The sequence below is a fragment of the Rossellomorea sp. GCM10028870 genome (assembly GCF_042666755.1).
GTDB lineage: Bacteria > Bacillota > Bacilli > Bacillales > Bacillaceae_B > Rossellomorea.
The window spans coordinates 115,344-173,014 of the sequence record NZ_JBHTGN010000006.1 but is presented as its reverse complement, the minus strand read 5'-3'; the positions used below and the strand labels follow the sequence as shown (position 1 = coordinate 173,014).

At 42.7% G+C, this 57,671-nt stretch carries 54 protein-coding genes, 1 riboswitch and 1 other annotated feature (1 of these 56 only partly in view); of the genes, 40 read left to right on the top strand and 14 right to left on the bottom strand.

Annotated elements, in window-relative coordinates; translation table 11 throughout:
• The first annotated feature begins 175 nt into the window (after window positions 1–175).
• Entirely contained in the window at window positions 176–325 is a 150-nt protein-coding gene (locus ACFQWC_RS21360) for a lmo0937 family membrane protein (RefSeq protein ID WP_156142529.1), read from the top strand.
• A gap of 53 nt (window positions 326–378) precedes the next feature.
• Here the strand turns inward: ACFQWC_RS21360 and pckA are convergent, their stop codons facing one another.
• Entirely contained in the window at window positions 379–1,968 is a 1,590-nt protein-coding gene (pckA, locus tag ACFQWC_RS21355) for a phosphoenolpyruvate carboxykinase (ATP) (protein ID WP_341356847.1), read from the bottom strand.
• Window positions 1,969–2,297: 329 nt separating this feature from the next.
• Window positions 2,298–2,441, top strand: a riboswitch (SAM riboswitch).
• A 211-nt stretch (window positions 2,442–2,652) separates the two neighbouring features.
• Here pckA and metK point away from each other — a divergent pair.
• Window positions 2,653–3,855, top strand: coding sequence for a methionine adenosyltransferase (metK, locus tag ACFQWC_RS21350; protein ID WP_299739450.1), 1,203 nt, complete (start codon window positions 2,653–2,655; stop codon window positions 3,853–3,855).
• 237 nt (window positions 3,856–4,092) lie between these two features.
• Here the strand turns inward: metK and ACFQWC_RS21345 are convergent, their stop codons facing one another.
• Window positions 4,093–4,608, bottom strand: coding sequence for a gamma carbonic anhydrase (locus tag ACFQWC_RS21345; protein WP_299739449.1), 516 nt, complete (start codon window positions 4,606–4,608; stop codon window positions 4,093–4,095).
• Window positions 4,609–4,693: 85 nt separating this feature from the next.
• Between ACFQWC_RS21345 and ACFQWC_RS21340 the strand changes: the two genes are divergently transcribed.
• From ACFQWC_RS21340 to ACFQWC_RS21325, 4 genes are all read left to right on the top strand, one after another.
• Window positions 4,694–5,497 carry an alpha/beta fold hydrolase gene (locus tag ACFQWC_RS21340; protein ID WP_299739447.1) on the top strand — a complete coding sequence of 268 codons (804 nt, stop codon included), beginning with the start codon at window positions 4,694–4,696 and terminating at the stop codon, window positions 5,495–5,497.
• Between the two features lie 14 nt (window positions 5,498–5,511).
• Window positions 5,512–6,585 (top strand): tetraprenyl-beta-curcumene synthase family protein, encoded by a 1,074-nt coding sequence (locus ACFQWC_RS21335; protein WP_341356846.1) that lies wholly within the window; start codon window positions 5,512–5,514, stop codon window positions 6,583–6,585.
• Window positions 6,586–6,925: 340 nt separating this feature from the next.
• Window positions 6,926–9,307 carry an immune inhibitor A domain-containing protein gene (locus ACFQWC_RS21330; RefSeq protein WP_483880592.1) on the top strand — a complete coding sequence of 794 codons (2,382 nt, stop codon included), beginning with the start codon at window positions 6,926–6,928 and terminating at the stop codon, window positions 9,305–9,307.
• A gap of 111 nt (window positions 9,308–9,418) precedes the next feature.
• Window positions 9,419–10,420 (top strand): LLM class flavin-dependent oxidoreductase, encoded by a 1,002-nt coding sequence (locus ACFQWC_RS21325; protein ID WP_377109041.1) that lies wholly within the window; start codon window positions 9,419–9,421, stop codon window positions 10,418–10,420.
• Window positions 10,421–10,467: 47 nt separating this feature from the next.
• Here ACFQWC_RS21325 and mnmM read toward each other — a convergent pair whose 3' ends face one another.
• Together mnmM and mnmL are read right to left on the bottom strand one after the other, a co-directional pair.
• Entirely contained in the window at window positions 10,468–11,040 is a 573-nt protein-coding gene (gene mnmM, locus ACFQWC_RS21320) for a tRNA 5-(aminomethyl)-2-thiouridylate-methyltransferase MnmM (protein WP_044340323.1), read from the bottom strand.
• Complete coding sequence (gene mnmL / locus ACFQWC_RS21315) at window positions 11,037–12,002, bottom strand: tRNA modification radical SAM protein MnmL/YtqA (protein WP_377109040.1); 966 nt, start codon at window positions 12,000–12,002, stop codon at window positions 11,037–11,039. Before mnmL ends, mnmM begins: the two co-directional genes overlap by 4 nt.
• A 201-nt stretch (window positions 12,003–12,203) precedes the next feature.
• Here mnmL and ACFQWC_RS21310 point away from each other — a divergent pair, with 201 nt between their 5' ends.
• The 3 genes from ACFQWC_RS21310 to ACFQWC_RS21300 all read left to right on the top strand — a co-directional run bounded on the left by ACFQWC_RS21310 (window position 12,204) and on the right by ACFQWC_RS21300 (window position 14,002).
• Window positions 12,204–12,497 (top strand): YtzC family protein, encoded by a 294-nt coding sequence (locus tag ACFQWC_RS21310; RefSeq protein ID WP_299739437.1) that lies wholly within the window; start codon window positions 12,204–12,206, stop codon window positions 12,495–12,497.
• On the top strand, window positions 12,494–12,658 hold the full coding sequence (locus ACFQWC_RS21305; protein ID WP_299739435.1) for a glycogen biosynthesis protein GlgD: 165 nt from the start codon (window positions 12,494–12,496) through the stop codon (window positions 12,656–12,658). The genes ACFQWC_RS21310 and ACFQWC_RS21305 overlap by 4 nt, the downstream gene beginning before the upstream one ends.
• Window positions 12,659–12,814: 156 nt before the next feature.
• Window positions 12,815–14,002, top strand: coding sequence for an MDR family MFS transporter (locus ACFQWC_RS21300; RefSeq protein ID WP_377109039.1), 1,188 nt, complete (start codon window positions 12,815–12,817; stop codon window positions 14,000–14,002).
• A 344-nt stretch (window positions 14,003–14,346) separates the two neighbouring features.
• Here the strand turns inward: ACFQWC_RS21300 and ACFQWC_RS21295 are convergent, their stop codons facing one another.
• On the bottom strand, window positions 14,347–14,856 hold the full coding sequence (locus ACFQWC_RS21295) for a cupin domain-containing protein (RefSeq protein WP_377109037.1): 510 nt from the start codon (window positions 14,854–14,856) through the stop codon (window positions 14,347–14,349).
• 172 nt (window positions 14,857–15,028) lie between these two features.
• Between ACFQWC_RS21295 and ACFQWC_RS21290 the strand changes: the two genes are divergently transcribed.
• The 6 genes from ACFQWC_RS21290 (at window position 15,029) to ACFQWC_RS21265 (ending at window position 22,538) form a co-directional block, all read left to right on the top strand.
• Window positions 15,029–16,390: a sigma-54 interaction domain-containing protein gene (locus ACFQWC_RS21290; RefSeq protein ID WP_377109036.1), complete on the top strand. Its 1,362-nt coding sequence runs from the start codon at window positions 15,029–15,031 to the stop codon at window positions 16,388–16,390.
• A gap of 295 nt (window positions 16,391–16,685) precedes the next feature.
• On the top strand, window positions 16,686–18,008 hold the full coding sequence (locus ACFQWC_RS21285; protein WP_299739427.1) for a GntP family permease: 1,323 nt from the start codon (window positions 16,686–16,688) through the stop codon (window positions 18,006–18,008).
• Window positions 18,009–18,023: 15 nt separating this feature from the next.
• Complete coding sequence (locus ACFQWC_RS21280) at window positions 18,024–18,800, top strand: 3-hydroxybutyrate dehydrogenase (RefSeq protein ID WP_299739425.1); 777 nt, start codon at window positions 18,024–18,026, stop codon at window positions 18,798–18,800.
• 76 nt (window positions 18,801–18,876) lie between these two features.
• The gene (locus tag ACFQWC_RS21275) at window positions 18,877–19,086 is read left to right on the top strand and encodes a hypothetical protein (protein WP_377109034.1); all 210 of its coding nucleotides are present in this window, start codon (window positions 18,877–18,879) and stop codon (window positions 19,084–19,086) included.
• A gap of 122 nt (window positions 19,087–19,208) precedes the next feature.
• Window positions 19,209–19,430, top strand: a binding site (T-box leader).
• Between the two features lie 92 nt (window positions 19,431–19,522).
• Window positions 19,523–21,937 (top strand): leucine--tRNA ligase, encoded by a 2,415-nt coding sequence (gene leuS / locus ACFQWC_RS21270; protein WP_377109032.1) that lies wholly within the window; start codon window positions 19,523–19,525, stop codon window positions 21,935–21,937.
• Between the two features lie 286 nt (window positions 21,938–22,223).
• Window positions 22,224–22,538: a rhodanese-like domain-containing protein gene (locus ACFQWC_RS21265; RefSeq protein ID WP_377109031.1), complete on the top strand. Its 315-nt coding sequence runs from the start codon at window positions 22,224–22,226 to the stop codon at window positions 22,536–22,538.
• 95 nt (window positions 22,539–22,633) lie between these two features.
• On the opposite strand, the gene dacB is transcribed toward ACFQWC_RS21265, so the two are convergent.
• Entirely contained in the window at window positions 22,634–24,142 is a 1,509-nt protein-coding gene (gene dacB / locus ACFQWC_RS21260) for a D-alanyl-D-alanine carboxypeptidase/D-alanyl-D-alanine endopeptidase (RefSeq protein ID WP_377109030.1), read from the bottom strand.
• A gap of 530 nt (window positions 24,143–24,672) precedes the next feature.
• Here dacB and ACFQWC_RS21255 point away from each other — a divergent pair.
• Window positions 24,673–24,855 carry a sporulation protein Cse60 gene (locus ACFQWC_RS21255; RefSeq protein WP_044340313.1) on the top strand — a complete coding sequence of 61 codons (183 nt, stop codon included), beginning with the start codon at window positions 24,673–24,675 and terminating at the stop codon, window positions 24,853–24,855.
• Between the two features lie 47 nt (window positions 24,856–24,902).
• Here ACFQWC_RS21255 and ACFQWC_RS21250 read toward each other — a convergent pair whose 3' ends face one another.
• On the bottom strand, window positions 24,903–26,165 hold the full coding sequence (locus ACFQWC_RS21250; RefSeq protein ID WP_377109064.1) for a BaiN/RdsA family NAD(P)/FAD-dependent oxidoreductase: 1,263 nt from the start codon (window positions 26,163–26,165) through the stop codon (window positions 24,903–24,905).
• A 201-nt stretch (window positions 26,166–26,366) separates the two neighbouring features.
• On the opposite strand from ACFQWC_RS21250, the gene ACFQWC_RS21245 reads away from it, so the two are divergent.
• A complete protein-coding gene (locus tag ACFQWC_RS21245; protein WP_299739412.1) occupies window positions 26,367–27,986 on the top strand; it encodes a putative polysaccharide biosynthesis protein in 1,620 nt (539 codons plus the stop codon).
• 168 nt (window positions 27,987–28,154) lie between these two features.
• On the opposite strand, the gene ACFQWC_RS21240 is transcribed toward ACFQWC_RS21245, so the two are convergent.
• Window positions 28,155–28,409 (bottom strand): hypothetical protein, encoded by a 255-nt coding sequence (locus ACFQWC_RS21240; protein WP_299739410.1) that lies wholly within the window; start codon window positions 28,407–28,409, stop codon window positions 28,155–28,157.
• Window positions 28,410–28,535: 126 nt separating this feature from the next.
• Here ACFQWC_RS21240 and ACFQWC_RS21235 point away from each other — a divergent pair, with 126 nt between their 5' ends.
• On the top strand, window positions 28,536–29,255 hold the full coding sequence (locus ACFQWC_RS21235; protein WP_299739408.1) for a pseudouridine synthase: 720 nt from the start codon (window positions 28,536–28,538) through the stop codon (window positions 29,253–29,255).
• 624 nt (window positions 29,256–29,879) lie between these two features.
• Here ACFQWC_RS21235 and ACFQWC_RS21230 read toward each other — a convergent pair.
• The gene (locus tag ACFQWC_RS21230) at window positions 29,880–30,101 is read right to left on the bottom strand and encodes a DeoR family transcriptional regulator (protein WP_044340309.1); all 222 of its coding nucleotides are present in this window, start codon (window positions 30,099–30,101) and stop codon (window positions 29,880–29,882) included.
• A gap of 563 nt (window positions 30,102–30,664) precedes the next feature.
• Between ACFQWC_RS21230 and pepV the strand changes: the two genes are divergently transcribed.
• The 3 genes from pepV to ACFQWC_RS21215 are packed head-to-tail and all read left to right on the top strand — an operon-like array spanning window position 30,665 to window position 33,239.
• A complete protein-coding gene (gene pepV / locus ACFQWC_RS21225; RefSeq protein ID WP_341356842.1) occupies window positions 30,665–32,071 on the top strand; it encodes a dipeptidase PepV in 1,407 nt (468 codons plus the stop codon).
• A gap of 21 nt (window positions 32,072–32,092) precedes the next feature.
• Window positions 32,093–32,947, top strand: coding sequence for a D-amino-acid transaminase (gene dat / locus ACFQWC_RS21220; RefSeq protein ID WP_377109029.1), 855 nt, complete (start codon window positions 32,093–32,095; stop codon window positions 32,945–32,947).
• A 13-nt stretch (window positions 32,948–32,960) separates the two neighbouring features.
• The gene (locus ACFQWC_RS21215) at window positions 32,961–33,239 is read left to right on the top strand and encodes a hypothetical protein (RefSeq protein ID WP_299739399.1); all 279 of its coding nucleotides are present in this window, start codon (window positions 32,961–32,963) and stop codon (window positions 33,237–33,239) included.
• An 86-nt stretch (window positions 33,240–33,325) separates the two neighbouring features.
• Here the strand turns inward: ACFQWC_RS21215 and cysK are convergent, their stop codons facing one another.
• On the bottom strand, window positions 33,326–34,255 hold the full coding sequence (gene cysK, locus ACFQWC_RS21210) for a cysteine synthase A (RefSeq protein ID WP_299739397.1): 930 nt from the start codon (window positions 34,253–34,255) through the stop codon (window positions 33,326–33,328).
• Window positions 34,256–34,420: 165 nt separating this feature from the next.
• On the opposite strand from cysK, the gene thpR reads away from it, so the two are divergent.
• From thpR to ACFQWC_RS21185, 5 genes are all read left to right on the top strand, one after another.
• Window positions 34,421–34,981: an RNA 2',3'-cyclic phosphodiesterase gene (thpR, locus tag ACFQWC_RS21205; protein WP_299739395.1), complete on the top strand. Its 561-nt coding sequence runs from the start codon at window positions 34,421–34,423 to the stop codon at window positions 34,979–34,981.
• A 14-nt stretch (window positions 34,982–34,995) separates the two neighbouring features.
• Complete coding sequence (locus ACFQWC_RS21200; protein WP_377109028.1) at window positions 34,996–35,964, top strand: nuclease-related domain-containing protein; 969 nt, start codon at window positions 34,996–34,998, stop codon at window positions 35,962–35,964.
• Window positions 35,961–36,914 (top strand): diacylglycerol/lipid kinase family protein, encoded by a 954-nt coding sequence (locus ACFQWC_RS21195; RefSeq protein ID WP_377109027.1) that lies wholly within the window; start codon window positions 35,961–35,963, stop codon window positions 36,912–36,914. The genes ACFQWC_RS21200 and ACFQWC_RS21195 overlap by 4 nt, the downstream gene beginning before the upstream one ends.
• A complete protein-coding gene (gene pulA, locus ACFQWC_RS21190; protein ID WP_377109026.1) occupies window positions 36,908–39,052 on the top strand; it encodes a type I pullulanase in 2,145 nt (714 codons plus the stop codon). Before ACFQWC_RS21195 ends, pulA begins: the two co-directional genes overlap by 7 nt.
• A 187-nt stretch (window positions 39,053–39,239) precedes the next feature.
• A complete protein-coding gene (locus ACFQWC_RS21185; RefSeq protein WP_377109025.1) occupies window positions 39,240–40,013 on the top strand; it encodes a phosphotransferase in 774 nt (257 codons plus the stop codon).
• A gap of 4 nt (window positions 40,014–40,017) precedes the next feature.
• On the opposite strand, the gene ACFQWC_RS21180 is transcribed toward ACFQWC_RS21185, so the two are convergent.
• Window positions 40,018–40,296, bottom strand: a complete 279-nt coding sequence (locus ACFQWC_RS21180) for a YtzH-like family protein (protein ID WP_377109024.1) — start codon at window positions 40,294–40,296, stop codon at window positions 40,018–40,020.
• A gap of 262 nt (window positions 40,297–40,558) precedes the next feature.
• On the opposite strand from ACFQWC_RS21180, the gene trmB reads away from it, so the two are divergent.
• On the top strand, window positions 40,559–41,203 hold the full coding sequence (gene trmB, locus ACFQWC_RS21175) for a tRNA (guanosine(46)-N7)-methyltransferase TrmB (protein WP_299739383.1): 645 nt from the start codon (window positions 40,559–40,561) through the stop codon (window positions 41,201–41,203).
• Between the two features lie 133 nt (window positions 41,204–41,336).
• Window positions 41,337–42,179: a YtnP family quorum-quenching lactonase gene (locus tag ACFQWC_RS21170; protein ID WP_299739381.1), complete on the top strand. Its 843-nt coding sequence runs from the start codon at window positions 41,337–41,339 to the stop codon at window positions 42,177–42,179.
• Window positions 42,180–42,250: 71 nt separating this feature from the next.
• On the opposite strand, the gene ACFQWC_RS21165 is transcribed toward ACFQWC_RS21170, so the two are convergent.
• On the bottom strand, window positions 42,251–42,565 hold the full coding sequence (locus tag ACFQWC_RS21165; RefSeq protein WP_299739379.1) for a PepSY domain-containing protein: 315 nt from the start codon (window positions 42,563–42,565) through the stop codon (window positions 42,251–42,253).
• Between the two features lie 223 nt (window positions 42,566–42,788).
• Here ACFQWC_RS21165 and ACFQWC_RS21160 point away from each other — a divergent pair, with 223 nt between their 5' ends.
• From ACFQWC_RS21160 to ACFQWC_RS21150, 3 genes are all read left to right on the top strand, one after another.
• Window positions 42,789–43,862 (top strand): M42 family metallopeptidase, encoded by a 1,074-nt coding sequence (locus tag ACFQWC_RS21160; protein WP_299739377.1) that lies wholly within the window; start codon window positions 42,789–42,791, stop codon window positions 43,860–43,862.
• Between the two features lie 125 nt (window positions 43,863–43,987).
• On the top strand, window positions 43,988–44,509 hold the full coding sequence (locus ACFQWC_RS21155) for a DUF84 family protein (protein ID WP_299739375.1): 522 nt from the start codon (window positions 43,988–43,990) through the stop codon (window positions 44,507–44,509).
• 149 nt (window positions 44,510–44,658) lie between these two features.
• Window positions 44,659–44,817: a hypothetical protein gene (locus tag ACFQWC_RS21150; RefSeq protein WP_377109023.1), complete on the top strand. Its 159-nt coding sequence runs from the start codon at window positions 44,659–44,661 to the stop codon at window positions 44,815–44,817.
• A gap of 177 nt (window positions 44,818–44,994) precedes the next feature.
• On the opposite strand, the gene ACFQWC_RS21145 is transcribed toward ACFQWC_RS21150, so the two are convergent.
• Window positions 44,995–46,488, bottom strand: a complete 1,494-nt coding sequence (locus ACFQWC_RS21145; RefSeq protein WP_299739371.1) for a peptide MFS transporter — start codon at window positions 46,486–46,488, stop codon at window positions 44,995–44,997.
• A 221-nt stretch (window positions 46,489–46,709) separates the two neighbouring features.
• Window positions 46,710–47,156, bottom strand: a complete 447-nt coding sequence (locus tag ACFQWC_RS21140) for a YtoQ family protein (RefSeq protein ID WP_299739369.1) — start codon at window positions 47,154–47,156, stop codon at window positions 46,710–46,712.
• A gap of 173 nt (window positions 47,157–47,329) precedes the next feature.
• Between ACFQWC_RS21140 and ACFQWC_RS21135 the strand changes: the two genes are divergently transcribed.
• The 9 genes from ACFQWC_RS21135 to murC all read left to right on the top strand — a co-directional run.
• A complete protein-coding gene (locus tag ACFQWC_RS21135; RefSeq protein ID WP_299739367.1) occupies window positions 47,330–47,836 on the top strand; it encodes a hypothetical protein in 507 nt (168 codons plus the stop codon).
• A 647-nt stretch (window positions 47,837–48,483) separates the two neighbouring features.
• The gene (locus ACFQWC_RS21130; RefSeq protein ID WP_299739365.1) at window positions 48,484–49,515 is read left to right on the top strand and encodes a PTS sugar transporter subunit IIC; all 1,032 of its coding nucleotides are present in this window, start codon (window positions 48,484–48,486) and stop codon (window positions 49,513–49,515) included.
• Between the two features lies 1 nt (window position 49,516).
• Entirely contained in the window at window positions 49,517–49,834 is a 318-nt protein-coding gene (locus ACFQWC_RS21125; protein WP_299739363.1) for a thioredoxin family protein, read from the top strand.
• Window positions 49,835–50,010: 176 nt separating this feature from the next.
• Complete coding sequence (locus ACFQWC_RS21120) at window positions 50,011–50,820, top strand: DUF1444 domain-containing protein (protein WP_299739361.1); 810 nt, start codon at window positions 50,011–50,013, stop codon at window positions 50,818–50,820.
• Window positions 50,820–51,425 (top strand): YtpR family tRNA-binding protein, encoded by a 606-nt coding sequence (gene ytpR / locus ACFQWC_RS21115; protein WP_299739359.1) that lies wholly within the window; start codon window positions 50,820–50,822, stop codon window positions 51,423–51,425. The genes ACFQWC_RS21120 and ytpR overlap by 1 nt, the downstream gene beginning before the upstream one ends.
• Window positions 51,426–52,007: 582 nt before the next feature.
• Entirely contained in the window at window positions 52,008–54,791 is a 2,784-nt protein-coding gene (locus tag ACFQWC_RS21110) for a DNA translocase FtsK (RefSeq protein WP_377109022.1), read from the top strand.
• A gap of 108 nt (window positions 54,792–54,899) precedes the next feature.
• A complete protein-coding gene (locus ACFQWC_RS21105; protein ID WP_299739355.1) occupies window positions 54,900–56,003 on the top strand; it encodes a nicotinate phosphoribosyltransferase in 1,104 nt (367 codons plus the stop codon).
• 8 nt (window positions 56,004–56,011) lie between these two features.
• Complete coding sequence (locus tag ACFQWC_RS21100) at window positions 56,012–56,680, top strand: hypothetical protein (protein ID WP_299739353.1); 669 nt, start codon at window positions 56,012–56,014, stop codon at window positions 56,678–56,680.
• A gap of 157 nt (window positions 56,681–56,837) precedes the next feature.
• A protein-coding gene (murC, locus tag ACFQWC_RS21095) for a UDP-N-acetylmuramate--L-alanine ligase (RefSeq protein ID WP_299739351.1) crosses the window boundary here: on the top strand, window positions 56,838–57,671 show its 5' portion. 483 nt of this gene lie beyond the right edge of the window; only the first 834 of its 1,317 coding nucleotides appear in the window; it begins with the start codon at window positions 56,838–56,840; its stop codon lies beyond the right edge, outside the window.

Here is a 57,671-nt window from a genome sequence, read left to right as displayed (position 1 = left end):
AAGTATTATTTTTAGGAAAATTTAATGAGAGCAAGAATTTTATTGAGTAAATTCAGCGTGACTAACAGAAGTTACTAATGGTTGTATATTTTTATATGTGAAATACCATGTATGGTTTTAAATGTATGGAAATAGGGAATCTTAGCATCAATCACAGTTATTAGGAGGGAAACTCATGCTTTGGACCATTATTGGAATTCTTTTAGTCCTTTGGTTGCTCGGATTGATCTTTAAAATCGGAGGAGCCATCATCCATATCTTACTCGTTATTGCCATTGTAGTCTTTTTATTTAACAGAATCACCGGCCGTAAAAAAGGATTATAACCATAACAAAGGTCCGTCCCTCAAGAATGAGGGACGGACCTTTGTATAGTAGACTATTTAACGGATGGACCGCCTTTAAGTTCGATTTCAGATGGTACGTTTGAGAATTTCTTGAAGTTCTCGTTGAATTTGTGGGCTAGTTCTTTTGCTTTCACTTCATATGCTGCTTCATTGGACCATGTTCTTTTTGGTTGCAGCACTTCGTCAGGAACACCAGGAACGTGAACAGGGATGTTCAGACCGAAGATGTCGTCCGTTTCTGTTTCAACGTGAGTCAGTTCGCCTTCAAGAGCTGCTTGAACCATAGCACGAGTGTAAGATAACTTCATGCGGTTACCAACACCGTATTCTCCACCAGTCCACCCGGTGTTCACTAAGAATACCTGTGCATTGTGCTCATCGATTTTCTTCCCAAGCATCTCGGCATAACGAGTTGCAGGAAGTGGCAGGAATGGTGAGCCAAAGCATGTTGAGAACGTTGCTTGTGGTGAAGTGATCCCACGCTCCGTACCTGCAAGCTTCGATGTATATCCACTTAAGAAGTGGTACATTGCTTGTTCTTTCGTCAGTTTGCTGATTGGAGGTAATACCCCGAATGCATCTGCCGTTAAGAATACGATTGTATTTGGATGTCCTGCAACACTTGGTTCAACGATGTTTTCCATCGCTTGAAGAGGGTATGCAGCACGAGTGTTTTCAGTTAATGTGTTATCCTCATAATCCGGGATGCGGGAATTGTCATCAAGGACAACATTTTCAAGGACAGAACCGAAACGGATGGCATCGAAGATTTGTGGCTCTTTCTCACGTGTCAGACCGATACATTTAGCGTAGCAGCCGCCTTCGATATTGAAAACACCGTTTGGAGACCAACCGTGTTCATCATCGCCGATCAAACGGCGGTTAGGGTCTGCGGATAAAGTCGTTTTTCCAGTTCCGGATAAACCGAAGAACAATGCCACATCGCCTTCGCGTCCCACGTTTGAAGAGCAGTGCATGGAAAGGATATCGGATTCAGGAAGCACGTAGTTCATGACAGAGAAAATCGATTTCTTCATTTCACCTGCATACTCAGTACCACCAATCAGGACAATTCTTCTTTCGAATGATACAATGATAAATGTTTCAGAATGAGTTCCGTCAACTTCGGGATCCGCCTTGAAGTTCGGAGCAGAAACGATTGTGAATTCTGATTGGTGACCCTTTAGCTCTTCTTCTGTCGGGCGAATGAATAATTGATGAGCGAAAAGATTATGCCAAGCAAATTCGTTGATAACCTGAATCGGCAGTCTATGTTTTGGGTCTGCACCTGCGAACCCTTGGAATGAGAACACTTCTTCTTTTTCTTTTAAGTAATTGATCACTTTTGTATATAGTTTATCGAATGATTCTGAAGAGATGGGTTGATTGACAGAACCCCACTCAATCTTATCCTTCGTGGATGGTTCTTCAACAATAAATTTATCCTTAGGAGAGCGTCCTGTGTATTTACCAGTTTCTGCTCTGACTGCACCTGATGATGTTAAAACGCCTTCATTGCGTTGAAGGACTTTTTCAACTAGTTGGGAAACAGATAATTGTTCCTGAATATTTTGACCGTTAAGTAATTCTGTTAATTCATTAGACATGCTCACTGAATTCATTAGAACCCTTCCTTTATATAAATTTATTTAATGGCATCGCTTACTTCACAAAAATAGTATAACACAATCAAGCTATTAGTCTATACTATTTATTTAATTTTATAATGTGTCTTCATTTTGTCACATTTTTCGTCCAAATACAGCTTGTTTCTTCTTATATATATGAAGAAAAAATCTAAATGTTTAGCCTCATTACCCCATTAGGTTATTTTAATGAAGAAAAATAGGTTGAAGTCATAAAAAGAGGCTAAAAGATTGGTTAAACCTGTCACTCGAAAAAAAGTTGACACCTCTAGTCCTAAACGTTATCATTGTTCCTTGAACGGATACTCTTATCCTGAGCTGGTGGAGGGAGCAGACCCTATGAAACCCAGCAACCTGCTAAATAGTGAATGGATCTTATACTTTGAAACGATCCGATTAAGCGAAGGTGCTAAACTGAGGCAAGGTCTATGAACCTTGAACGATAAGAGAGAAAAGGCGCGGCTATGATCTGAAACCTTTCCTCTATTGCTTTAATCATGAGGAAGGGTTTTTTCTGTTTATAGAGGATCAAATGCACATAATTCATGATTTTTTTATAAAAAAACCATGTTTACTTCATACTACTTAGGGAATGAGTACCGTATCTGTTTAATGTTTTGTTAGATCAAAGTCTAACAAATAGCTTAAGGAGGAACCTTGATGTCAACTAAACGTCGTCTGTTTACATCTGAGTCCGTAACCGAAGGACATCCAGATAAAATTTGTGACCAAATTTCTGATTCAATTCTTGATGCAATTCTTACCAATGACCCTAATGCTCGTGTAGCATGTGAAACGTCTGTTACAACGGGTCTTGTACTTGTTGCAGGTGAAATTACAACTAGTACGTATGTCGATATTCCGAAAATCGTTCGCGAAACAATCCGTGAAATTGGCTACACTCGTGCGAAATACGGCTTTGACGCTGAAACATGTGCAGTATTGACATCCATCGATGAGCAATCTGCTGATATCGCTCAAGGGGTAGACCAGGCACTTGAAGCCCGTGAAGGACAAATGACGGATGAGGAGATCGATGCAATCGGAGCAGGTGACCAAGGGTTAATGTTTGGATTCGCTTGTAATGAAACGAAAGAGCTTATGCCTCTTCCCATTTCCCTTGCTCACAAAATTTCCCGTCGCTTAACGGAAGTTCGTAAAGAAGAAATTCTTCCTTACTTACGTCCTGATGGAAAAACGCAAGTAACAGTTGAATATGATGAAAACGACAAGCCGGTTCGAATCGACACGATCGTTATCTCTACTCAACATCACCCTGAAGTAACGCTTGAGCAAATCCAGCGTAACTTGAAGGAATATGTCATCGATCCGGTTGTACCGAAAGAACTGATCGATGAGCAAACAAAATATTTCATCAACCCGACAGGTCGTTTCGTTATCGGTGGACCACAAGGTGATGCAGGTTTAACAGGACGTAAAATCATCGTTGACACATACGGCGGATATGCTCGTCATGGTGGCGGTGCATTCTCTGGTAAGGATGCAACGAAAGTGGACCGTTCAGCGGCATATGCAGCACGTTTCGTAGCGAAGAACATTGTAGCAGCTGGTTTAGCTGAAAAATGTGAAGTTCAATTAGCGTATGCAATCGGTGTTGCTCAACCGGTATCTATTTCAATCGACACATTCGGAACGGGTAAAGTATCAGAAGACGTATTGATTGATGTTGTCCGCAACAACTTTGACCTTCGTCCTGCTGGCATCATCAAAATGCTGGACCTTCGTCGTCCGATCTACAAGCAAACAGCTGCTTACGGACACTTCGGCCGTAACGATATTGATCTTCCTTGGGAGCGTACAAACAAAGCTGAAGCATTAAAAGCAGAAGCGTTAGGCGAATAAGATAAGATCAAAGAGACCAACACTCTATGGGTGTTGGTCTCTTTTTGATGAGTGGCATTTCTAATTGATTCGGCGAAATTTATTAGTTTGTGTCACATGGCAGACATATCCCGATACTGGCAGATATATTTCTAAAACGGCAGATAAAACCTGTTCGAGGAAACAATCACACGTGTTACACCTGAAAATATTACATGAGTAATCTAATGAAGGATGGGGTATCCCAAGTATAAGAAGTTAAAATGGTTTGATGCTTTTATAATATTGTCCTTTTTCAGCGTATTCTCTGGAAATGCGCTTCATTTCGCTAATATCATGTTCGTTTAGCTCTCTCACTACTTTTGCTGGCCTGCCGAATGCCAGCGTATTAGGAGGAATGACTTTCCCTTGAGGAACAAGGCTTCCTGCTCCAATAAAAGCTCCTTCACCAATTTCAGCATTATCGAGAATAATGGATCCCATACCGATTAACGCTTTCTTTCGAATTTTGCAGCTATGTAGAATCACTCCATGGCCGACGGTTACTTCATCTTCAAGAATAAGAGGGTTATTTGGACTCTGATGGAGAATGGAATTATCCTGTATATTTACTTTATTACCGATTTTCGTTGGAGCGACATCCCCTCTGATGACGGTGTTAAACCAAATACTGGACTCTTCCCCGATCTCGACATCCCCGGAGATGGTCACATAATCGGCAATGTAAGCTGAGTGAGAGATGACTGGTTTTTTATCATGATACGGATAGAGCATTTTTTACTACCCCTTTCAATAATATTTACTATAATAAATGGTAGCAGAATTCAATCAATTAGAGAACTATAAAGGAGGGATTGCCATGTGGAAATGGGAAACAGATCAAGAAGCAAAGGCAGTCATCGTCATCATTCATGGAGCAATGGAACATCATGGCAGGTACGGTTGGCTCATTGAAATGTGGCGTGCAGCAGGCTATCATGTCATAATGGGGGATTTACCGGGGCAGGGTATGACCTCAAGAAGTAAAAGAGGACATATTGATTCCTTTGATGAATATATAGTGGAAGTGAAAGATTGGGTACAGGCAGCATATCAATTTGAATTACCAGTATTTATGATAGGTCATAGTATGGGGGGGCTTGTTGCGGTGCGTATGCTTCAGGAATCCCATGTGAACCTGGCAGGTGTGATCTTGTCCTCACCTTGTTTAGGCTTGGTCACGACCCCTTCAAAACCGATCGAGCTCTTGTCCCACGGTTTGAATAAGATCGCTCCCATGGTGAAGTTTCCATCCGGGTTAACGATCGATATGGCAACAAGAAATGCAGACGTACGTGAAATTGACAGCAACGATTCACTCTATATCACCAAGGTGTCCGTCCGCTGGTACAGGGAGCTCGCCCATGCGATCAAACTGGCTTTTATAAACCTGGAAAAAATGCCTGACGTTCCACTGCTCGTGTTGCAGGCTGGTGATGACAAAATCGTCGATAAAAAAGCAGTGAAAAAATGGTTCAACGAACTGTCTTTATCTGAAATGCATTACAAAGAATGGCCGAAGTGCTATCATGAAATCTATAATGAACCAGAACGAGAAGATATCTTTGAGTACTCCAAAATTTTCATTGAAAGTCGTTTGAAAGCGCTAGGATACATTTTGTAAAAGAGGTGGTAAAGGTGTCCATTCCAAGTGATCCCTTTTCGTTAATGACAAGAGTATACCGAAATGTTTTTCCGATTGTTCATAAAGAGTTAGATGAGTGGAAGAGGCGTGCAGAAGCGATCCCCAATCAGGAATTGAGAAGCCAGGCCCTTGCCAGTATAGAGCATAAAACGTTTCACTGTGAAGGTGGATCGATTCTTTCCCTGCTGGCACTGGACAGAAAAGAAGAAACGATTCGATTCATCGTCGCCTATCAAACGATAAGCGATTATTTGGATAATCTGTGTGATCGAAGCGTTTCCCTGGACCCCGACGATTTTGCCCTCCTTCATCAATCCATGAAGGACGCCCTGACGGTGGGCGCTGTCCCTGTCAATTACTATTCTTTAAGGGCGGATCAGGATGACGGGGGGTATCTGAGGGATCTAGTGCTTACCTGTCAGTCCGTTCTTGAAGCATTACAACACTATGACAGCATCAAAAAGGATCTTGTACAACTTTGTGAATACTACTGCGACTTGCAGATACATAAACATGTAAAAAAAGAAGAACGGGTAGGAAGGCTGCAGAATTGGTTTGAAACTCACCGTTCGAACCTTCCGGAAATGAATTGGTACGAGTTTTCCGCCTGCTCCGGGTCCACACTCGGTATCTTCTGTTTAGTTTCATACGCATGCCGGAGCGATTTTCAGCCGTCGCACACAGAAAAAATCAAACGTGGATATTTTCCATACATTCAGGGCCTGCATATTCTTCTTGATTACTTCATCGACCAGGATGAGGACCAGGAGGGGGGAGACTTGAACTTCTGCTTCTATTACGAGGATGATGAGCATTTAAAGGAACGGCTGCTGCATTTCCTTCAAAAAGCAGACGAACACACCCATGAACTGCCCCATGCCCATTTTCACCGCCTGATCAACAAAGGACTCATCGGCGTTTACCTGTCAGACGACAAGGCAAACAAACAAGAAAAAGTACAATCCTTCTCCAAAGAATTCATCGGACAAGCCGGTTGGATCACCAGATTCTTCTACATCAACGGCAAAATCTACCGCAAATGGAGAAACCGTAAAAAAATATCCTGAATAAGAGGGACGGACCTTCGACACTCGTGTCGAAGGTCCGTCCCTTTTTTTGTCTATTTCATCCAACTTTAGTTTGGTGGTGAATGCTAATTTAGACCTTTAATACCATATTTATACATAAAGTAATTGTTGCTTTTTGGGGATTGTGACAATTTACTTACTGTATTGTCAGTTGAATATCATACTATTTATCTATAAAAATTTTATTTCGTAATACTAAATAACCAATGTATTCTGAAAATATTTACTTTTCAGAATAGTGGAGTATATTTTAAATTAGTGAGAAATTATTACATAAAAAAGAGGGGGACTTTTTTTGAAGACACGCAAAGTATTGTCAATGGCCATGGCTGCCGCTATCAGTGTCGGGGCGTTCACGGTACCGGCATCAGCTGCAACCACTGTACCGGAAAATGTATTAGCCAAGCCGACGGTGAAACACGAACATAAGCATGGAGGGCCTTTCGATTTAGGCATTGCGAATGACGAACGCTTGATCGAAATGTTGAAAAAAGAAGGTAAAATCAAACAAAATGCGACACCTGCTGAGGCTGAAAAAGCACTGCAGAAGTTCTTGAAAGCGAAAGCGGATTCTGCTGAAAAAGAAGCAGGAGAAGGAGAACTGCACGGTGAAGAAGCAGAAGCGAAAGCTAAGCTTCAAAAAGAAATGAAGAGTAACAGCTTGACTTCAGGTAAGGGTAATAAGCTTGGACAAGCTAAGAAGAATGCACCAGCTTCTGTGGAAGAAGAAGCGTATAATGGTGAAATGCGTACGGATAAGGTATTGGTTCTTTTAGTTGATTATCAGGACAAGCCACATAATTCTATGACAGCTGATGAAACAGATATGTACTACGAAGGTGAAGATGCTTATTCCCGTGAGCACTATCAAGATATGTTGTTTGGTACAGGCGGTTGGACAGGCCCAGACGGTAAAAACTATGTTTCCATGAAGCAATATTATGAACAGCAGTCAGGTGGAAGCTATTCTGTTGAAGGGGAAGTTGCTGGTTGGTATACAGCGAGTAAGTCTGCAGCTGAATATGGTGGAAATGATCCCCAGCCTGACGGGAGTGATGTAGATGCACGAGGTCTTGTAAAAGAAGCTTTAGCTGCAGCAGCGGCAGATCCAGACGTAAACCTTGCTGATTATGACAAATGGGATCGTTATGACCTTGATGGAGATGGAAACTATCTTGAGGCAGACGGACTTGTTGATCACTTAATGGTGATTCACTCTGGTGTGGGTGAAGAAGCTGGCGGTGGGTCATTAGGATCTGATGCAATCTGGTCACATCGTTGGAATCTTGGCGGTGTTCATGCTCTTCCGGGAACTGAAGCAACTGTTCCTTATTGGGGTGGAGCAATGGCTGCTTATGACTACACAATCGAACCTGAAGACGGTGCTGTCGGGGTAATGGCTCATGAATTCGGTCATGATTTAGGACTACCGGATGAGTACGATACTCAGTACACAGGTACAGGTGAACCGGTAAGCTACTGGTCCATCATGGCAAGTGGAAGCTGGGCCGGGGATATTCCTGGTACTCAGCCTACTGGGTTCAGTCCTTATATGAAGGAAATGCTTCAGAATTCCGCAGTCGTGGATAATGAAGGTACTAAAGGAAATTGGTTGAGTGGAACAGAATACGACATTAATGATTTAGATAAAGAGAATAAGGAAGTATTACTTGACGAAGCAAACACAAAAGGAACAAACAACGACGTAGTGAAAGTCAATCTTCCACAAAAAGAAACAGTCATAAATGAGCCGGCAAGTGGTGAGTATGAGTACTTCTCTGGAAGTGCTGATGACTTACACAATTATTTATCGACTACTGTTGATTTAACGAATGCTGCATCTGCAGAATTCAATTTCAAAGCTTGGTATGACATTGAAACGGACTGGGATTATGCTTATTTAACGGTTAACGGAGAGCCGGTAGCGAGTGACTTAACTACTAATACTAACCCTAATGACTCTAATCTTGGGAATGGTATAACTGGTTCTTCTAACGGCTGGATTGACGCTTCATTCGATCTTTCAGCTTATGCTGGTCAAGAAGTTGAAGTTGCTATCGAGTATGTAACAGATGCTGCCGTTTCAAATCCAGGCTTCTATGCAGATGATCTTTCTGTAGTGGTCGACGGGAATGAAGTATTGTTTGATGACGCTGAAGGCGATGCGAAGTTCAATTTAGACGGCTTCGAGAAAAATGATGGTATCAAACGCTCCGACCACTACTACCTACTGGAATGGCGCAGCCACAACGGTGTCGATGAAGGTCTTGCCAACATCCGCCGTGGTGCAAGCTTAATGAAATATGATGGTGGCCTTCTAGTTTGGTATGTTGACAAACAATTCAGCGAAAACTGGACAGGAGCTCATCCTGGAGATGGATTTGTCGGGGTTGTCGATGCAGACCAAAAGACAAACTATTGGAGCGATGGCACAGCTGGATCGACTCGTTACCAGGTTCACGATGCGGCATTCAGCCTGAATAAGTCCGAGAAAATGTTCTTGGATTATTCTGAAATAACTGGTATCACAATGAAAGACAACCACACTGCCCGTAACCCATTATTCGACGACAGTGCGGATTACAGCAACAAAGGTATGGTAGACGCTGGACGTAACGTACCGAACTACGGATTGAATTTCCGTGTAACAGGAGAAAGTGCTGACGGTACAGTCGGTAAAGTGTTGATCTACAAAAAATAAGTAAGTAAAGGGTGACTGCCTTCCCGGCAGTCACCCTTTAAGCATGTTAGTGGACATTTTTTACTATGGAATTGATAATAATACTCACATCAATAAAAGGAGATGTCCATTTTGACTATCAAGCTAAGTATTTTAGATCAGTCACCTATTTCAGAAGAAATGAGCCCTCAAGAGGCTTTACAACATACAGTACAATTAGCTCAGCATGCCGAAAAGTTGGGATTTGAACGTTTCTGGGTATCAGAGCATCATGATTCAACGGGTCTTGCCGGATCTTCACCAGAGGTCTTGATCGCTCACCTTGCTCAGAATACATCAAAAATCCGTGTCGGTTCCGGAGGGGTCATGCTTCCTCATTACTCTTCATACAAGGTAGCGGAAAACTTCCGATTGCTTGAAGGGTTGAATCCGAATCGGATTGACTTAGGCCTTGGAAGGGCACCTGGCGGAATGCCGATGGCAACGATGGCCCTGCACGACGGAAAGCCGAGGGACGTCAATCGTTATCCGGAACAAATCGATGACCTCCTTGGATATTTAACGGATTCCTTACCAGACACACATCCGTACCAAGGTTTGACGGCAGCCCCGATGATCGAAACGATGCCGGAAGTATGGATGCTCGGTTCAAGTCCATCCAGTGCGATGCTGGCGGCACAAAAAGGATTACCTTATACCTTTGCACAATTTATTAATGGGGAGGGCGGTCCCCAATATACGCAGGCTTACAAAAATAACTTTGTTCCTTCCAAGTATCTGAAGGAGCCCAAAAACATCGTAGCCGTGTTTGCCGTCTGTGCTGAAACGGATGAAGAAGCAGAGAGAGTCGCATCCAGCATCGACTTAGCGATCCTCATGATCGAACAAGGTATGCGTTCAAACGGGACACCAAGCCCTGAAAAAGCGGCAGCTTATCAGTACACGCCTTTTGAAGAAATGAGAGTCCGTGAAAATCGCAAACGCATGGTCGTCGGAAATCCTAAAAAAGTGAAAGAACAACTACTTTCACTCAGTGAACAGTACCAAACTGATGAAATCATGCTCGTCAGCATCACATACGACTTCCAGGACAAACTTAAATCATTTGAATTAATCGCTAACGAACTGTTATAAAGAATAGGGACGGACCTCAAAAAGGTCCGTCCCTATTTTTACTATTTTCATCTCTTCTCCAACGCCACAATGAATGGAGGATTATTCAGCTGATTTATGAATTGGTATCTCAGGACATGAACATAGTTTTGATCCAGTCTTTCAACGTAGCGAAGGAGGTAATCCCTCTCTACGGCACCCTCAGGATGTCCGTGATAAATGACAAGGACGAGAATCCCTTCAGGTGCCATCATTTCCAAGATCTGATTCAATGCGAGTATCGTGGTTTTCGGACGGGTAACGATCTCCTTGTCACCGCCCGGTAAGTATCCAAGATTAAATACTGCCCCCGTCACTTTCCCATGATGCAATGGAGGAATGACGTTCATAACAGTCTCGTGACCTTGGTGGAAGAGCGTCACCCGGTGAGCAAGATCATGGGTGATGAGCTGTTCCTTCGTGTTTTCGATGGCTTCCTCTTGAATATCAAAACCGTATACCCGTCCGTTTTCTCCAACTAACCTGGCCAGGAATAAGGTGTCATGTCCGTTCCCCAGTGTAGCGTCTATAGTAATGTCTCCTGGTTTAACAGCCCGTTCCAGAAGCTCTCTCGCAAAAGGTAAGATTCGATCTAATTTCATGCTTTCACATCCACTTTGAAAAATTTTCCCTGCCAGCTGTCCCGGCGTTTAAGTTCATCATCAATCGCGTTCAGTACACTCCATTTATTCACGCTCCACATCGGTCCGATCATTAGGTCGATAGGTCCGTCCCCCGTAATGCGGTGAATGATCATCTCCGGTGGAAGGACTTCCAGCTGATCGCAAACCAATTTCACGTATTTGTCGAAATCCATGAAGTCAAGCAGTCCTTTTTCATATTGCTTGACCAGGGGTGTTCCTTTCAGTAAGTGCAAGAGGTGAATTTTGATTCCCTGGACGTCAAGTTTTGCCACTTCACGTACCGTTTCCATCATCATTTCTTCATCTTCTTGAGGCAGTCCGTTAATAATATGGGAACAGACCCGTATACCGTGCTTTCTTAATTTATTGACGCCTTCTACATAGCACTGAAAATCGTGAGCCCGATTGATCAAGCCGGCCGTTTTTTCATGAACGGTTTGCAGTCCCAGTTCTACCCATAAATAGGTTCTATCGTTTAATTCTGCTAAATATTCAACCACATCGTCAGGAAGACAGTCCGGACGGGTAGCGATGGAAATACCCACAACGCCCTCTTGTTCGAGAACTGATTCATACTTCTCTCTCAGCACATCAACAGGTGCGTGAGTGTTCGTGAATGCTTGGAAATACGCCATGTACTTTCCATTTTTCCACTTCTTGTGCATTCTTTCCTTAATATCCTTGAATTGTTTATCTAAAGAGTCGACTCTGCTTCCGGCAAAATCACCAGAGCCTGCAGCACTGCAAAACGTGCAGCCTCCACGGGCGACCGTGCCATCCCGGTTCGGGCAATCGAAACCGCCGTCCAGGGCAACCTTAAAGACCTTGTGTCCAAAATGGTTTCGTAAATGATAGTTCCACGTATGATATCGTTTGGAATCTGTGGCATATGGAAATGGGTTTGTCCCGATGACAAACACCTCCTACGTTTCAATGTGTGTAACAGTATGTATGACGCTCAAAAAGATTTTAACATGAACACGGGGTCAAATGTATCCTGCATAAAGAAATAGGCGAAGATTACCACTTCTGAAACGGCCAATCAGGTTCAAACTAAGATGGAGGAGAGTAAGGATGGGACCTTCCTCTTCTTTATTCCAAACGTCAAGGAGGTAGTCGAAATGGCAACAAGAAATTCGGTAGATGAATGCATTCAAAAGTGTGAAGATGCCATTCGTTACGCTCAAGAACAATATAAATCAGGATCACAGCAGGAGCATTATCACGATGTGGAATATACTCAAGCCATGCAGCAGCTTGAAGCAGCAGTGAATGATGTAGCTCATTTAGCCAACAGCGCGAACTCTCAACAGCGTGAACAATTGCATCGCATGAGACTTCAGCTTCAAAACATGCAAAATGAGATGATTTTGTTAGATCACGATCCAAATGTAGTAGGAGGTAAATTACATTGACAACACGTTCTGACAAAAAAAATCCTGAACAAAAGACCCGCAGTGATTTTCGTAATTTAGATACAGAATTCGGGGCTGAAAACAATCCTGTCAAAGCTGCGAAAAAGCGCTACGAAAAACAGGGACAGCCTGTCAAATCCGATCATCATAACGGAAAATGATTGTCCTAAGCTAGGTGCTCTTAATGGAGGCACCTAGTTTATATATTGTGTTAAAAAAAGGACATCTATTTTAAGAAATAATTCTTGCCCCCTTTCACAAAAAAGAGTAAAATCCTTTTGGGACTCGAAATAAAATGATGGAAAGGGGGCAGAATCATGCCCAAATCATTATGGTTGCTTGTCATTGGAATGATGGTGAATGTGACAGGTGCCTCTTTTTTATGGCCTCTTAATACCATTTTTCTACATGAGAATTTAGGGAAATCACTATCTGTAGCGGGAATTGTGCTGATGATGAACGCGGGAGCGAGCGTCATTGGAAATCTGATCGGGGGAACACTTTTTGATAAGTTCGGCGGTTATCGCTCGATATTAGTAGGGATTTCCATTACTTTGACTGCTCTGGTTGGAATGAATATTTGGCATGGCTGGCCGCACTATGTGGTCTTCTTGACCATTGTTGGTTTTGGTTCGGGAATCGTCTTTCCTTCCATGTATGCCATGGCAGGTTCGGTATGGCCTGAAGGTGGAAGAAAAGCATTCAATTCAGTCTATGTGGCGCAAAATATCGGAGTTGCGGTTGGAGCTGCATTAGGTGGATTTGTCGCCTCATTTTCCTTTAACTATATATTCTTAGCGAATCTTAGTATGTATATCGTCTTTTTCTTCATTGCCTTATTTGGTTATCGAAGCATATCCGTGAGCGCTCATCAAACATCTGTATTGAATGAGTCTAAGGTGATTAGGGATAAATCGAAACTGAAGGCACTGCTCTTCATTTGTGTCGCCTATTTATTATGCTGGATGGGCTATGTACAATGGCAATCCACCATTGCGACGTACACTCAGGAAATCAATATCAGTTTGAAACAATATAGCTTACTGTGGACGATCAATGGAGCACTGATTGTGCTTGCACAACCGCTTTTGTCGAAAGCCATCAAGCGTTTTGAACATAATTTAAAGCTTCAAATTATGATCGGGACGATTATATTCATGGTTTCCTTCGCAGTGGCTTCGATTGCGGATCAATTTCAATGGTTTGCGATTGCGATGATCATTCTGACGATTGGTGAAATGCTCATATGGCCCGCCGTCCCTACGATAGCCAACTCACTTGCTCCAAAAGGGAGAGAAGGTTTCTATCAGGGAATCGTGAATAGTACAGCAACAGGAGGAAGAATGATCGGGCCGTTTATCGGAGGAGTATTAGTGGACCTATTCAGCATGCAGGTGCTGTTTATGACGTTGATCGCTTTCTTCATGGTCTCACTAGTCATTACGAGTCAATATGACCGACCATTGAAAAAGAAAAGCGCTGTGTCCGTATCGGTTCAACAATAAAGAAACCCCCAATGAGGAATCATTGGGGGTTTTCTTCATATAAAAAGGGCTCCCGTTTCCTACGGAAGCCCACTTGCAAAAAATTGAGGCGAGAGATCAGCAAACGCCACATCGTTTGTTGTCACAAGGACGTGATCCCCGACTTACACAATTCAGCTCATCGCTATAATAGAATAGCATAGGACTAATAAGAAAACAAGACTATTTTACAAAAATAATCTAACCACTTAGATTATTGGATGTTTCAAAAGTGTTTATAGTCGTTTCTAAGAAGCATTACTATAGAAAAATAGGAATGGGAAAAAATCGAATGAAAACGGTACGATAGGATGCAGAATGCTAACTTAATCCATTTTCTTGACCCAATATTTTGTGAGTGGACCTGTTTCTCCAAACACAGGGTCCATTGTGGGTCGCGGAACGTTTTTAATTTCAATTAATACACTGGGCCGTTCACGTAATGAACCTTTTTTCAAATTATAATCATCACCGTTCGGATAGGCACCTGCGACTTTGAAGTCGTGACTTGCGGATAATTTCTTATGTCCGGTCCCGGCTGGAAGGATGATCACATCACCTTTATGGACCTTCACTTCTTCGCCCATTTCACCGCCTAACTGAACCGTTGCCTCACCTTCCATGACCCCTAATACTTCATGTGCATTACTATGATAATGGTGGTAATCATAAATGCCATTTGTCCAACTATTGAGCCACTGATTTCTGTTGAAGAGTTCTTCGGCGTTATGAGAAAAATCAAGTGCATTGCGGTAAATGAGTACTGGCAGGTCCGGGTTATTAGGGATGATTCCATCGTCTTCGAAATAGAATATTTTCAGTTCTGCGATTTTCATCCTCTCATTCCTCCATTCGTTGTTAAGAAGATTCCCTAATTCCGTATACCTTAAACCGATTCATTACTGGTAATTGAAATGTTGGAAAATGGCTTCATTTTCGAAACGCCGGTGAGTGTATATGCTACTATAAATATATATGTTCACTTGCAAAATAAAGGGAGGCAAGGAAATGAGCAGCTTATTAAAAAAGGTATCCGTCGAAATGATCGAAATCATTCTTGAGAACGCTTTCGAATGGTTGGTCGTCGTTGATAACGAAGGTACGATCATCTACATAAATGATAATTACTGTCGCTTTCTCGAAGTCGAGCGGGATAAAGCGATTGGCTCACATGTAACTAACGTCATCGAAAACACACGTATGCATATTGTTGCGGACAGTGGTAAAGAGGAAGTGGCAGACCTTCAATATATTAAAGGAAACTATATGATCGCCAATCGTATTCCGATCCGGGTTGATGGTAAAGTGATAGGAGCATTTGGATCGGTGATCTTCCGGGACACGAGTGAATGGATGCAAATGAGTTCTCACGTGAAGAATATGATGTCTAAAATTCAAAGCTATATTCAAGATATCAATAGCGGTGTGAAATACACGCTGAATGACATCATTGGTGAATCACCTGGTATGAATGAGCTGAAAGACAAAGCTCAAATGATCGCTCCCAGTGATATCTCCGTCCTCATCAGGGGGGAAAGTGGAACTGGTAAGGAACTGTTCGCTCACAGTATTCACCAGCTTAGTGAAAGAAGCGGACAACCCTTTATTAAAGTGAACTGTGCAGCGATTCCAGAGCAGCTTCTGGAATCAGAGCTATTCGGTTACGAAGAGGGTGCTTTTACAGGTGCGAAAAAAGGTGGTAAGAAAGGAAAGTTTCAGCTGGCTCATAAGGGAACTCTGTTTCTGGATGAAATAGGGGACATGCCTCTCAACATGCAGGCGAAGCTTCTCAGGGTTTTACAGGAAGGGGAAGTCGAGGCAGTCGGTTCAAACCGTGTTCAACATGTAGATGTCCGTATTGTTGCCGCCACGAACCGTCCCCTTGAAATAATGATGGAAGAAAAGCGATTTCGAAGTGATCTATATTATCGTATTAACGTCGTGCCTTTTCAAATTCCTCCTCTCCGTGAACGGAAGGAAGATATCGAAACCCTGGCAGCCTTTTTTTTGGAAAAATCTACAAAATCGTCGGGGAAACGGGTTCAAGGCTTCGAAAGCGATGTGATGCAGATATTTCTTTCCTATAGCTGGCCGGGGAATCTCCGTGAGTTAGAGAATGTCATTAATGCATCCACCTATTTATCTAATGGAAGCAAGATTTCTCTTCAGTCACTACCTTCATATATGAAGGCAGGAAATTTATATGATGTAGGATCCAAAACATTAAGAGAAATCCTCGAAGAAACGGAGAAATCCGTGTTGACACAAAGCCTGCAAACCCATCAGCATGATAAACGAAAGGTTGCAGAGTCTTTAGGGATAAGCAAATCAAGCATGTATGAGAAATTAAATAAATATCAGCTTCTATGATAATGGTAAAGATAGTCCGGAAATGTGGAAAGAAGTCCATATTTCCGGACTCTTTTGATTTTAATGTAAATATGTACATTTCGTGTCTTGAGTATTGAAATTGTCCAGAATTTCGGAATTTATAAAAAATGTAAGTATGAAAATGAATGAGTTACCAGTAATCTGAAAGTTGGCACAATTATTGCATGGATTATGTTTGAAAGTATTTTATGGAAGGGAGAGCAGAAGTCTGAATAAAAATGTATACGATTTCATTTTGTGGTGATCATCTCTAGAGAACAAAGGGGGAAATATCATGTTAAGCATGATCGGTCTTATTGGAGGACTTATTTTATTAATCTTTTTAACGATGAGGGGCATGAACATATTGATTGTTGGTCCCATATCGGCATTGTTCGTCGCGGTGTTAAGCGGAATGCCGCTCTTTCCACAATTGGCGGCTGAAGGGGAAGCCAATCTGGTAACCAATTATATGTCTGGATTCACAAGCTTTGTCGCCGCTTGGTATCTAATGTTCTTATTGGGTGCTGTTTTCGGAAAAGTAATGGAAGATAGCGGTGCAGCGGATAGTGTTTCCCGTTTTGTTGTAGAGAAAATGGGAATGAAATACGCAGTACTCGCCATTGTTGCAGCCTGTGCCGTTTTAACATATGGAGGAGTCAGTCTCTTCGTTGTAGCATTCTCCGTTTATCCTATGGCTGTTAGTTTATTTAAACAAGCTGACCTGCCACGCCGTTTCATTCCTGCGGCATTAGCATTTGGATCGGTCACGTTCACGATGACATCTGCAGGTTCACCGGAGATCCAAAACTGGATTCCGATTGAATATCTTGGTACGACACCATATGCAGGCTGGGAGGTCAGCTTGATCGTTGCCGTGTTTATGGCTGTCTTTGGCTACTGGTGGTTAAAGCGTATGATCACCAAAGCAGTCAATAAAGGAGAGAAGTTCCATTCACGTGAAGAAGATCCGGTCATTGATGAAGGAAGACCCCTGCCTAACCCGTTCATGGGGTTGGTTCCATTATTAGTCGTCCTTATTCTGGCTTTCACTTTCCACGATTCTTTAAAACAATCAGCACTTATCATTGCCCTGTTAGGTGGTGTGATTTCTGCTTACGTGTTAAATCGCAAATATTTCAAAGGCTTCTGGGGTGCTGTTTCCGAGGGTACGGTTGGAGCATTGATCGCCATCGGTAACACAGCGGCCGTTGTTGGATTCGGAGGAGTGGCCAAAGCTGTTCCGGCCTTCAGTACCGCGGTAGAGGTCATGACGAATATTCCTGGATCTCCATTGATCGGTGGAGCAATCGCCGTCAGTGTAATAGCAGGGATGACTGGTTCGGCTTCCGGTGGTCAAGCGATCGCATTGCCGATCCTCGCACCTCACTATGTTGATATGGGTGTGAATCCTGAAGCCCTTCACCGGGTAGTGGCGATATCTTCAGGAGCACTGGATTCATTGCCGCACAATGGATATGTCGTAACGACGATCCGCTCGATCTGTAATGAATCACATGGAGAAGCGTATGGGGCGGTTGGTGCAGTTACGGTCATTGTCCCACTGATCGGTTTAGCTTTAGCGATTCTTTTATTCTCATTTGGCGTAGGGATCTAAGAAAGGAGTATCATCATGGTTGAAAATAAAGTTGTTTTCATAACAGGGGCAGCGCAAGGGATCGGTTTCGAAATCGGAAAAGAATTCGCTGCTAATGGAGCAAAGGTCGTACTGACGGATCTGCAGGAAGATGCCGTTCAAAAAGCCTCAGATACCCTTAAGAGAGAAGGATATGAAGTACTCGGATTACGCTGTGACGTGACATCGGAATCCGAATTAAAAGGGGCAATCGCTAAAACCGTGGATCACTACGGCAAGCTGGATGTATTAATCAATAATGCAGGCCTTCAACATGTATCCCATATTGAAGAGTTCCCGACTGAAAAATTCGAACTTCTCATAAAAGTCATGCTGACCGCACCATTTATCGCGATCAAGCATGCCCTGCCTCACATGAAGGAGCAGGGGGAGGGACGGATCATCAACATGGCGTCCATTAATGGATTAGTCGGTTTTTCCGGCAAAGCAGCCTATAATTCTGCCAAACACGGAGTCATCGGCCTGACGAAGGTAGCGGCTTTGGAAGCGGCACAACATGGAATCACCGTCAATGCGGTTTGTCCCGGATACGTGGACACTCCGCTGGTTCGCAATCAGCTGGGGGACCTTGCCAAAACGCGCAATATCCCCTTTGAAAGAGTGATAGAAGAAGTCATCTATCCTCTCGTACCGCAGAGAAGATTACTCGATGTCAAAGAAATTGCAGACTATACCATGTTCCTATGCAGTGATGCAGCGAAGGGAATTACCGGGCAGGCAGTCGTCTTGGACGGAGGGTATACGATCCAATAGCTTGGTGAAAGAGAAACGACCTTTTAGGAGGTCGTTTCTCTATTGGGTGAGGTTGATGTGACGGCGATTCTGGTGAGTGAGAATTGGAAAAAAACGTAAATCGGCTGGATTTTTGATGGAAACGGCCGGATTATCTTCGATTTCGGCTGGATTCTTCGTCAAAACGGCTGGATTTTTCTTGATAGCGGCTGGATTCTTCATCAAATCGGTCGGATCTTTCAGAAGCTACTTGATTCTTCTCGGAAACGGCCTGATTTTCATCAAAGAGGACCAAATTTACTCTTGAGCGTCACCTGTAATCCCATATTATTTAATAAAATGGCAATAATCTCATCCATTATTCAACAATAGGCTTGCGCTTCTGTATATTTTTCACTAAAATAGTGAATACATATATTGTTTACCTATATCGAAACGTTGATCAGGAGTAGTAATGACGGTCTTCTGTCGTAGAGAGTTGACGGGTGGTGAAAGTCAACCAGAAGCATCATGAACTCGCCTGCTGAGTTGCAAGTGTGAACCATAGTAAGACTTGCCGTTTTCCGCGTTAAGGATGAATGAAGCTGAGTGCGCGTACACTAATGTGGGTGGTACCGCGGGAGAATGTTAATACAAACTCTCGTCCCAAATATTTATTTGGGATGAGGGTTTTTTTATTTTTTTCAAAAAGAAGGGAAGTACCCTTACGACCTTTCGAATGACAATTAAAGGAGGATCTCAATATGAGTTTTAATCATAGAAGTGTTGAGACGAAATGGCAGCAGTATTGGGAAGAAAACAAAACGTTCAAGGCGACTGAAGACGAAGGAAAATCCAATTTCTACGCACTGGATATGTTCCCTTATCCATCAGGTGCAGGTCTTCACGTAGGACATCCGGAAGGGTTTACGGCGACAGACATCCTTTCCCGCATGAAGCGCATGCAAGGATTTAACGTCCTTCATCCGATGGGATGGGATGCATTCGGTTTACCGGCTGAGCAATATGCCCTTGATACAGGGAATGACCCGGCAGAATTCACTCAAAAAAATATCGATACGTTCCGTCGACAAATCAAGTCACTTGGTTTCTCATATGACTGGGACCGTGAAGTCAATACGACAGATCCCGGCTACTACAAGTGGACGCAATGGATCTTCACGAAGCTATATGAAAAAGGCTTGGCCTATGTGGATGAGGTTGCCGTCAACTGGTGTCCGGCACTTGGAACCGTGCTTGCCAATGAAGAAGTCATCGACGGGAAAAGTGAACGCGGAGGTCATCCCGTAGAGCGCCGTCCGATGAAGCAGTGGATGCTGAAGATCACGGCTTATGCCGATCGTCTTGTGGAAGACCTTGAAGAGGTTGATTGGCCGGAAAGCATTAAAGATATGCAGCGAAACTGGATCGGTCGCTCAGAAGGAGCAGAAGTGAACTTTACCATCGATGGTCATGACAAATCATTCGATGTGTTCACGACGCGTCCGGATACGATCTTCGGTGCGACATATGCGGTTCTGGCACCTGAGCATCCGTTCGTTGCAGAAATCACGACAGAAGCTCAACGCTCGAAAGTAAATGAGTACATCGACAAAATCAAGTCGAAAAGCGATCTGGAACGTACAGATTTGGCAAAAGAAAAAACAGGTGTCTTCACCGGGGCTTATGCCATCAATCCGGCGAACGGTGAGAAAATGCCGATCTGGATCGCCGATTATGTTCTGATGAGCTACGGTTCCGGAGCGATCATGGCGGTTCCTGCCCATGACGAACGGGATTATGAGTTTGCGAAAGAGTTCGATCTTCCAATCGTGGAAGTCGTCGCTGGAGGAAACATTGAGAAAGAAGCGTATACAGGTGACGGTGATCATGTGAATTCCGGTTTCCTTGATGGACTTGGGAAGGAAGAAGCGATTACCAAAGCGATTTCTTGGTTAGAAGAGAAAAATATCGGAACGAAGAAAGTGACATACCGCCTTCGGGACTGGTTGTTCAGCCGTCAGCGTTATTGGGGCGAGCCGATTCCTGTCATCCATTGGGAAGACGGTACGACAACGACGGTTCCGGAGAGTGAGCTTCCTCTTGTCCTACCGAAGACGACGGAAATCAAACCGTCCGGAACAGGTGAATCTCCACTTGCGAACATCAGTGAATGGGTGAACGTCGAGGATCCTGAAACAGGCAAAAAAGGCCGTCGTGAAACAAACACGATGCCACAATGGGCAGGCAGCTGCTGGTACTACATTCGTTATATCGATCCACATAACGAAGAAGCCCTTGCCGATGCGAAGAAAATGCAGGAGTGGCTTCCGGTCGATACCTATATCGGAGGAGCCGAGCATGCGGTCCTTCACTTGCTGTATGCACGTTTCTGGCATAAGTTCCTTTATGATATCGGCGTAGTACCAACGAAAGAGCCATTCCAGAAGCTATTCAACCAAGGAATGATCCTCGGGGAAAACAATGAAAAAATGAGTAAATCAAAAGGGAATGTCGTGAATCCGGATGAGGTTGTGGAATCTCACGGTGCCGATACCCTTCGTCTATATGAAATGTTCATGGGACCACTGGAAGCATCCATTGCCTGGAGCACAAACGGCCTTGACGGAGCACGCCGCTTCCTGGACCGTGTATGGCGCCTGCTTGTCGAGGAGGATGGCTCACTATCCTCTAAAGTGAAGGATGCACCAAACAGTGACCTTGATAAAACGTATAACCAAACCGTTAAGAAAGTAACAGAAGACTATGAGGGTCTTCGTTTCAACACAGGGATTTCCCAGCTGATGGTATTCATCAATGATGCCTACAAGGCGGACACTCTTCCGAAGGATTACGTAGAAGGATTCATCAAGCTTCTTTCTCCGATCGCTCCGCATATGACAGAGGAACTTTGGAGCAAGCTTGGTCACGAAGGATCGATCTCCTACGAAGCATGGCCGACATTCGATGAGTCGAAGCTAGTGGACAACGAAGTCGAAATCGTCCTTCAAGTGAACGGAAAAGTGAAAGCAAAAGTCATGATCCCCCGCGATATGAACAAAGAGGATCTTGAAAAAACAGCCATGGAAAACGATGAAATCAAAAGCCAAATCGAAGGCAAAACCATCCGCAAAGTCATTGCCGTACCTGGCAAACTAGTGAACATCGTAGCCAACTAATATTTATGAATATTTATGAGGGACGGACCTTGAACTGAATCTGATTGTTAGGAAATGCTATCAATCGGGGATTCTGTATTTCACCAAGGTCCGTCCCTCCTTTCTATTTAGAAGGACGGACTACTATATGGGCCGGGTTTTAAGCGCAAATCGCTTTATATCAGTATTCCGTTGAGGTCCGTCCCTCTTTTTAGTCCCCATGTTTCGATCTGATATTTTTGTTTGGGAGACGGGCTTTGGTATAATCATGGTGAATGAATGAATGAATGAAGAAAGGAAGATGACAATGGAAACGATTAAAACGATTACAACTGATGAGTTAGAAAAGAAGTTGAAAAATGGTGAAGATCTGCTTCTCGTGGATGTTCGTGAAGATGAAGAAGTGGCAGAGGGAATGATTCCTGGAGCGAAGCATATCAAAATGGGTGAAATTCCTGAGTCACTTGATCAATTTGATAAAGACAAAGAGTACATCTTTATCTGCCGTTCAGGGAACCGCAGTGGAAATGTCGCTCACTACATGCAGGAACAAGGCTATAAAGTGGTGAACATGGAAGGCGGCATGATGAACTGGGCTGGGGAGACAGCAGAGAAGAAATAATGGTTTTTTATGTGAAGCACGTTCCCTGTTTTTAAGGGAACGTGCTTTTTTGAACAAATGCTTATTATATTAGGTTGTTTGATAGTTAACCTATTTTAATCATGTTTTTTACTCGTATCATATTCAGACAATGCAACAGCAATTTTATCTTCAATATCTCTTAGATTACTAGCCATAAAGTTATTTAATATAATGGAAAATACAAGATTCTTTCCATCTTTAGTAGTCACAAAGCCGGAAAGTGAGGTAGCTCCTGTAATTGTTCCTGTTTTGGCTTTTACATTGCCTTCAGCAAGGGTTCCCTTCATACGGTTTCTCAAGGTGCCTCCCTCCAGGCGATTACTTGCACCTGCAATTGGAAGAGAGTTTAGATAAACTGGGTACCAGTCCTCTTTTTGAACAGTGTAAAGTAACAGTGACAACTCATTTGCCGGAATATTCGTTACATGGGATATACCAGAGCCATCTCGAATTCGCATGGTATCTGTATTTAATCCACGCATTGAAATGTAGTCTTCAAGCACTTCAAGTCCTTTTTCCCAACTACCATCATGATGAACTACCCGTCCCATTTCTTTCACCAACGTTTCAGCGATTGTATTGTTACTTAGCTTCATGAAGGGAACCATTAATTCAGAAAGTGGCATGGACTCTCTTGTAAACAGTACTTCAGCATCTGCTGGAGTTTTTCCGTATTCACCCTGATGTTGTTTGACATGGACTCCTGTTTGTACAAGTGATTTCTTGAACAAATCCAGTGCATAACCAGTAGGTTCCCAAAGCGTCACCCAAGATCGGGCAGTTGAACTATTTACCGGTATAGAACCTTCTACCACAATATTGTTGGACCCATGTTCTCGAGAAACGCTGATCGATCGTGTTCCGCTTTCAATGGTTTTCGTTTTGTTGATGATGGTCGGATAGTTTGTCTCAGGAGAAAGTTTAATGTCTGCTGGCTGCCCTGCTTGTGTAGGGGAAGTTTCAACGATGACGGTACCAGCATCATAATCCGAATCAGGTGAAGCTGTTAGCGCTGAGATTTGAGCACCGTAATAATGCGATTCATCATTCCAGATCATATCTTCAGAAAGCCTGACCGAGTTATACCAACTGTCGTCTGCAATAATATTCCCCTGGATTGTTTCGATATGATTGGACTTTAAGAATGCCGCCATCTTGTCAAAATCCTCTTTTAAAAGCGTAGGGTCACCTTTTCCTTTTAGGTATAGGTTTCCTTTTAAGACATTGCCCACAATCTTTCCATCGGTTAGTACTTCTGTTTTAAATGTGTAATCAGGCCCAAGGGTATGAAGAGCAGCAGCTGCAGTAAAAAGCTTCATATTAGAGGCAGTTTTCAAACGTATATCTCCTAAGCGATCAAGAATAATTTCACCACTTTCAGCATCACGCACACTGACCGAACCAATAGCTCCATTTAAGCGTTCATCTGCTAGTATATCGTGAATTTGCTGCTCTAGATCTGCATTATCAATTGATGCGTTTACTTTTGTAGGAGTCTCAGTTGAGTGAAAGGGGGTCAAGATGAGGGTGAAAAGAAATAAAATTGCTAGTAAACGGTTCCTGGTTAATTGTAACTGGTTCAATTAAATCCCTCCTAAATGGCTAATGCACTAATATTAAATGAAAATTGAGAAAATTATAATATATTTGCAGTATTTATACAAAAAATGAATATATTGTCATATTATACGCTGCTAAAAAGGGATAGAATATGTAACCTTTCTCTTAGTTGGACTCTTCTAAGTCACAATGAAGGAAGTTTGGGGCTTTTTTGTTAATAGGGTAGAGATTTGATACTAATTAAGTCACTAATAAGTGTTTCAGTTGAGATTAGGCAATCTTTAGAATCCCTGAACCCGATTAATGGTGAAAGTAGGGTATTTTATCAGCGAAATACAAGATATATCAGCGGAATTTTCATTTTATCAGCGAAATCCGAGATATATCAGCGAAATCGACAATATATCAGCGAAATCGACAATATATCAGCGAAATCAAAAAAACCCCACAATTCGTAACCCCCCACTAAATCCAAAAGAAATAACCCTTCAATAGTTTGAATACCAACTATTCTGACAATACTAATACCAAAAACAATCCGGGAGGGGATTCCGTGATCCAGGTTAAGGTCTTCGACTACGAGCATGAAAAAGATTTAGAGAAAGATATGAACCAATTCCTCAGTAAAATGGATGATAAAAAGATCGTTGATATTAAATATCACGTAGCGGCGATGTCGGAGGAAGTAGAGGACCAGATCTATTGTTTTTCGGCCATGGTTGTATATAGAAAATAAAAAGGTTGATTGCTCAGAATATGAGAATCAACCTTTTTTTTTTACCATCATACCTTCGCTGCATTCAATCCGGCAAGCCGTCCAGTAACAAGGGCGGAAGTAATATTATAACCGCCTGTATATCCGTGGATGTCGAGTACTTCACCGCAGAAGAAGAGGCCGTTCATCTTTTTCGAAGCCATCGTTTTCGGTTCGATTTCTTTGATGGAAACACCGCCGCCCGTTACAAAGGCTTTATCAATGGATAATGTTCCGTTCACATTGAAGGTGAATTGTTTTAGAAGCTTTGTAAAATGACGGATTTTTTCTGAGGAGATGTGGTCTCCTTTTTCGTCGTGATCAATCTCTGCGCGATCCAGTAAGAATAACAGATATCTCTCAGGGACCAGTCCTTTGAATATATTTTTTGCGGCTTTTTTTCCTTCTTCCTTTACCTGCTTATGAAGGGATTGAAAGAGCTGCTCTTCATTTTGATCAGGCATGGAATCGATTTGCATAGAAACATGGGTCAGGTTCCATTTTTTCATGGCCTTTACCACATATTGACTGCAACGAAGAACAGCCGGTCCGGAAATTCCTAAATGGGTAAAAATCATATCCATTTTATGCGTGATGATTTTCTTTCCCTTAGGATTCAATACGCTCAAATCAACCCTTCGCAATGAAAGTCCTTGCAGCTCTTTCTTCTTAATAAACGGTTCATCCGACGTTAGGGGAACCTCCGTCGGGAACAAGTCGGTAATCGTATGCCCGGCTTTTGTTGCCCACGGATACCCATCACCAGTTGATCCTGTATGAGGGACGGACTTACCTCCAACCGCTATGACGACAGCATTTGCGGCAAGCGTTTCCCCGTCTTTCAAGAGGATGCCGACCGTTTCCCCGTTTTCGTATAAGACTTCCTCCACACTTGTGCTGGTTCGGGTATCCACCTTTAATTCCTTCATGCGGGTCAATAAGGCTTCCACAACGTCCAGGGCCCTGTTTGATACCGGGAACATCCTGCCGTGATCTTCCTCTTTTAATTTAATCCCGAGTTTTTCGAAGAAAGAGATGATATCTTCATTATTGAACTCAGAAAATGCACTGTATAAAAAACGTCCATTTCCAGGAATATGCTTAATGATTTCTTCTATCGGAAGTCGATTGGTCACGTTGCAGCGACCACCACCTGAAATCGCGAGCTTTCTTCCAAGTTTCGTTCCTTTATCAACAAGAAGGACTTTCGCTCCGTTCTCACCGGCAGCGATACTGGCCATTAAACCGGACGGTCCTCCACCTATCACTATGACATCGTATTTCTTTACCATTTTTCCACCAACTTTTAGTTTTGCTTGTTCGTCGCTCAAAAGAGTTTCTCCTTATTTTAAATGGGATGGGTTTTAAATACAACATTCGAAAAAAATTGTCATTCGATTCGTACAGTAGTAAACTACTGATAGTGTGTAAATTTCAAGATGTATTTTATTTTGTTTGTTTAACGAGCAACAAGATATATAGAGAGGGATACTATGTCATCTAAATTAATAAGAGGAACGTTTATCTTAACGTTAGGGACCTTTATTTCGAAGTTTTTAGGTCTTTTTTATGTTATACCGTTTGATGATTTGTTAAAAGGTCATGAAGAGGGGGCATCCCTTTATCAATATGGGTATGTACCGTATACCATCTTTCTGACTGTAGCGACTGCAGGCGTGCCGCTGGCCGTATCAAAATTCGTTTCAAAATATAATGCCATAGGGGAATATGCCGTAGGGCGAAGGTTATTTAAATCAGGCCTGGTGTTGATGACGCTGACGGGGATTGTATCATTCCTCATTATGTATGCATTTGCACCGGTTTTTGCTGAAATGACGATTAAAAGTGATGAGCAGGTTATTTCCGTTGCACAGGTGACAACGGTCATACGCGCAGTAAGCTTTGCACTGATCATCATTCCGTTTATGAGCTTGATTCGGGGATTCTTCCAGGGGCACCAATCCATGGGCCCGACGGCGGTTTCCCAGGTGATAGAACAGATTGTCCGTATCGTGTTCTTACTCGGCGGGATATATGTTGTTTTGAACATTCTGAATGGATCAGTGACGACCGCCATCGCCGTAGCCACATTTGCTGCATTTGTCGGGGGGCTGGCAAGTCTCGGGGCATTGATTTGGTATTGGTTTAAACGAAAGCCTCATTTAGATGAGCTATTAGAGGAAGATCGCGGTCAAGAAGAGATTTCATTACGATCGATGTACAAAGAAATCATCGCCTATTCGATTCCGTTTATTTTTGTGGGGCTCGCCAATCCATTGTTTCAACTGGTTGATCAGATTACATTTAATACAGCGATGGCGGATATAGGGAACGCAAAAATCTCCGACCATGCCTTCGCCGTATTAAACTTCTATACTCATAAGCTGGTTATCATCCCGGTGTCATTGGCAACCGCCTTTTCTATGACGCTGATCCCGTTAATTACGACCTCTTATACAAGCGGCGACCGGAAAACGATGCGTAGAAATATTGACCAAACCTTTCAAATTCTATTGTTTTTAACAGTGCCTGCTGCTTTGGGAATTGCACTTTTAGCTGAACCGACGTATACGATGTTCTATCATAGCGATGCGTTAGGAACTTCTATTTTGAGATCCTATGCACCTGTTGCGATTCTCTTTGCTTTATTTGCTGTTACGGCAGCCATTCTTCAAGGAATCGATGAGCAGAAATTTACGATTTTCAGCTTGCTGGTCGGCTTGCTTCTCAAGCTTGTCCTGAACATACCATTGATTCGCTTATTTGAAACTCAAGGTGCAGTCATTGCCACTGTGATAGGGTATGCGGTAGCGATTTTAATCAATTTATATATCATCAAGAAATATGCAAGATATCAATTCCGACTGATTTTGAGAAGAACAATGTTCATTGGAGCACTGAATGCCATAATGGCAGTGGTGGTATTGGTGCTATACGGTGTACTGGTCCAATTCCTTAATCCGGAATCCGGATTCCAATCGATTATTCTCGTTGCTGTCTGTGGCGGAGTGGGAGCACTCGTATACTTCTACTTAAGCTTAAGAAGTAAATTGGCAGATCGATTATTCGGAGATAAAGTGGCGAGAATTCGCAGCAAACTTCGCATAGGGTAAAGGGAAAAGGGATGATACATGCCGATCATCCCTTTTTTTATTGAGCTTAGCAGGTTAGAAATGGAGAGGGAGGGTTGATTTGCCCTCGTTTTTAAAGAGTCGTTTTCGAGATTTACGCGTCGTTTTCATGATTTTTGCACCGTTAATCAATAATGTGAAATGCGAACGCTAATTATTGTAATATCCAAGCTGTCTTTCAAGTCGCTCTACTTTTCTTTCTAAGCGGTCGACTCTACGGTCCAGACGCTCATATTGTCTCTCCAGTCGGTCTAACCGGGCGTTGACGCCGCCACCATAACCTTGACCAGGAAAACCTGGATATCCTTGACCGCCACCTCCAGGGAGTGGAATAGGAATTAATAATCCGCCTGAACCCTGTTGTCGATATGGATACATATGCTTCACCTCAATTATTTTTTTCATATTTGCTTACCTTTAGTAGCCTATGTTAAGAATAGAAACATGAATGGGTAGGTGCCCATGGACTGGTCAAATCATTAATAAAATCAACATTGAAGACGAACTCAACAAAAACGGAGCGTGATTAATTTGAGAATAGATAAAATGCTTGCCAATATGGGTTACGGCAGCCGGAAAGAAGTAAAGAAATTATTAAAGGATGGCGGACTTCAGGTCAATGGAGAGGTCATTAAGGATGGAAAGGTACATATCAATACGGAGAAGGATACGGTGATGTTGTATGGAGAACAGGTTGAGTATCGTGAATACATCTACCTTCTCATGAATAAGCCACCTGGAGTCATCTCAGCAACTGAAGATGGACAGGATGAAACCGTCATTGATTTACTTCAATTGGAAGATCAGATATTCAATCCATTTCCTGTTGGAAGACTCGATAAGGATACAGAAGGATTCCTTCTCATTACGAATGACGGTCAATTATCTCACCAGCTCCTTTCTCCGAAGCGTCATGTACCGAAAACGTATTTTGCCGTGATTGACGGGGAAGTGACAGAAAAGGACGTGGAAGCCTTTAAAAGTGGAGTCACATTGGATGATGGCTATAAAACGAAGCCGGGGGATTTAACGATCTTAAAATCGGGTTTAACTTCAGATATTGAATTGACGATTACAGAAGGGAAATTCCATCAGGTGAAGAGGATGTTTGAAAGTGTCGGCAAGCGCGTGATCTATCTGAAGCGTTTAACGATGGGACCACTCGAGCTTGATCAAGACCTGGAGCTTGGGGAGTACCGTGAGCTGACAGAAGAGGAAGTAACCCTTCTTAAGGAATATAAGCCGGAATAAAAAACGGGGCAGCACCCTTCGGTAAAGGTGCTGCCCCGTTTCTTTGTTTAAAAAGTCATTTTAGTCCGCTATTCTCGTCTTATGCTTGTCGCCTCTGGGCGAAGCCCGTCCGCATTTCTATGTGTCCAGCTCCGGCGGCTAGTCCCTCGAGGTCATAAGACGAGAACACCAAAAAGGCAAAGGGCGCCTTTCCGGTGTTCTCGTCTTATGCTTGTCGGGCCTGAACGAGCCGCCTCCGCATTTCTATGTGTCCAGCTCCGGCGGCTAGTCCCTCGAGGTCATAAGTCAAGAACACCAAAAAGGCAAAGGGCGCCTTTCCGGTGTTCTCGTCTTATGCTTGTCGGCCTGAACGAGCCGCCTCCGCATTTCTATGTGTCCAGCTCCGGCGGCTAGAGGCTCGAGGTCATAAGCCAAACCTGCCAAAAAGGCAAAAACCCGCCTTTTTGGCAGGTTCGTCTTATGCTTGTCGCCTCTGGGCGAAGCCCTTCCGCATTTCTATGTGTCCAGCTCCGGCGGCTAGTCCCTCGAGGTCATAAGTCAAGAACACCAAAAAGGCAAAGGGCGCCTTTCCGGTGTTCTCGTCTTATGCTTGTCGGGCCTGAACGAGCCGCCTCCGCATTTCTATTAAGAAGTCATCTTCACTTTCTTCTCCGTAGTTGTCCATTGACCGCGACTTGGGCTTTGCACCAAGTCATTGTAAGCTAACACGTTGAGATCTCTTTGTATGGTGCGAGGAGTAATGCCAAATTCGTCTACAAGATCTTGAGTTGTTACAGTACCTTTCTGTTTAATGTACATGTATACAGCTTTGATTCTAGTTAGCATACGATTGGTTGAAGGTTTCAAAGAACCACTCCCTCATCATTTTTCCAAAGGCAAAGACTACATGCGTCATTTGTGCACCTCACGTGCTACCATATGTACTATGCGCTTTAGACAACCCCTTTTCTACATATAAAGTTTACTCATAAGATGTCAGACAATTACATTGTAACCCTAATCCGACAAAATTTCTAGAATATTGTCCAAATTTACAAACAATTTACGTAGTAACTCATGGTTGTATTCCTAGAATATGAATAAAATGCTAAATATATGTATTTTTTATCTTATAAAGCTCTTTTTGTATAGATTATTTCTATCTCACAGAAGAAAGGAAGTTGTCGATTTGCGCTAGAGGATGAGTGTAGGAACAAAACGTGGACCGTTCCTTTCCGCTGGAGGCACAAGATTCCCCGGCCGAACGCTAGCTGCAAGCGAAGCGGTTCCCCTCACCATCCAGCACACATTGATTGACAGAGCCCTGCACTTCCAGGGGTGATTCAGCAAAATTCTCTCTGTTTGGATTTCCCCATGAAACAGTATAAAATGATAGGAGAAGTAAATACATATAGAGCAGGTGGAAACGAATGAGTATCAATTGGACAAATGAAGTGGAGAAGCGGAAGGACGATTTGCTTAAGGATCTGCAACATTTTCTGCAAATTAAAAGTGTGTTGGATGAAGAGAATGCGACAGAGGAAGCACCGCTGGGAAAAGGCGTGAAAGAAGCGCTGGACTATTTGTTAACCCTTGGTGAGAAAGACGGTTTCACCCCTAAGAATGTGGATCATCTTGCAGGGCATTTAGAATTTGGGGAAGGAAATGACCTTCTCGGCATCCTTTGTCATGTGGATGTTGTGCCGGAAGGGGATGGATGGAGTGTCGATCCTTATGGCGGTGAGATAAAAGACGGTAAGATTTTCGCCCGTGGAGCGATCGACGACAAAGGTCCTACAATGGCTGCTTACTATGCCATGAAAATCGTAAAAGATCTTGATCCCACCTTTAATAAGCGAATCCGCATGATCATTGGGACAGATGAGGAAAGTGACTGGAGATGTGTAGAGCACTATTTCAAAAAAGAAGAAATGCCTACAATGGGATTTGCTCCTGATGCCGATTTCCCGATCATTCATGCAGAAAAAGGGATTGCCGACTATGATTTAGTTCAAACAGAACCAGCGGATGCGTCCCAATCAGGCATCAAAGTCCTGTCCTTCGAGTCCGGCCGCCGCTACAACATGGTTCCTGACTATGCAAAGGCAGTCCTTCTAGTGGACGAGGACCATACAAAATGGGTTCAAAACTTTGAAATTTTCACAAAGGAAGAAAACATCAAAGGTAACTATTACATCGAAAACGGCGAGCTTGTTTTTGAAGTCGAAGGTGTTTCTTCACATGGAATGGAGCCTGACAACGGGAAGAATGCGGGTCTCTACTTAGCCGCATTCTTATCACAGCTGCCACTATCTTCTAAAGGAAAAGAATTCTTTGAGTTCACGACCAAGCATTTCTTTAAAGATTCAAGAGGGATTCAACTCGGTGTAAGCTACCGTGACGATATTACGGGAGATTTAACGATCAACGTAGGGAAGTTGCGCTATTCAGATGCTGATGGTGGACGATTAGGATTAAACATGCGTTATCCGGTTACGTTTGAGATGGAGAAAGGAAAGGCAATCATCGAGAACATAGAAGGCTATTCAATTGAGAACTTCTCAGATAGTAAACCTCATCATGTGTCGAAAGACGATGAACTCGTTCAAACGCTGAAAAAGGTATATGAGGATCAAACCGGTGAGAGAGGCGAGTTATTAAGCATCGGTGGAGGGACTTACGCCAGAAGCTTAGAGGCAGGCGTAGCATTTGGAGCTTTATTCCCGGGCCGTGAAGATATTGCTCATCAGAAGGATGAATATATGTATATAGAGGATCTCCTGAAAGCAACGGCTATTTACGCACAGGCTATCTATGAATTAGCCTGTGAATCTTAAGAGAGACAAGGGGAGAGCAGAATGAACACAGTATTTGTAAATGGGGAAGTCATCGATCGTGCCGATGCGAAGATTGATATTGAGGATCGGGGTTATCAATTCGGGGATGGAATCTATGAAGTGATTCGCGTATACGGCGGAAACACGTTCACGATGAAGGAGCATATGGAGCGACTTTATCAAAGTGCTGAAAAGATGAAGCTGTCCATTCCGTATTCGGAAGAAGAACTGACGGCACATCTTCTGGAGCTTATCGATTCCAATCAAGTGAAAGACGGGATTGTTTATGTGCAAGTGACCCGCGGTGTATCTTCCCGTCAGCACCATTTTCCTTCGAAAGATGTAATGGGAAGCGTCGTTGCTTATACCAAAGATTTTCCTGTTCCTCTTCACCAGATGGAGCAGGGTGTAACAGCTAAGCTGGTCGAAGATATCAGGTGGCTGAGATGTGATATTAAGAGCTTGAATCTTCTCGGAAACCTCCTGGCAAAAGAAGAAGCTGCTTCCGAGGGGCATTTCGAAGCCATTTTGCATCGAGGGGATACTGTGACGGAAGGCTCCTCTTCTAATGCATTCATGGTGAAAGATGGAGTCATCTACACACATCCCGCTACAAACCTGATACTCAATGGTATTACTAGAAGAGTCATTGAAGATTTATGCAGAAGAAATAATATCTCTTTTCAAGAAGAGACGTTTCTTGTCCATGATCTTCTCGAAGCGGATGAAGTATTCATCGCAAGTACGACTTCAGAAGTCATGCCCGTCATTAAGATCGATCAACAGGTGGTAGGGAATGGGAAAACCGGTTCTGTAACGAAAAAGCTGCAGGCACTCTTTAGTGAAAGAAAAAGGGAACAAAGCCCGGTAAAATAGTTGGAGGCTTTAAATGAGATTGATTTGTTCACAACCATTTATGAAGACCGAACGTAGAATAGAAGACAACCGGCAATTCACCGTAGAGACAGAGGAGCATCTTTATTTATACAGTGATCGAATCGAGACTCCTACGAAAAGCTTCACCATCAAGGACGTGATGGATGTGACAAGCAAACCATTGTCAGCTTTCTATACTTTTTTGTATCTGCACACGATTGAAGGAGTGTGGACGTTTGTTGTTAAGTCATCTCCTGAACATTTCATTACGCAGTATCATAAGGTTAAATGAACATAAGGAAGAGGCTGCGCCGTTATGGGCGCAGCCTCTTTTGGTTATCGTCCGGATCGAGAAGTAAGTCGAAGCGCTTTTGTATATTAAAATCTGAACAGGTCGCTTGATAGATATCTTTCTCCTGTATCGCAGGCAATGCACACGACTACATCTTCCGGTGATAATTTCTTCGCCACTTCAATGGCTGCATAACAAGCGGCTCCTGATGAAGGTCCTACCAGAATTCCTTCTTCACTTGCCATTCTACGGGCGATATCGTAGGCTTGCTCGTCTTCGATTTTATGAATTTCATCATACACTTCCGTATTTAAAATATCTGGAACAAACCCGGGACTCGTCCCGACTAATTTATGCTTCCCTGGCTTTCCTCCAGAAAGAACCGGGGATCCTGCCGGCTCCACCACATGAACGGCAAGATCCGGGTAGTGCTCTTTTAACACTTCTCCTGTCCCTGTAATCGTGCCGCCCGTTCCGGCAGTCGCAACAAATGCAGATAAGGGCTTGCCGATTTCTTTCATGGCTTCGACAATCTCGAGAGCAGTCGTTTCCCTGTGGGCATTTGGGTTCGCATCGTTTTCAAACTGCATCGGCATGAAGCTGTTTGGAATTTGCTCTGTTAATTCTTTCGCTTTTTCAATAGCACCCGGCATTTTGTCATCTCCAGGTGTTAAGACTACTTCAGCTCCATATGCTTTTAACAGATTAATACGCTCTTGAGTCATCGTATCGGGCATCACCAGGATTGCGCGATATCCCCTTGCGGCTGCATTCATGGCAAGGCCGATGCCGGTGTTTCCACTCGTCGGCTCTATAATGGTCGATCCTGCCTTCAATAAGCCTTCCTTCTCTGCTTCAACGATCATTTGAAAGGCAGCACGGTCCTTCACACTTTTACTCGGATTATAGAATTCTAATTTAACATACACATCCGCCCCGTCAGCAGGATTGAGGCGATTTAATTTGACTAGTGGAGTGTCCCCGATCAATTCAGCAATATTTTGTACAACTTTCATGTTCAACTTCCTTTCAGAAAACGTTCTTCTTCTATCGTACTAATTCATATAAATCTTATCAAATAAATGCGCTTTGTATTTCATTTTTATTGCATTTCCTCCTATTCATTCTCTCTCATGACACATTTTGCTAAAATGGTAGTAATAAATGAAAGGACGAGTGATATGTTGAAAGCTCACTATTTCTTTGCACTTTCCCTGTCTCAGGAAACGAAACGCCATATTCATAAATGGACGCAGCCAATGAAGGATGAGGATTCCTTTCAGCGCTGGGTGCACCCGCAGGATTATCACATCACATTAGCCTTCTTAGGAAATGCGGATGAACTTCAACCCGTGATCCATAAAGTAGGGGCTCTGGAGTGTTCTGCCTTCCCTTTAACCCTGGATTACTTCGGGATCTTTGGCAAAAGTGATTCACCCAGAATACTTTGGATGGGTGTTCAGCCATCAGAAGCATTACAACGGGTTCGGGACCGTATGTATGATGCGTGTGAAGAAGCGGGCTTTCAATTAGATAAGAGACCTTTTTCTCCACATATCACAGTAGGGCGGAAGTGGAATAAAGACTTCCCTTTTACTCCCGAATGGTTAAATGCGTTTCAGCCGACTGATACCCACTCCTTCACAGCAGGAGAAATTGTGTTATATCAAACCCACTTAGATAGACTGCCAAAGTATGAAGCCATTTACACCAAATCATTACAGGCATATCGACCGTCATGAAAGGATAGATTCATATGGCACAACTGATTAAACTCCAAGATTACGTTTCCAGGTACGAAACGGATTTATATAAATATCCTTCCCAATTTGTCCGATTAAAAAAGCAGCAATGGGAAAAAATGAAACAACATTGGGAAAACGGCGATCTTCCTCCCGTTACACCCATCATGAAGGATGAAGTGCCAGAGGAGGAAGGGAACTCCATGAAGGAGAAGCTCTTTTCACTCTTTAAAAAGAAAGGAGCTCAAGAAGAGGAGCAGTCAAGTTCTATTCAACTGAATGATGACGAAATTGAAATCGAAATGGATTCACATCAAGATATCTCTACAGAGGAAGAATTAAAGGTTTCCTTCCTGGACCTTTTATTTGATTTTCAGTTGAGATGGGCAAGCTCCACGATTATGGAGAAATCCTATGTAGACAACAGCTATCATTATGACGAACGCTTGCGCTACCTGCTTCAGCGCTTTCCAGATAACATATTCGTGATGTACAACCCGCTACTAAGAATTAAACAAGCACCTGTAGAGCTCGAAACCATTTTGATCACTCCGACAGGAATATGGTGCCTAACCTTTCTTGAATTTGAGGAAGGAACCGCCTATATCGGATCTGGAGAACGATTTTGGCTGAAAAAATGGGGAGATGTCGAGACGAAGGTATTAAACCCTCTTATCGGTCTAAGGAGAATGGAGAGTATACTCCATCAGATCATTCAATATGAAGGAGTGGAGCTCCCTATTTATAAAGGTGTGATAAGCAGGAATGGATACATAGATTACCCACAGGCTCCAGTGGGCATCCAGTTTCTGGATAAGCGGTATCACAACGAATGGTTCCAACAGCAGCGTTCAAGCTCTTCTCCAATCAAGAGTGTGCAGCTAAAAGCGGCACAAGCCATCATGGAGTATTGCGAAACCACTTCTTTCAGAAGGCTTCAGTGGGAAGAACAGACGGTTGGTTCAGATGAGAATCAACAATGAAAACGATTTTTATCGTGAACCCTTCTGCAAAGAACCATCATTCCTTAACTTCATGGAATCAATTTAGTCGAACAATCGACATTCCATATGAAATGTTTGTGACAGAGCACCCCGGGGACGTAAAGAGCATTGTCGCAAGTAAGGTCAACGAATCTCCTGACGAATTGCTCTTGGTCGTGGGAGTCGGTGGAGATGGCACCATGAACTCTGTGGTCAGTGGAACAATCGGTTTTGACAAGGTCGTTATAGGGTATATTCCATCAGGAAGCGGTAATGATTTTGCAAGAGGCTATAATTGGCCTAACAATCAAAAACAAGCATATACCTTAATAAAGCAGGGATTAAAAAAAGAGGATATCGTGCTTTTGGATTCTGGTCAATATTCCATGAGCAGCGGACCAAATGGGCATTTTGTGAATAATATAGGAATAGGCTTTGATGCGCAAATTGCCCGGATGGCAAATCGTTCTCCCTTTAAAAAGTGGTTGAACAAATGGTCCCTTGGGCAGTTGATCTATCCTATCCTTCTTTGTAAGGAAGCGTTTACGTTTAAACCTTTTTCTCTTTCGATAAGGGTCGATGGAAAAGAACAACGGTTCCACAAGGTATGGTTTGTGACGATTTCGAATCAGCCTTTTTTTGGCGGAGGGATGAAAATCGCCCCACAGGCCTGTCCTCAAGATGGCTACATCGATATGACTCTCGTCCACGGTTTATCCAGGTGGAAATTACTCTTGGTCTTTCTATCCGTCTTCTTCGGAAAACATACGGCTTTCAAAGAAGTCAGCACGCGTACGGGAAAGATGATTACGGTTCGATCGAGTCAGGATGTACCTGTTCACGCAGACGGAGATACTATTGAAGAACTGAAGAAGGCTGATGAATTGAAGGTGAATGTTCTTCCATTAAGTTGGAAAATGTTAAACAGAAGTGGGTGGCAGAAGTGTTAGTCATTAGCAGGCATTACGATGCGTTTTTAGATATGTTCAATACGATTACTATGATTCTTCCATACGATTATCATGAAGGTCATTCAAGTCACTTCACCCTGATAAAGGGAAGTGAAAAAATAGCTCTTCACATTGAAGAAAAGATTCCCCTCAATGATGCCATGAAATATGTCACGACAATCCAAGGCGAAAAGGTTATTTTAGGGAAAACGTATGAAGTGGTGGATGAGCATAACACAAAGACAGACCTGCAGATCGGGGCGGTCATTAGAACCGAGGAATTTGATCAACGCTATTATTACGATGGGGATGACCTTGGTGTTACATACCAAGAAGGGTGCACCGTATTTAAAGTATGGGCTCCCACGTCAACAGAGGTAAGATTAAAGCTGAAATCCCCTGATGATGAAGAAATCCAGTATCCATTCGCGAGAGTCGAGAACGGCGTATGGGAATGTAAGGTGAATACCAATGTAGATGGGTATTATTATACGATTCTTACGTGCATCAATTTAGTATGGGATGAATCGATCGATCCATACGCTAAATCCGTTTCCTACGATAGTGAGTGGGGATGTGTTGTAAATCTGGGTAAAGGTGAGGCTCTTTCCTCCCTTCCACCATTATCATCTCCGACGGATGCAGTCATTTATGAGTTGAACATTCGCGATTTCTCAGCTCAAAAAGAAAGCGGCATGAAATATAGAGGAAAGTATCGTGCTTTTACAGAAAAAGGGACTTCCACTCCAAGTGGATTCAGCAGTGGACTTCAGTACCTGAAGGAGCTGGGGATCACCCATGTTGAACTGCTTCCTGTAAATGATTTCGATGGGGTGACCGATCACCCTGCCGATAAAAACTACAATTGGGGATACAATCCTTTGTTTTTTAACGCACCTGAAGGAAGCTACAGCTTAAAGCCTGAAGATCCATATGAACGAATCAATGAACTGAAAAGCGTGATTCGAAGCCTTCATGAAGAAAATATCAGGGTCATACTGGATGTGGTGTACAACCATGTTTTCATTCGGGAGGATTCGTCTTTTGAAAAGCTCGTACCCGGATATTTCTTCCGTCATGATGAAAATGGCTTACCGTCAAACGGGACCGGAGTGGGAAATGACTTTGCTTCCGAACGCCTGATGGCCAGGAAATTCATCGTTGATTCGATTCTTTATTGGATAGAAGAATACGGTGTCGACGGCTTCCGTTTTGATCTAATGGGAATTCTTGATATTAAGACAATGGCCACAATCCGTGAAGAAGTGGAGAAGGTTTTGCCAGGAGCCATTTTAATAGGAGAAGGTTGGGACCTGAATACGCCTCTGCCCCCCCATCAAAAAGCTAACCTGCGTAACGCCCATCAACTTCAAGGTATCGGTCAATTCAATGATTGGTTCCGGGACACGATTAAAGGAAGTACCTTTAACTTATATGACAAAGGATTTGCCCTCGGTCACGGTCATTTGGAACAAAAAGTGGAACTCGTCCTGACTGGAAGTGTCGGGATGAAAAATGGAGAAAGAGGACTCTTTAAAGAGCCGACTCAATCGGTCAACTATGTGGAATCCCATGATAACCACACCCTTTGGGATAAAATGAAGGCTTGTTTAAATGAAGAAGAAGGAACCCTTATGGATCGCCATAAATTGTCAACTACGATGGTGCTGTTATCACAAGGAATCCCTTTTCTTCATGCAGGACAGGAATTCTACAGAACGAAAAACGGCATTGAGAATAGCTACAATTCTCCAGTGGAAATCAATCAATTAGACTGGGTCAGAAGAGAAGAATATGATGAGGTTGTCCAATATGTTAAAGCGCTGATTCAAATCCGTAAAAGTCACGGCGCCTTCCGTTTTCAGAAGAGCGGGTTGATCAGGGAGCATGTAGAAGTCTCCCATAGCATTGAAAATCTTGTCGTCGTTCACTATCGGAATGTACACCCGTATGGTCCGTGGAATGAGATCTTCATGGTCTTCCATTCAGATACGAAAAAATGTGACTATTCTCTTCCAGAAGGAAAAGATTGGATTTGTTTATCAGATGGTAATCGGGCAAATGTAAACGGTCTTTATGAGGTAGAGAAGCCGACCATAACCCTTGAACCCGTCTCTTCCTATGTATTTGTAAGGTAACAGTTCATTCCAGTGCTTGACGAAAACGCAAGATGACGATAAAATCTTAAACAGATGGCTATTGATTGTATTGCCCAATAGCTGTCTTTTTTATTTTATAAGACTTTTTTTGACAGTAAATAAATGAATTTAATAATATCGTAAAGAACATATAAACATGACAAAGGACCAATAGAAGGTGAATATATTGGAACACTTATTTGACCAAGATTGGGAAATAGTCCCCGCAGGCGGTGCAACTGGAGAAGCGTTCTTTGCTCAGTATCAGGAGCAAAGATTATTTCTGAAACGTAATTCCTCCCCTTTTGTAGCTGTATTATCAGCAGAAGGAATTGTGCCAAAGCTTGTTTGGACAAAACGAATGGAAAACGGGGATGTCATAACGGCACAACACTGGTTAAATGGGAGAGAATTAAAGCCTGAAGAGATGAAGGATGAAAGAGTGGCCAGGCTGCTCAATAAGATTCATTCCTCTAAGCCGCTTTCAACCATGCTTGAGCGGTTGGGAAAAGAGCCGTTTCAACCCGAGCATATGCTCACAGAAGTGGAGACAGGCTTAGAATTCGATCTTCTTTCATTACCTGTCATCAGAGAGGCACTCCTGTTTCTTCAAAAAGAGCTTGTGGATGTTCAACAAGAAGAATATGTAGTTTGCCACGGAGATGTTAACCATAACAACTGGCTGCTGTCTGATTACAACCAGTTGTATTTAATTGATTGGGACGGGGCCATGATTGCAGACCCGGCCTTTGATGTAGGTCTGTTATTATACTGGTATATCCCTGAGGAGCAATGGGAAGGCTGGTTAACTCAATACGGCGTTGAGTTAACCGATAACTTAAAGCTGCGAATGAAATGGTATGTGGTCGCACAAACGATTTTATCCATTCAGTGGCATAAAGGGAAAGCACGATTCCACGAGATGAATCATTGGATTGAATACTTGCATAAGGTGATCTGATTTATTAAGAGTAGCTATTCATATCCGTAACCCATTGGGACAAGTTTTCTTGATTGGTCGTGATATGGTTCGATAAGTCAGGTGAGGATATCCCGCTCTGACTGTACTGATAAATTTCTTGCAGGACAGGCTTTACGTTTTCATGAATATCAGCGTTAACCATTAATGACTTCACCAATCGTTCAACTTGCTCACATTCAGAAACCGAACCGCAGCAATCCGTGCTGTGATTGCTTAAAATATCTGATAATAACTGCATTTGATTCTGTGAATTTAAAGGCATAGAGTACACCCTTTCATTTTCGTCTCTCAAAGATTTAAAGAAAACACGTACTTTTTCAGCCCTTCAAAATGACCAGACCCGAAAAAGGAATTCACTAATAGTGTGTGAATTCCTTTTTCATTTATGCGCGCTTTTTGAGGGACGGACCTTAAGTGGGTATGTTAGCCAGAAGATCCGAAACGGGATTGGCTCTATTTTGGCTCTTGCACAGGACGGATAGTCGTGGTATGTTTTTTTCGATAATAAAAAAAGAGGTGTCTACATGCGTTTACGTAATAAACCGTGGGCTTCTGAGAAAATCAGTGACCATCCACAGTATGTTGTGGCAGAACCCCAGGAGATAAAAGGTCAATGGAATAAAGAGTTTGGTAATGACAATCCTATCCACATCGAGGTAGGAACAGGAAAAGGTCAATTTGTCACGGAGATGGCCAGAGCCAATCCGGACGTTAATTATATTGGAATCGAGTTATATGAAAGCGTCATTGTAACAGCTCTTGATCGTTTAATCGAAGCTGAGCTTCCTAACGTCAAGCTGTTAAATGTCGATGCAAAGAACCTGACTGAATACTTCGCATCGGAAGAAGTAAGTCGAGTATACTTGAACTTCTCTGATCCATGGCCGAAAAACAGACATGAAAAACGTCGACTGACTTATAAAGATTTTCTGAAGCTATATGAAGATGTGCTGATCAAAGGCGGAGAAATCCACTTTAAGACAGACAATCAAGGCTTATTCGAGTACTCATTAAAGAGCTTCTCCTGGTACGGCCTGCATCTGAATTTCTTGAGCCTCGACCTTCATAATAGTGAGTTTGAAGGCAATATCATGACTGAATACGAAGAAAAATTCTCAGCCAAAGGCCAAAGAATCTACCGGGTCGAAGCCCAATATCAAAATCAATAATTCACAGCTAAAGCAGCCCTGCAGATCTCGCAGGGCTGTTTTTTCATATTGGCTGCAGCGATCCGAGCATCCACCTATAAGTTGTCCATAAATTCTGATAAAATAAAAGGGTATGAACAAAGGAGGAGTCAAAATGGAAACGTTGAAAGTTGGAGATCTAACGATACACTGGCTGAATGGCGGCGTCACTCACATGGATGGTGGAGCTATGTTCGGAGTGGTCCCAAAGCCTCTTTGGTCAAAAAAATATGCCGTGAATGACTTGAATCAGATCGAATTACGAACAGATCCGCTCTTTTTCAAATGGGAAGGGAAGAATGTATTAATTGAATCAGGTATTGGTAAAGGGAAGCTGAATGAGAAACAAAGACGTAACTATGGTGTGCATGAAGAGTCGGATATCGAGAGATCCCTCGAAGCACTGGGCTTGAAACCAGATGATATTGATGTGGTGTTGATGACCCACATGCATTTCGATCATGCTTGCGGTTTAACAAAATATGAGGGCGATACGCTTGTTCCTGTATTCCCGAATGCAACCATTTACACCTCCCAAGTGGAATGGGATGAAATGAGAAATCCGAATGTGCGCTCCCGCAATACATACTGGAAAGAAAATTGGGAGAGTATTCAATCCCAAGTGGAAACGTTCGAAGGAGAAAAGGAAGTACTTCCTGGAATCACAATGGTGCATACGGGAGGTCACAGTGACGGGCATTCGATTATCCTTTTAGAGCATAACGGGGAGAAGTTCATTCATATGGCAGATATCATGCCTACTCACGCGCACAAAAATCCACTGTGGGTACTGGCTTACGACGACTATCCAATGACGTCCATCGATGCCAAAGACAAGTGGATCAATCAAGCGATTGAAGGAGAATACTGGTTCCTATTCTATCATGATGCGGTTTATAGAGGGATCAAGTGGAATAGAGATGGAGAAATCGTTGATCACGTACTGAGGGAAAAATAATGATGTTTGAGAAAAGGATGGTCCCAAGGCATGCTGGGATCATCCTTTTAAATCATGCTGTTTTGCCATTTTTAAGATAAAGGATACACATCCACAACAGTGCCCGTATACGCATCTGCTAAAAATTCATATTGCTCCAGTTCACCGTCTTTTCTTCTGGATACGCCACCTTTATAAACTTTCGTTGTTACCGAGTGCTTCTGATAGTCTTCGGGCTTCATTCCGATCCAGGAGCCATCGATGTTCCCCTCTTTTTTGAATGAAAGTTTTACGTCCCTTAAAACTTTTTCGGCAGAAACCATGTTTGAATCATCCAGTTTTTCTTTAAGAAAATATCCGCCTACTGCCCCGATTCCGATTCCAATCATGAAAGATTTCCAGTTCATTTTTTATTCCCTCCACAGGCAATGAGTATTTGATGTTAAGGGATAGCATACTATCCACTATCTCCCTGGTGATTCTCGATAATTTTCCATCTATAGGTACATTCTATCAAAGAAATAATAAAAAAGAGAACTCCTTTTCATCTCAATTGGTGGTAAGACGTTCGAAAGTTCTGTAAAATAAGATTATACATAAAGTAGATTTTATATAAAAGGGGCATATGACATGAAACAAGATACGTTGGAACTTTTTAAAACATTGACTGAATTGCCGGGAGCACCCGGTAATGAGCATGCGGTCCGTAAATTTATGAAAGAACAATTGTCTCAATACTCAGATGACATTGTCCAGGATCGCCTGGGTGGGATATTTGGAGTGAAAAAAGGCAAAGATCAGGACCCTGTTGTCATGGTGGCGGGACATATGGATGAAGTAGGCTTTATGGTCACGTCCATTACGGATAATGGGATGATCCGTTTTCAAACCCTTGGCGGATGGTGGAGTCAGGTCCTGTTGGCTCAGCGTGTTCAGATCATTACGGATAACGGGCCTGTAACGGGTGTAATCGGAAGTATCCCCCCTCACTTGCTGGGAGAAGAACAACGAAGAAAGCCGATGGATATCAAGAATATGCTCATTGATATCGGTGCGGATGATCGGGATAATGCACTTGAAATCGGGATTAAACCAGGGCAGCAGATTGTACCGATTTGTCCGTTTACACCAATGGCGAATGAGAAAAAAATACTTGCAAAGGCCTGGGATAACCGTTATGGATGCGGATTGTCCATTGAACTGTTAAAAGAGCTGCAAGGTGTGACACTTCCCAACACCCTATACTCTGGAGCCACGGTTCAGGAGGAAGTCGGACTACGCGGTGCCCAGACAGCAGCTAATATGATTAATCCGGATATTTTCTTTGCCCTCGATGCAAGTCCGGCAAATGATATGTCAGGGGACAAAAATGAATTTGGCCAATTAGGGAAAGGTGCTCTTCTTCGCATTCTTGATCGTTCAATGGTTACCCACAGAGGCATCAGGGAATTCGTTCTTGATACAGCTGAATCAAATGACATTCCTTATCAATATTTTGTTTCTCAAGGCGGAACAGATGCCGGAAGAGTACATATGTCAAATGAAGGGGTCCCAAGTGCAGTTGTTGGTATCTGTTCAAGATATATCCACACACATGCATCCATGATACATGTAGATGATTATGCAGCTGCGAAAGAACTGATTGTCAAATTAGTGAAGCAATGTGATCGTTCTACAATCCAATCGATTAAATCGAATGCATAAGTAACTCTTCTAAAAAAATAGACCAAAAAGACTGTCTCGTTCAGGTACTTCTTGAGACAGTTTTTTTATAGAGAGAAAAAGAGTGCGCCAGCACGGCGTCTCTTATATAGAAATGAGGTATTTATTTGTTAAAAGTAGCAATTGGAACGACCAACCCTGCAAAGGTACAAGCCATTCAAAAGGCATTCAACGAACAATACGAGGACGTTCTTTTCGAGTGTCTCAAAACAGAGTCTCATGTAAGTGAGCAGCCTTTTTCTGATCAAGAGACGATCGAAGGTGCGCTAAATCGAGCGAAGAACGTATTACGGGCATCAGATAGTGAGATTGGTATTGGTCTTGAAGGGGGAGTGACGGAATCACTATATGGAATGTTTGTCTGTAACTGGGGTGCTCTTGTGGATCGCAGCGGGAACGAAATCATCGGGGGAGGTGCCAGGATTTCCTTACCTAAAGAAATCAGCAGCAAGTTAAAGGCTGGGAAAGAGCTGGGACCCCTGATGGACGAGTATACTCAAAAGTCTGGGGTTAGAAAAAAAGAAGGTGCTATCGGTGTGTTTACGAATGGGCTCATTACAAGAGAGGCCATGTTCCTGCACGTGGTTCAGCTGTTGATAGGCCAGTGGCAGTTCAGGAATAAGGTGTAGGGCAAATAATCCATCATACTTTTACCTATAAAAGGTACTTGGCCCATACCAAATCTACCAGCCCCTCATAGGATGGAGTATATCAGACTTTATTATATCTGATAAATTCTTTCTAAGGAGGTTAGAATTTATGGGATGCCATTATTGTAATGACCGAGTCGGAGGACGTCGCGATGATCATCGTGATGACAGAAGATGCTGTGACTGGGATAATTTTTTATTTGGTGACAGAAGAAGATGCAACCTATTTGGAGATGACGATGATCGTCGTAGAAGATGTCGCAGAAGAAGAGACGACGATGTTTTAGGAGCTGAAGATAACCGCAGAAGAAGACGTAGAAGAAAATGTGGCTGTGACTTCTTTTAATAGTTGGAATGGGACTCCGTGTTGAAGCGGAGTTCCTTTTCTTTATCTCTACAAACTTTTTAACAAAGGCATAAGCCATACAAAAAACCCTCTGAAACCATTCAGAGGGTTAAATCAATTATTTTACACCTTTCATGTATGCCTGAATCTTAGGTGAAAGCAGGAATAGAGCAATACTCAATACGATTGCCATCCCTCCGATTGCACCAAAGTACATCGTTTCTGTTTCAGGTGTGTAGAAACGTACAAGCTGTGCATTCAACGCCTGTGCAGCAGCAGAAGCCAAGAACCAAAGACTCATTGTTTGAGCAGAGAATGCTTCTGGAGCAAGCTTCGTCGTGGCAGAAAGACCGACTGGTGATAAGCATAGCTCACCAAGTACAACGATGAGGTAACTAAGTACTAGCCATAATGGACTTACTAGTGAATCTTCTCCCCCGAAGTAGGCAGGTAATAGGATCACTAAGAATGATAAACCGGCAAACAATAGACCAAATGAGAATTTCTTTGGAATCGATGGTTGACGATCACCCAGTTTCACCCACATCCATGCAAATACTGGAGCTAATAGAATAATAAATAACGGGTTTAATGATTGGAACCAGGCTGGTGAAATGCTGATTCCCATGAATTCAAGGTCAGTTCTCTTATCAGCGTAAACTGCAAGGATGGTTGACCCTTGTTCTTGAATCGCCCAGAACATAACCGCTGCAATAAATAGCGGGATATAAGCTATTACCCTTGAACGTTCAGTTTCTGTTGTTTTCGGACTATAGTACATCACAATAAAGTAAATGGTTGGAACGACGATACCGAAGATACCTACTAAATTGATGAATACGTTTAATGTAAATAGGCCTGCTGGAATCGTAATACCTAAAATGATGGCAAGACCAACAACGACTAATCCTGCGATTAAACCATACTTTTTCTTTTCAGCTGGTGCAAGTGGATTTGGAACATACGTACCCGCAAGACCAAGGTTCTTTTTCTTTGTCGCCATAAAGACAACAAGACCTAAGAACATACCGATCGCTGCTACCGCGAATCCCCAATGGAATCCTTTTGTTTCCATAAGCTTACCGACAATCAGTGGAGCAATGAATGCACCAAGGTTGATACCCATATAGAAAATACTGAAAGCTGCATCGCGTCGAGTGTCACTTTCGCTATACATTTCACCGACAACAGTTGAAACGTTCGGTTTTAATAATCCTGTTCCGACAACGATCAATACCATCGAAACAAAGAACATGGCTAAACTTCCTGGAAATGATAGAGCAATATGACCAAACATGATGAATATTCCACCGTAGAAGACGGCTTTCGAAGTTCCGAATATTCTATCTGCCAGCCAGCCTCCGATTACTCCGGACATATATACAAGTGAACCATAGATCGACATGATTGCTAAGGCTGTGTTTTGCTCAAGGCCCAGACCGCCTTTTGAAACCTCATAGTACATGTAGAATACGAGGATGGCACGCATTCCGTAATAGGAAAAGCGCTCCCAAAATTCTGTGAAGAATAAAGTGAATAATCCCTTTGGATGTCCAAAGAAACCTTTTTGAGGGACACTATCCACAATTTTCTGTTTATTCATTGATGACATGTTACTACCTCCCTTATTCTTTTACTATAATATTTTAATATTTTCATAAAGTCAAAAAAAGTTTATAAATTGCTAATAATAACATAAAATGTCTTTAGATTGCCAATATTAAGTTATTTTTAAATAGTAAAAAAGTTCTGTTGTGTAGAAACTGTGACAGCATGAAAAAGGCTTGCCGTTCAATTTGAACGACAAGCCTTTTATTACTACTATTGATGTGATTATTCGGTTTCGAAAATATACGATAACGTGTTAATGGCTTGATCTATGTTTGTCACTGTAACACTTGCCTTATTGGAAAGCTCTTTTAACGGATGGTGTAGTTCTTCAGGACGAATAAGGATAAGGGGCTTTCCAAGTGTGATGGCGGTGCTCGCATCCATTGCAGTATTCCACTGTTTGTATTTTTCTCCAAACAAGGCAATCACTACATCGGCCTTTTTCATCAGTAGCTCTGTTCGAAGATTGTTAATGCTCGAAGCTGCCTCATCGCGGAGAATTTTATTTGGTTGTTCACCAAGGATTTCTTCTCCGATAGCATCGGAACGTTCGTGATTTTCCATCGGTCCGACGAAAGATAGAGGGAGATCAAGCTCTTTGGCTTTCCCTTTAAGATCGTTTCTCCAAGAACTATGTATTTCTCCTGCTAGATACACTGTAAATTCCATCGTTTTCACCCTCCTGTTTTTAGTTATTTTATCATAAATACCCTATGTGAGTTAAAAATAACCTGTTTTCCCATTAAAAAGGCAGGCTTTCTTGTTGGAAGGGTTGTCAGGTGGTACTTTGTGAGGGTATCATAAGCGTAGGTCCTAAGCATGAAAGGGAGGATAAGTATAGGATGAAAATCATACACTCAATCATTTTCTTTATCCTTGTGCTTATTTTAGCTGGATGCAACACGACAATCGATAAAGAAAAAGAAGAGACAGCCAAAGTGGTGGAGAACACACTAAGTTCAAATGAAGCAGCCAAAGAAGAGGCTGGAAACATTAACTTTTATCTTCCATTTGGAGCCAAAATAGAAAAAGAATCGCCTAATAATATCATTATTTCAAAAAGCTCTGATACTTTTATCCTTTTTACAAACCCTCAAGAACAAAAAGATAGTGAACTTCTATATAAAATGGCCATTAGTGACAATGAAAATCTCTTGAAACATGGGACTTTTAAAGAGGACAATCGCTTAGGATACTATGTCATTAAGAAACTGCCCGATACAGAAGAATACGAACTGATTGTTGGAGTGGGTGGAACAAAGATAACAACCCAAGCGGAGTTAGATGATTTAGCAGATCATGCAGAAGTGATGATGAAAATGGCAGCTTCAGTTAAACATAAATCCTAACGATACAGACCGATTTCCTGCTTAGGTGGGAATCGGTCTTTTTTTGCTCTTTTTTCAAAGATTGTTGTTTATGGCCGGGCTCTGTCAATCAATATGTGCTGGATGTTGAGGGGAACTGCTTCGCTTGCAGCTAGCGTTCGGCCGAGCCTCCTCAGCTTATCCGAACGGGTTCGCGGCACGACCGTACTTTCGCAGGAGTCTACGCAGTTCCCCTCACCATTTTTAAGAGATTTTCGTGACAGAGCTACAAGGTGTCAAAATTAATAACAATTCACTTTAAAAGAGTTGCTTGCTAAAGTTTTTGGTTTTTTTATTTCTTCTTAAGGAAACATTCTCCGATAGTTGGTTGGAGCGGAAGGATGCTCGACTCCTGCGGGAATAGCTGGACAGGTGAGACCCCGGAGGCTCACCGCCAGCCCCGCGGAAAGCGAGCATCCTGTAGCGGAAATCAACTACTACATTCTTCTTTAAGATAGTCAGAAATTTTGCGGAAAGAGTCTTTTTTATTCACGTGAATAGATACTCTTTAATTAAAGGAAAAATAGAAGGAAATTCATTGCCGGGTAAAGGTAAAATATATAGACAAAATAAACAAGTGTCTTTACACTAGTAAAAGTAGAAGGGTTAACACAGAGGAGAGGACTTAAGTGAGAGAATTCTTAAAGAGTAAAGGCATTACATTATCTGCAAAGGTTTATTTCATAGATGCGTTAAGCTATATGGCATTAGGGTTGTTCAGTTCGTTGATCATCGGATTAATCATTAAGACGATCGGGGAACAACTTCCAATTTCCCCTGGTTTAAGTGAATTTTTCATAGAGATGGGCGGTCTGGCAATCAGCTTGATGGGTCCCGCGATTGGGGTAGCGATTGCCTTTGGTCTCGGGGCTCCACCCCTAGTCCTATTTGCTGCGGTGGTAACGGGAGCAGCCGGCGCGAGCTTAGGTGGGCCGGCGGGAGCTTATGTAGCAGCTGTCATATCCACGGAAATCGGCAAGCTTGTCAGCAAAACAACGAAAGTGGATATCATTGTCACTCCATTCGTCACCATCCTTGGCGGATTCACAACAGCTTATTTTATCGGACCGGGAATCGCTGACTTTATGAGTATGTTTGGAAGCTGGATCAGCTGGGCGACAGAGCAAAGACCGATTATTATGGGTATTTTGGTTGCCGCCCTCATGGGTCTTGCATTGACGGCCCCAATCTCAAGCGCAGCCATCGCCCTTATGCTTGAGTTGAACGGGGTGGCTGCCGGCGCTGCTACGATTGGATGTGCTGCCCAAATGGTAGGCTTTGCTGTCATCAGCTATAGGGAGAATAAAGTGGGGGGATTGATTGCACAAGGAATAGGTACTTCGATGCTTCAAGTGCCTAATATTATCCGAAACCCCCGAATCCTTATTCCCCCGACCGTTGCGGGCATGATATTGGCACCCATCGGAACCACTATTTGGTTAATGGAAAACAATGCAGCTGGCGCTGGAATGGGAACAAGTGGTTTTGTTGGTCAAATCATGACTTTTAAAACGATGGGATTCAGCTGGGATGTAACCATGAAGGTCCTTCTGTTGCATATTGTTGGACCTGCATTCATAAGCCTGTTAATATCTGAATATATGCGTAAACTAGGTTGGATTAAACCTAATCAAATGACGATTGAAACAGGGGGAAAATAAAATGCGCAAGCTTGAATCAGTGGAAGAATTCCATCAGTTGAAAGAAAACGGCAAGCATGTATTTATGTTTTCTGCAGACTGGTGTCCCGATTGCCGGATCATCGAGCCAATCCTTCCGGAAATCGAGAGCCAATATTCAGAGTACACATTCCTATACGTAGATCGAGATCAATTTATTGATCTGTGCATTGAATTGGATATCTTCGGAATTCCAAGCTTTCTGGCATACGGAGACGGCCGTGAACTGGGGCGTTTCGTAAGCAAGGACCGGAAATCAAAAGAACAAATCGAGGACTTTATGAACTCATTAGCTTTGTAATAACAGCAAAAGGGATCACCTTATTTTGGGATCCCTTTTCTTTTTGCCTTAAATGAAACAGGTTCCTTTTGTATTCTAAAGATTTTGATGTAAAATGTTATAAGTGAATGAATCAAAGATGAAAGTATTGGATCGATACTTTCTATTATAAAAGTACCACCAAAGGAGGATCAGATTTGGACATAAAAAAGCTAAAAGGTATACTCCAGGAACGATTAGAGAAACCAAATCGTACGTTTACATATGATCGAGATAAGGATTCACTGAGAATTGAGAACACCGATACTAATAAAGGCATTACCGTAGCCCTGCCTCCTATCGTATCTAAATGGAAAGAAAACAATAAGTCGATTATCGATGAAGTGGTCTATTATGTTGAGGAAGCTTTAAATGTAATGGGAACTGGAGCAGATCTTGGGAACAAAGAGAAAAAAGTGTTTCCAGTGATCCGTTCCACATCTTTTGCCACCGAATCCAATGAAGGGGTTGCCCTCGTTACGGATGATCATACAGCTGAAACGCGTATCTATTATGCTGTTGACCTTGGGAAAACGTACCGCCTTTTAGATGAAAATATGCTAAAGGCTGAAGGATGGACTCACGAGCAAATGAAGGAAACCGCCTTATTCAATGTAAGAAGCTTGCCGACAGAAATGAAAAAGGATGAAGTAGCAGGAAACATCTTCTATTTTCTGAACAATAATGATGGATATGATGCAAGTCGAATATTGAATGACGCTTTCTTAAAACAAGTCAGCAATGATGTTCAAGGTGAAATGACCGTATCGGTACCTCATCAGGATGTGCTGGTCATCGGGGATATTCGCAATGAAACAGGTTATGATGTCCTGGCTCAACTAACGATGAGCTTCTTTACAACAGGAAATGTACCAATTACGGCACTTTCCTTTGTGTATGAAGAGGGAGAATTAGAGCCGATCTTCATTCTGGCAAAAAATCGCAAAAAGGAAAGGGAGAAGAAATAATGAACGTATTTTATAACTTAGAAGGTATTGGTGATACCCTGATCGTTACAATGCATCCAGGGTTTGAGGGAGAAGTTCAGCATGAAAGAAAAGAAGATGCAGCACGTTTGTTTGATGAGAAAACAGGGAAAACACTTGGGTATAACCTATTCCATGCATCAAAGTATATGGATTTAAGTGAAGTGGGACCTGTCGAAATGAATGAAGAGAAGCTCCAATTGATCAATGAAGCCATCAAGAAGAACGGTTTCGATGAAGTATTGGAAGCAGACTTTTCACCAAAATTCGTGGTAGGATTTGTGTCTGAAAAAGAAAAGCATCCAAACGCAGATAAATTGAACATTTGTACCGTGGATGTTGGGGATGAAACCCTGCAAATCGTGTGTGGCGCCCCTAATGTTGACAAAGGACAAAAAGTCGTTGTTGCGAAAGTTGGAGCTGTCATGCCAAGCGGAATGGTCATCAAAGATGCAGAGCTTCGCGGAGTGGCCTCATCAGGCATGATTTGTTCTGCCAAAGAACTGGCACTTCCAGATGCTCCCCAAGAAAAAGGGATCCTCGTTCTTGAAGATACTTACCAAGTAGGTCAGCCATTCACAGCTTAAAAATGTATACCTGGGTCCGTAGTATGGGCTCAGGTATTTTTGTTTTTATTAATGTTAGAGGTCGTACGATTGGGATGTATATAAACTTGTATATGGCAAGTTTATTTTAATTAGATTTTTTACCGAGTTCTGGGAAAATACATAGATCATTCATAAGTTGATTGGAGCGGAAGGTGCTCGACTCCTGCGGGAGAAGCGGGACAGTACGAAAAGCGGAGGGGCTTTGCCCAGGGGCGAAAGCATAAGACGAGTCTGCCGGAAAGGCGCTCTATGCCTTTTTGGCAGACTTGGCTTATGACCTCGAGCCCCTAAGCCCCGTAGCTGGACAGGTGAGACCCCGGAAGCGAAGCTGAGGAGGCTCACCGCCCGCCCCGCGGAAAGCGAGCACCTGGAGCGGAAATCAGCCACTACTCGCTCTGCAACTTATTTCCGAAAATATCTTCCAAAACGTATTACATTCTCTTTACACCTATGTTTATTTCGACACAATCCCTTAACAATTCTCCTATTCTATCGAAATGACTCGAATTTTTCTCTTTAACTGATAAAATATAAATAAGTATGAAAGAAAGAGTGATGTTTGTGAGTTGGATTAAAAAAATGTTTGGCAAATTATCAGATAATGATGAACAATTTGAAGAGTATTATGATGAAAAAAATGATGAAGTTCAGCATATTGAACGTAAAAAAACTGAACGTAAAAATATAGTAGGGCCCAATCATTCAAGAGATGTAGAAGCAAGAATGACGTATCAATATCCTAAAGGGAATTTTCGCTTTCCCCTTATATCGGATGGGGAAAATATAGAACGTCCACGAACGAATAGAAACCGTAGAAGCCAAGAGAAGGAAGAGCCAGCCAAGGAACAAAAGAATAAGAGCCGGAACCATCCTTCTAAACATACAAAGTGGAAAGAAGAAAAACCATCGGTTACTGTCAAAACGAAGAAAACTCCTAAAGTAGAAAAAGGAAATAGCAGGCCATTTACGCCAACGGAAATTCCGTCACCTATTTATGGTTTCAGAGGAAGACCGGTGAAAAAAGAAGAGCAAGTTGAGTTCGAACTTAAGAAATTTTTACATAATGACGAAGAAAGCAAAGAAGTTGTGATTGATCATGAAGCTCTATCAGCGGCAGAGGATTCAATTCCGTTGGAAAAAGAATCACAAGAAATCGCTGAAGCTGAGACAGCTGTCGAGAAATCCGAAAAACCTTTTAACCATGAACCAGTCGAAGTGATGACGAATTTCCGGGAGGAACATCTTGAACAACATCAGACTGAAGATGTTCTAATGGTAGAAGATGAAGTTATCGATGAAACAACGCCGGTTGATGAACCGGATCAAAAAGTAGAGCTTACTGAAGAAGTTTCACAGAAATCAAATGAACGTATTTCACTTATTTCGGAACTAGAGCAAGCACCCGAAGAGCAACATTTAGAGCAGGAGCATAATGACTCTGTGCAAGATGAAGAGCCTATCCAACAGCCTGCCAATTCTGCAAGGGATGAACAAGTACAGGAACCTGCTAAAGCTGTCCACGAGATACCAGCTCAAGAACCCGTTGTACAAAATGAGCCTCCGAGCGAGGATAACCGAGTACGGGAAGAGTCGGAATCGACACCTCCTCCACAACCACCAAAGGGGGAAGAGCCTAGGCAGCGAAAGAGATCTCATCTTCCTTTTAACGTATTGATGCTGAAACAAGATAAGCGGCAGTTGGATACGCGCAAAGCTCGAAATGTGGCGAGCAAGGAAAGTGAGCACCAAACATTAACTCAGAGGGCTGGAGAAGAAGAGAAGAAGGAAGAGCCTGTAAAGGAAGTAAATCAAGAAAGGGCAGCTGAATCAATATCCATACAGCATGCAGAAGAGAAAACATCGCAAGCTGGCCCGGTTCAAGGAGAAGAAGCGGTAAAGAGTTATAGCGAATTAAGCTCATCTTCTAAAAGGACAAGAGACTACGTCTTTCCTGAAATGGATTATCTGATGCCTCCTGTATCAAAGCAAATGAGCGAAGAATGGCTTGATTCGCAAAGGATTTTACTGGACGAGACCCTTCATAATTTTAATGTGAGGGCCAAAGTAGTGAATGTCACACAAGGCCCGTCTGTCACTAGGTTCGAGGTTCAACCGGAACCTGGCGTGAAGGTGAATAAAATTACCAATCTATCAGATGATATCAAGCTTAGCCTGGCTGCAAGGGATATACGAATGGAGGCCCCTATTCCAGGTAAGCATACGATTGGTATTGAAGTGCCTAACCGGGAGAGCCGTCCGGTCTGCATTAGTGAAGTCATCGCGAGTCCGGCCTTTCAAGAGCCCACTTCCCCATTGACCGCTGCTCTTGGTCTGGACATTTCCGGACAGCCGATTGTGACTGATTTAAGCAAAATGCCACACGGACTCATCGCCGGTGCTACCGGTTCAGGTAAAAGTGTATGTATCAACTCAATACTCGTGAGTCTTTTGTACAAAGCATCACCGGATGAATTGAAAATGCTCCTCATCGATCCGAAAATGGTAGAGCTTGCTCCCTATAACCGGATCCCACATCTTGTCAGTCCGGTTATAACAGATGTGAAGGCAGCTACTGCAGCTCTTAAATGGGCTGTCGAGGAAATGGAAAGAAGATACGAATTATTTGCTCATACAGGTGTACGGGATATTAAACGCTTTAATGAACTGGCTAAACGGAATAAACAATACAGCGATATGCTTCCATATCTAGTCATAGTCATTGATGAGTTAGCCGACTTGATGATGATGTCGCCGGCGGATGTTGAAGAAGCGATATGCCGAATCGCCCAAAAGGCACGTGCCTGCGGGATTCACCTGATCATTGCGACTCAACGGCCTTCAGTCGATGTTATTACAGGCTTGATTAAAGCCAATGTACCAACACGAGTGGCGTTTTCCGTTTCATCAAGCGTCGATTCAAGAACAATCATTGATGGGAGCGGTGCTGAAAGGCTATTGGGTAAAGGTGATATGCTCTTCCTGGAAAATGGTTCATCGAAGCCGGTCCGCTTACAGGGAACCTTCGTGTCCGATGACGAAATCGATGACATCATCAATCATGTAAGAGAGCAAAGAGAACCGGATTACCTCTTTCAACAGGATGAATTAATCAAGAAAGCACAAGTTACCGAGGAAGAAGATGAATTATTTTTAGAAGCATGTGAATTTGTCGTCGACCAGGGTGGGGCTTCTGCTTCGGCCTTGCAGCGCAGATTCAGAATCGGCTATAACCGGGCGGCGAGATTGATGGAAATGATGGAGAGTAATGGAATCATTTCAGAGTCCAGAGGCAGTAAACCAAGGGATGTCCTGATTTCCGAAAGTGAATTGGAGACTCTGGCATAGACTAGTAGAATCATTTAATACATGGTATTCTGTTTATATGTGTCCTTTTAGGATTCAGTAAACAGAATACCTATTTTTATGTAGGAAGAGCCATAAGGAGCTTTAATAATGAAAGAAATAGAATTGAAACTTCAAGGAAAACTCAACAGATTGACCAATCATACATTTAAGTTTGACGAAAGAATCAAGGATGGCTGGTTTTCAGCTGTTTATTTTTTGAAAACGAAGGAAATCGCCAAAAAGTATAAACCGGATGCCGTTGTCACCATGCAATTCTTTCAAAAGAATCATGCCGTTATTTGTGGAACGGATGAAGTCATTGCACTTCTACATAGTTTTGCCGATAACCCGCAAAATCTCGAGATCCACTCTTTAAAAGATGGGGATCAAATTTCACCATTTGAAACGGTACTGACCATCAAGGGACGCTACCAGGACTTTGGCTATTTGGAAGGGATCATAGATGGCATCCTGGCAAGAAGAACATCAGTGGCGACGAGTGTCTATAATGTAATGAAAGCTGCCTCTATTTCAGGTAAACAAAAACCTGTCATCTTCATGGGTGATCGAGATGATCACTTTACTCAGCAAGCCGGTGATGGATATGCAGCATTCATAGGTGGATCTACAGCTCAGGCTACCCATGCCATGAACGAATGGTGGGGGAAGAAAGGGATGGGAACCATGCCGCATGCCCTCATCCAATTATTCAATGGAGATATCGTAGAAGCCACTAAAGCTTACCAGGAAACATTTCCTGAAGACGAGCTGATCGCTCTGGTAGACTATAATAATGATGCCATTACAGACTCATTAAAGGTAGCGCGGGAGTTTGGCCCTGAATTAAAAGGGGTAAGGGTAGATACATCACGAATGATGATCGATAAATACTTCCTCCGTAATCAACACGTGCTCGGCACATTTGACCCGCGGGGAGTAAATATGCAACTCATTAATGCATTAAGACAGGCATTGGATGAAGAGGGGTTCCACCACGTCAAGATTGTGGTGTCAGGTGGATTTAACGAAGATCGTATTCGCCAGTTTGAGGAAAATCAGGTTCCGGTTGATATGTATGGAGTGGGAAGCAGTCTTCTGAAAATCCATGTCGGTTTTACAGGGGATAACGTCGTAATAGATGGTTCCCCTGAAGCCAAGGCAGGGAGAAAACTCCGTCCAAACCCCCGACTGGAAAAAGTAGAATTCGAATAGGTGAGAGGATGCAAGAAACAGACAGCCTTTTAAATCTAGAGCAATATAGAGTTAAAAAGCAGCGAATGGCCGAGGATCATATAAAAGACCTATACAGAAAAGCGCACGAGTACGCTTTGAAGGAAACGAACATTAGAGAAAAGGTACGGGCCAAGATGATGTTCTCTAAACGTTTTCTTTTACATGATGAGTCTCGGATGGATGAAGAAACCAAAAAGCTCTTTCAAGAATGGTTTTTGTTTGATTACAAAACCATCAAGGGGCAAACCCTGTTTTTTCAATTTCTTCAGTCCCATTCACTGCATGAATCAGTAAAACTGCTTGGTGCCATCATGCTGACAGCAGCGTGGGAGCCCGTCACCATTGGAAAAATCGATACACAGGATGAAGAAGCTACTTTTACATGTCTAAATATCATTCAGGATGAAGAAAGTTCTGTTAAAACAAACCTTGATTGTAAAGAAAAGGGAATTGTTGAGAATGGGATCTATTTCGTGAGGAAAGTCCCGTTGGTGACACATCAGTGGATCTTAGGTCCTGTTTTCCCCGTCAAATCAGAGGGGATTTTATCAGATATGAAAAATCATTATGGTCAAATGAATCAAAAAACTGGAGTATTATGGAGAACGTATTTAAAAGAAGAAGCACCAAACTTCATTCTACACAGTCTTTCGTAGCTTGTGCATGGTCAGGGATTTTAAAAAATGATATAATATTTCAAGTTGAAGAAAGTTCGCTTTTTTCTATACTCAATATCAAAAGCTTAAGACCGATAGCAAAATAATATTCATTTCATATAATGCTTTTAGATAGACGATTGTTGGAGGTTCTATTATGACTATATATCATTTCGTAGGAATTAAGGGGTCGGGTATGAGTGCTTTAGCCCAAATACTCCACGATATGGACTACGAGGTCCAAGGATCTGACGTAGATAAATATTTCTTTACTCAGAAGGCACTGGATGAATCAAATATAAAAATTCTTCCTTTCCAAAAAGAAAACATTGGAGGGGATATGCATGTGATCGCAGGAAATGCATTTCCTGACACGCATGAAGAAATTCAGGCAGCTGTCGAGCAAGGGTTACCCCTCACTAGATATCATAAATTTCTTGGAGAATTCATGCAGAAATTTACAAGTGTAGCGGTAACGGGTGCACACGGAAAAACGTCTACAACTGGTTTATTAGCACATGTCATCAGTGGTGCAAAGCCGACTTCATTTCTTATTGGGGATGGAACAGGCAAAGGTGAAGTGGATGCTCAGTACTTTGTATTTGAAGCGTGCGAATATCGCCGTCACTTCTTGTCTTATTTCCCTGACTATGCCATCATGACGAACATTGACTTTGATCATCCTGATTACTTTGCCAATGTAGATGACGTTTTCTCTGCCTTCCAGGAGATGGCGATGCAAGTGAAAAAGGGAATCATCGCATGTGGAGATGACGAACAGCTACAGAAAATCCAGGCTCAAGTGCCAGTCGTATTTTACGGCTTCGCTGAGGAAAATGACTTCCAGGCGAGAAACGTATCGCGGGACAGAAGCGGAACAACATTCGATGTGTTTGTGCGTAATGAATTTTATGCAACATTTAAAATTCCAACCTTCGGGGATCACAATATCATGAATGCTTTATCCGTCATTGCGATCTGTCATTATGAA

Coding starts and splice junctions, on each gene's coding strand:
- ACFQWC_RS21360 (WP_156142529.1), top strand. CDS start 176: ATGCTTTGGACCATTATTGGAATTCTTTTAGTCCTTTGGTTGCTCGGA.
- pckA (WP_341356847.1), bottom strand. CDS start 1,968: ATGAATTCAGTGAGCATGTCTAATGAATTAACAGAATTACTTAACGGT.
- metK (WP_299739450.1), top strand. CDS start 2,653: ATGTCAACTAAACGTCGTCTGTTTACATCTGAGTCCGTAACCGAAGGA.
- ACFQWC_RS21345 (WP_299739449.1), bottom strand. CDS start 4,608: ATGCTCTATCCGTATCATGATAAAAAACCAGTCATCTCTCACTCAGCT.
- ACFQWC_RS21340 (WP_299739447.1), top strand. CDS start 4,694: ATGTGGAAATGGGAAACAGATCAAGAAGCAAAGGCAGTCATCGTCATC.
- ACFQWC_RS21330 (WP_483880592.1), top strand. CDS start 6,926: ATGGCCATGGCTGCCGCTATCAGTGTCGGGGCGTTCACGGTACCGGCA.
- mnmM (WP_044340323.1), bottom strand. CDS start 11,040: ATGAAATTAGATCGAATCTTACCTTTTGCGAGAGAGCTTCTGGAACGG.
- ACFQWC_RS21310 (WP_299739437.1), top strand. CDS start 12,204: ATGGCAACAAGAAATTCGGTAGATGAATGCATTCAAAAGTGTGAAGAT.
- ACFQWC_RS21300 (WP_377109039.1), top strand. CDS start 12,815: ATGCCCAAATCATTATGGTTGCTTGTCATTGGAATGATGGTGAATGTG.
- ACFQWC_RS21295 (WP_377109037.1), bottom strand. CDS start 14,856: ATGAAAATCGCAGAACTGAAAATATTCTATTTCGAAGACGATGGAATC.
- ACFQWC_RS21290 (WP_377109036.1), top strand. CDS start 15,029: ATGAGCAGCTTATTAAAAAAGGTATCCGTCGAAATGATCGAAATCATT.
- ACFQWC_RS21285 (WP_299739427.1), top strand. CDS start 16,686: ATGTTAAGCATGATCGGTCTTATTGGAGGACTTATTTTATTAATCTTT.
- ACFQWC_RS21280 (WP_299739425.1), top strand. CDS start 18,024: ATGGTTGAAAATAAAGTTGTTTTCATAACAGGGGCAGCGCAAGGGATC.
- leuS (WP_377109032.1), top strand. CDS start 19,523: ATGAGTTTTAATCATAGAAGTGTTGAGACGAAATGGCAGCAGTATTGG.
- ACFQWC_RS21265 (WP_377109031.1), top strand. CDS start 22,224: ATGGAAACGATTAAAACGATTACAACTGATGAGTTAGAAAAGAAGTTG.
- ACFQWC_RS21250 (WP_377109064.1), bottom strand. CDS start 26,165: ATGGTAAAGAAATACGATGTCATAGTGATAGGTGGAGGACCGTCCGGT.
- ACFQWC_RS21245 (WP_299739412.1), top strand. CDS start 26,367: ATGTCATCTAAATTAATAAGAGGAACGTTTATCTTAACGTTAGGGACC.
- ACFQWC_RS21240 (WP_299739410.1), bottom strand. CDS start 28,409: ATGAAAAAAATAATTGAGGTGAAGCATATGTATCCATATCGACAACAG.
- pepV (WP_341356842.1), top strand. CDS start 30,665: ATGAGTATCAATTGGACAAATGAAGTGGAGAAGCGGAAGGACGATTTG.
- dat (WP_377109029.1), top strand. CDS start 32,093: ATGAACACAGTATTTGTAAATGGGGAAGTCATCGATCGTGCCGATGCG.
- ACFQWC_RS21215 (WP_299739399.1), top strand. CDS start 32,961: ATGAGATTGATTTGTTCACAACCATTTATGAAGACCGAACGTAGAATA.
- cysK (WP_299739397.1), bottom strand. CDS start 34,255: ATGAAAGTTGTACAAAATATTGCTGAATTGATCGGGGACACTCCACTA.
- thpR (WP_299739395.1), top strand. CDS start 34,421: ATGTTGAAAGCTCACTATTTCTTTGCACTTTCCCTGTCTCAGGAAACG.
- ACFQWC_RS21200 (WP_377109028.1), top strand. CDS start 34,996: ATGGCACAACTGATTAAACTCCAAGATTACGTTTCCAGGTACGAAACG.
- ACFQWC_RS21195 (WP_377109027.1), top strand. CDS start 35,961: ATGAAAACGATTTTTATCGTGAACCCTTCTGCAAAGAACCATCATTCC.
- ACFQWC_RS21180 (WP_377109024.1), bottom strand. CDS start 40,296: ATGCCTTTAAATTCACAGAATCAAATGCAGTTATTATCAGATATTTTA.
- trmB (WP_299739383.1), top strand. CDS start 40,559: ATGCGTTTACGTAATAAACCGTGGGCTTCTGAGAAAATCAGTGACCAT.
- ACFQWC_RS21170 (WP_299739381.1), top strand. CDS start 41,337: ATGGAAACGTTGAAAGTTGGAGATCTAACGATACACTGGCTGAATGGC.
- ACFQWC_RS21165 (WP_299739379.1), bottom strand. CDS start 42,565: ATGAACTGGAAATCTTTCATGATTGGAATCGGAATCGGGGCAGTAGGC.
- ACFQWC_RS21160 (WP_299739377.1), top strand. CDS start 42,789: ATGAAACAAGATACGTTGGAACTTTTTAAAACATTGACTGAATTGCCG.
- ACFQWC_RS21150 (WP_377109023.1), top strand. CDS start 44,659: ATGACCGAGTCGGAGGACGTCGCGATGATCATCGTGATGACAGAAGAT.
- ACFQWC_RS21145 (WP_299739371.1), bottom strand. CDS start 46,488: ATGTCATCAATGAATAAACAGAAAATTGTGGATAGTGTCCCTCAAAAA.
- ACFQWC_RS21140 (WP_299739369.1), bottom strand. CDS start 47,156: ATGGAATTTACAGTGTATCTAGCAGGAGAAATACATAGTTCTTGGAGA.
- ACFQWC_RS21135 (WP_299739367.1), top strand. CDS start 47,330: ATGAAAATCATACACTCAATCATTTTCTTTATCCTTGTGCTTATTTTA.
- ACFQWC_RS21125 (WP_299739363.1), top strand. CDS start 49,517: ATGCGCAAGCTTGAATCAGTGGAAGAATTCCATCAGTTGAAAGAAAAC.
- ytpR (WP_299739359.1), top strand. CDS start 50,820: ATGAACGTATTTTATAACTTAGAAGGTATTGGTGATACCCTGATCGTT.
- ACFQWC_RS21105 (WP_299739355.1), top strand. CDS start 54,900: ATGAAAGAAATAGAATTGAAACTTCAAGGAAAACTCAACAGATTGACC.
- ACFQWC_RS21100 (WP_299739353.1), top strand. CDS start 56,012: ATGCAAGAAACAGACAGCCTTTTAAATCTAGAGCAATATAGAGTTAAA.